We start from the raw sequence: 49,631 nt of genomic DNA, 5'->3' as shown, positions 1-49,631 counted from the left end.
TTGCGAGGATTCACATATCCCGAAATCCGAGTCGATTACATTGGGGTTTCCAGCCTGCACGGCGAGCTGCCCGACCGGCCAGAACCGTATGAGGTCCGCTTGCGCGTCGCGGCACGCAGCCACGATCGCAAGGCAGCCGAGGCTGTGGGGTTTGAAGTAAGGACGTTAAACGTGAACGGACCAGCTGGCGGTGGGGGCGGCACCAATACGGTGCGCCAAGTCATTGGCGTTAAATCCTTGCTGCTGCCGCGCGAGCACGTTCGCCCGGAAATTGTCATGAACGGAGGATCAGCATGACCAAAGTCTATGAACTGGGGCATTCACGTGCCGGCGACAAGGGCAATACATCGAATGTTTCGGTTATTGCTTATGATGCTGCGGCTTGGGAGCGATTGCGTCGCGACTTGACCGTCGAACGAGTTATGCAGGCCTATCAGCATCTGGTTGGCGGACCGGTGACACGATACGAACTGCCGAAGCTCAGAGCGCTTAACTTTGTGATTGAAAACGCACTGGGGGGCGGCGTGACGATTTCACTTGCCATGGACGCTCATGGCAAGACGTTGTCATATGTGATGCAGGATATTGATTTGCCGAAATAGGGAAAAAATCAAGTCGCTTAGCCAAAAAAAAGGAATCAGCCTTGATCCGGCCACGCGGTCATGGCTGTTTCCACCACTTTTTCAAGGACATCGCGTGGCACGCCATCCCGCATCTGTATGGCCAGCCCGTTCATGAGCGTTGCATAAAAACTGGCGAGCGCCGAAGTGTCCACCTTGTCCGAGATCTCTTTTTCCGCCTGCGCTTTTTGTAGCCGATGGCGGATAGCCTCGTAGTTTCCCTGTCGCAGTCCCTTCAGATAGTCGTCCACATTGCGATGTTCTTCGGCGCAATTGGCTGCGCCCAGCACCACCAGGCAGCCGTGGTTTTTGCTCTTGTTGGATACTGCGCCCAATGCCTCGCGCAGCATGACCTGGATGGCGCGGCGTGCAGTGGGCTCTTCGCGCAACGCACGGGCTGTCGCGCTACCATCATGGGCAACGTAATATTCCACGGTTTCCCTGAACAGACCTTCCTTGCTGCCAAATGCATTGTACAAACTGGGCGCAGGGATTCCCATGGCGGCGGTCAGGTCTGCCATAGACGTGCCTTCATAGCCATGAGCCTGAAACAGCTGCATGGCGGCGCGCAAGACGGCGTTTCTATCAAAGGAGCGGGGGCGGCCTCTGGTAATCATAATTAAATTTTATAACGATTGATCAAAAAATCTGTTGACGGCGGATGCTCGTTCAAATTACGATTATATAACGATCACTAAAAAATGGAATGGATATGTCGCTACTCACAGGAAAAATCGCGCTGGTTACCGGCGGCTCGCGGGGAATCGGCGCAGCCATTGTTCGTCAACTGGCGAAAGAAGGCGCGCAAGTGGCCTTCACTTACTCAAGTTCGTCCCAGGCGGCGCAAGACTTGGTGGGCGAGATCGAGGCCTTGCGTCGCAAAGCCCAGGCCGGCGCAGAACACGGCGCGCAGTCGGCAACATTGGCGCTACAGGTTGACAGCATAGATCCGATTGCAGTGCAAAAGGCCGTGTTGACCGCCTTTGAGCATTTCGGGCAACTGGATATTTTGGTCAATAACGCTGGCGTCTTTGAACTGAAGCCGACCGGCGAGTTCACAATGGAAGACTACGAAAGGCAAATGGGTGTCAATGCGCGTGCCGTCTTCGCGGCTATTCAGCAGGCTGCGCGGGTCATGGCCGACGGTGGGCGCATTATCAATATCGGCAGTAACCTGGCTGCACGGGTGCCCAGGCCGAATATGTCGCTATACGCCATGAGCAAGGCTGCGGTGTGGGGACTGACCAAAGGCGCAGCGCGCGACCTGGGCCCGCGTGGGATCACGGTCAATATCATTCAGCCGGGATCGACCGATACCGACATGAATCCGGCCAGCGGGCCCCACGCCCAGGAGCAGCGCAGCTTGCGCGCCATCCCCAGTTACAATACGCCCCAAGAGATCGCCGCCATGGCAGTTTACCTGGCCAGTGACGCCGCACGTTCGATTACGGGCGCCAGTATGGTAATTGATGGCGGCGCCAATGTCTAAGATCGAAGCGCAACACAGCATGCCAGTCATTGTTTATTTTCTGGCCATGGCGATTTTTGCCCTGACCACGTCGGAATTCATGGTGGCGGGCATGATGCCTTCGCTTGCGCAGGCGTTGGACGTATCGGTGCCTGAGGTTGGTTATCTTATCTCCTATTACGCAGCGGGCATGGTGATTGGCGGGCCTGTCTTGATGCTGGCTCTACTTAACGTGCCGCGCAAGCGCGCATTGCTGGTGCTTATCGGGGTATATACGGTGGGCCAATCGGCCGCCGCAGCCGCAATCACATATGAAATCATGGTGGCAGGGCGCATATTGTGTGGCGTTGCTGCATCGGCATGTTTCGGCCTGGCGCTGGCCATTTGTGCCCAGATGGTGCCGCCGGGCAAGATGGCCAGAGCCGCGGCCATCGTGATCGGCGGACTGATGTTTGCCACTGTGTTTGGCGTGCCGGCTGCAACGGCCCTGGAGCAAAACTTAGGCTGGCGCTTTGTGTTCTGGCTGGTGGCGGCAATGACCGCTGCATCCGGTGTGGTGCTGGCGATCACGCTGCCAGCCTCGCGTATTGCACAGCGGATCAGTGCGCGGGCAGAACTGGCCTCGCTCAATAACGGTCGCCTGTGGGCCGCATACGCTACCAGCGCCCTGATTATCGGCGCAACCTTTGCGGCCTTCAGTTACTTTTCCCCGATTCTGCTGAACGTGAGCAGGTATGACGCCTCAACCATCCCGTTGCTGCTTATGCTTTACGGCGCCGCAACGGTAGTGGGCAATTTCGTTGTCGGGCGGCTGGCCGACCGCCATACCATGCAGGTTCTGTTCTGGGGACAGGTTCTCTTGACAGCAGCCTTGATTGCATTCGCACTTTTCGGACAACTGCAGCCTGTCGCCCTGGGCGCTTTGATACTGATCGGGCTGACTGGTGTTGCGCTGAATCCTGCCATGGTGACACGCGTGATCAAGACGGCAAATGCGAGTCCGCTTGTGAACACGCTGCATGCCTCTGTGATTAATATCGGCCTGTTCGCCGGCTCTGCGCTGGGTGGTTTGGGCATCAGCCTGGACTTTGGCATGCGCGCCCCGCTGTGGGTAGGAGCCGGGTTGGCGGTGATCGGGGTGCTGAGTGTGGTGCCGTTGGTATTCAGGGAAAAGGTCAGTACAGAAAGCATAGAAGTAGCGGGGGCGTTGCGGTCGGAGTGCGCATAGCGATGCAAGTGAGTCAGCTCGATTTTGACAGATCGACGATCCGTTTCCATTTGGCTGCTTCGTCGGGCATCTGCCGGGCAAGTTCCTGATAGCCCACGACATCAGGAAAAATAATCTGTTGCTTGCAGAATGTTTTGTACTCTGAAGAATTCGCAATTTGGCTGAATTCATCCGTGAGTAATTGCAGGACAGGTTCAGGTGTTCCTTTTGGAGCCACGAAGTCCAGCCAGGACGATAGTTCGAAATCGGGGACACCTGCCTCTTGCACGGTAGGCACGTCGGGGAACTGTTCCCAGCGTTCTTCTCCCGTCACTGCCAAAAGCCGCAATTTGCTGCTTTGGATCAAGCCTAGCAATGCGGGTGCCGTTTGAGTCGTAAATGTTATTCGGCCAGCTGCTACGTCCGTGGTCGCAGTGGTGGTAGATTTGTAGGGCACGTGTTGCGCTTTGGTATGGCTCATGTGCGTGAACAGCACTGAACAAAGATGTGCTGTACTGCCAATCCCCTGGGAGGAATAGGTCAGTTCGTTTGGCTTTTTCTTCATTGCCTGGATCAGGTCATCTAACGTCTGATAGGGAGACTCTGGCGCCACGACGACGCCCAAAGATACCCTGGCGACTCGCGTAACTGGCGTAAAGTCCGCCCTGGCGTCGAATTGGGCAGTACCCGTCGATAACAGGGGCAACAAGTACATCGGAATTCCTGCAAGCATGAGCGTATAGCCATCAGGCTGGGTTTTGGCTGTGCTGGCATAGGCTATCAGCCCGCCGGTACCTGGCTTGTTTTCGACCACCACGGGGGTCTTGAGCTTTCGTGACAGGGGTTCGGTGAAAAATCTTGCAGCTACGTCGATGGAAGTGGCTGCCGATGCCGGCACTACGATTTTTATAGGCCGGGAAGGATATTGCTCTGCGTACGCTGTGGTGCCCAGTCCAATCATTGGGAGAGCGCCGGCTGTTTTCAAAAATGTCCTTCTATCCATTTTCATTATATTGTCTCCTTTGGTGTGTTACTGGCATGTCGTGTCATAGCATCATTCTAGGGATTGGATTTACGTTGTATATGGCACGAAACTGAAAATGTGTTTTGCATAATCAGGGAAGCTGTCGTATTTCCTGCGTACTCTCATGGCCTTTGCGTATGGAGCAAGATTGTTTACCGGGAACATCACTAGTTCCAGCTCGCCGTCACAACTAGAATTTCCTGACGGCGACAAGCCTGGGTAGAAAAGAATCCAACATGCTATCCGGCTATCCCAGGCTCTGTCGACGCCACTATACAGGAGCACAGATGCAAGATGACATGATCCTTGATCGAACCCGGCTGATCGAGAATACAGATATCGTTCGGGATTGGCTATCGCGTTTCGAGGCCTCGCTATGTGCCGGAGATCGCGAGCAGCTTCTTGATCTTTTTGCTGCGGATAGCCATTGGCGGGACCTGCTGGCTTTCACCTGGAACATTACGCCTCATGTTGGCGCCCAAGAGATTGTCCAGGGCCTGCTTGAGGCCCAAATGAGCGCGCATACCAGCATGTTTGCGTTGGATACAAACCGCACGCCACCGCGCCGCGTCACCCGGACAGGCGTCGATGTTATAGAGGCGATCTTCGGGTTTGAAAGCCGGGTCGGTCGGGGCCACGGCATCGTCAGAATCCTGGCAGATCAACCGGACCGGGCGTGGGTCCTGATGACCTCTCTTGACGAACTGAAAGGGTATGAAGAGCCTATCAATGGGCGTCGTCCCAGCGGGCAGGCATACTCTCGCGCCTTTGGCGGCGAGAACTGGACAGAAAAGCGGCAACGGGAGCGGGCTTTCGAAGACAGAGAGCCTGCGGTGTTGATTGTTGGCGCTGGTCAGGCGGGACTGAGCCTTGCGGCGCGGCTGCGCCTGCAGGGCGTCGATACTCTGGTGGTGGAACGACTGGAGCGTGTCGGGGATGTGTGGCGCAACCGGTACCACTCGCTGGCCCTTCACAACCGTGTTCCCCTTAACCATTTGCCTTATATGCCTTTCCCGCCCAGTTGGCCGCTCTATCTGCCTAAGGATATGCTTGGCAATTGGCTCGAAACGTATGCCTGGGCCATGGAGTGCAACGTCTGGACGGACACCGAGTTCAAGGGCGCCAGTTACGAAGAAGCAGCAGGGCATTGGTCGGCGCGCGTTCAACGGCGCGGCCATCCCGAACGGCTCCTGCATCCCCGCCACATTGTTTTCGCAAATGGCATCGTGGGAAAGCCCAAGCCGGCGCGTGCCCCCGGCCTTGAGGATTTCGCAGGGCAAATCCTGCATACGCACGACTACCGTGACGGTTCTGCCTGGAAAGGCAAGTCGGCGTTGGTGCTGGGCGTTGGTACAAGTGGGCACGATATTGCGCAGGATCTGCACGCTCACGGCGCAAATGTCTCGCTGATACAGCGTGGTTCCATTACGGTGGCAAGTGTCGAGGCTGCCGGAATCAATCATTCTCTTTACTACAACGAAGGCCTGCCGTTGGAGGACTGCGATCTGATTGCCACGGCAAGTACCTATCCTTTGCTAGTGCGTGGCTACCAGTTGGCTGTCGAAAAAATGCTGGAAATGGATAAGGCGCTTATCGCAGGCCTTCGAGCCAGGGGTATGAAATTGGATATTGGGGAAGATAACACCGGGCACCAAATGAAACTGCGTCGCCGCTTTGGGGGCTACTACCTCAATTGCGGTTGCTCGGAACTGATCATCAATGGCCAGGTCGGGCTGATCCAGTACGAAGACATCGAGCGCTTTGTCAACAGCGGGTTGAAAATGAAGGACGGGCGCATTTACAAGGCCGATCTGCTTGTGACGGCCACAGGCTACCAGAACCAGAACGAGGTGGTGCGCGAGTTACTGGGCGAAAACATAGCCGATAAGATCGGGCCGGTTTGGGGGTTGGCCAAGGATGGCGAATTGAGCAATATGTTTCGACCAACACCACAGCAGGGGCTGTGGTTCATGGGTGGCGGGCTTGCACACGCGCGCATTTATTCTCAATACGTCGCGTTGCTGATAAAAGCGAACGAAGTCGGGCTTATTGCGTAACCCCAACAGCGGTTCACTAAGCATGAAAGGAGCAGCGATGCTTGATATGACAGGAAAGGTAGTATTCGTGGCGGGCGCCGGGGCGGCCGGGCCGGGATGGGGAAATGGCAAAGCGACGGCAGTGTTGATGGCCCGCCAGGGGGCGCATGTATTCGGCGTGGACAGGGACGACAGTGCGCTGCAAGGCACGAATGCAGCCATGCTGGATGAAGGACATGAAAACTGGGCTTGCAAAACCTGCGATATGACAGACAGCGGGCAAGTGCAATCGGCCGTTAGTGACTGTCTGGATCGGTTCGGGCGCATTGATGTGCTGGTCAATAATGTGGGCGGGAGTGCACCGGGCGACCCGGTTTCGATGCCAGAGGAGGCGTGGGATGCACAGATGGAACTGAACTTGAAAACGGCGTTTCTTGGATGCAAGCACGTTTTGCCTATCATGGAGCGACAATTCAATTCGGAATCAAGGGGAGGGGCAATTGTGAACCTGTCGAGCATCGGTTGCATGAGTTTTCAGGATCAAGGACGGGTGAGCGTGGCGTATGCTGCGTCCAAGGGCGGCGTGCTTTCCTTTAGTCGCGCGGTCGCGATCGCTTATTCGCGCAAGGGAATCCGGGTCAATACTGTCGTTCCAGGCGTGATGGACACGCCCCTGGTCTCAAACCGGCTGGTCACGCAACTGGGTGTAAAAGATACCCGGTCATTTATTGAAAAACGTCACGCCAGCGTTCCTGTGGGCAGGATGGGAGACGCCTGGGATGTGGCCCATGCTGTGCTGTTTCTTGCCAGTGACGAAGCGCGATATATCACTGCGACGCAACTGGTTGTCGATGGCGGCATGACCGCAGCACGTCCCACTACTTAGAATGATCAGGAGAACTGTATGCAACGCCTTCCCATGCTGGATCCATCTGAAATGTCTGCGGAGCAGGCTGCTGCCTGCGAGGCGGCGCGAACGGGGCCTCGGGGCAAAATTCCCGCTCCGATGATCGCCTGGCTTCGCAATCCGGAGCTGGCGCGGCGCGCCCAGGATCTGGGTGCCTTGTTGCGTTTTGATACGTCATTGACGCCCAGATTGACAGAGCTGGCCATACTGGTTTGTGCCCGCCACTGGACGTCACATCACGAATGGACCGCACACAAGAAACTGGCCTTGCAGGCAGGACTGGAGCCTGCCACTATCGATGCAATTGCAGACCACCGTGCACCGGCGTTTACCGAGGTGAACGAGAAAATCGTCTATGTGATTTCACGGGAGGTGCTCTCTAGCGGCCAGCTATCGCCCACGCATTACACCGAGGGTATTCAGGCGCTGGGAGAACGCGGCCTGGTAGAGCTGGTTGCGATACTGGGCTATTACTGTCTGGTATCGATTACGCTCAATTGCTTTGAAATAGGTCTTCCAGAGAGCCGGGCGTCCGAGCTGGAGCGCCCGGACTCCAGCGAGGCCGGAGTTCAGCCGTGAACGGCCAGAAGCAGTCCCAAGAAGGCACCTGTCGGTCCCCTGTTGCCCGTGAGCTCGCACTCGATCCGGACCAGTTGATTATCGATGCTCACCACCATTTGTACGACAGGCCCGGCATCCGGTATTTGCTAAATGATCTGCTCACCGATATATGCAGTGGGCATGATGTCCGGGCAACGGTCTATGTGCAGGCGCGCTCAATGCTGCGGGAACACGGGCCCGAAGCGTTCAAGGCTGTTGGCGAGACGGCGTTTGCCCATGATGTTGCCCTGGCCTGCGATAAGGCGCCCCCTGAAGTGCCGCGTATCTGTGCTGGTATTGTCGGATACGCCGACCTGACACTGGGCGAGCGGGTCCGGCCCGTACTGGAATCGCACATGAGCGCCGGCGGCAATTATTTCAAGGGTATTCGGCAACCGCTGGCATGGGACAAGGATACTGAACTGCTCAATCGTGCCTACCCATCCCATCCGGGATTGCTCGACGATAAAACCTTTCGCCGGGGGTTCGCACAACTGGGCCGCTTTGGCCTAACATTTGACGCATGGCTCTTTTTTCATCAACTGCCCAGGCTGACCGCGCTAGCACGGGATTTTCCATCGATTTGCATCATACTTAATCACTGTGGCGGCGTGCTGGGAACACGAGGATACGAAGGCCAGGCAGCGCTGGTGCGAACCCAGTGGCTGCAGAATATGCGCGAACTGGCTGGTTGCGAAAATGTGACGGTGAAGCTGGGCGGGCTCGGATTGCCGATGACGGGACTTGGCTGGCCAGGTCATGGTGGTATGCCGGCCAATTCGCAAGCGTTGGCCGATATCTGGCGACCTTGGATCGAGCCATGTATTGAGGCTTTTGGTGCAGCGCGTTGTATGTTTGAAAGTAATTTTCCGGCAGACCGAGGCTCCCACAGTTATTGTGTGGGCTGGAATGCGATGAAGCGAATTACGCAGGCTGCGACACCCGATGAAAAAGACCTATTGTTCTGGCGCAATGCCGCCCGGATTTATCGTCTGGCAGACGTGAGCAAGACGATCACGCAGACGCCTGCGATTCAGGACCAAACAGCTGCACCAAAAAGTCGATAAAAACCCGCACTTTCAACGGCAGACCGTGTCGATGGGGGTAAACAATATACAATGCCGTGTCCGTTTCAGTCGGGTAGGCTTCATAGTCTTCCATGACTATTTGCAACGACCCTTCCTGCACCGATTTGCGAACCATCCACCCCTGCAACATGACCAGCCCCAGTCCCTGTTTGGCGCCTTCCATGAGCACCACGCTGTTGGGCGTGCGTAACTTGCCGGTTACCGGAATGACAAAAGACTGACCATCCTTCTGAAAACGCCAGTCTTTCAGGTAGTTATGCTGCAAGTAGACCAGGCAGCTGTGCTGCAGCAGATCGTCGGGCTTGCACGGAATGCCATGGCGCTGCAGATAGGCCGGACTGCCGCATATCACGCGCCTGCTGCTGCTCAGGTTTCTTGCCACCATGCTGGAGTCTTCGAGTTTGCCCAGCCATACCGCGACATCAATGCCATTGGCAAGAAGATCGACACGCTCATCGGTCAGGGTGATATCAATTTCAATATCTGGGTAGCGGACGAAGAACTCAGACAGGGCCGGTACGATGACTTCTGTCCCCGCTGAGGTACGGGCATGAAAGCGTATGGAGCCACTGATCGTGCGCTGATAGGAGAGCGCTGTCCTTCTGGCCAGCTCCAGCTGCTTCAATGCCGGGTCAATTGATGTCAGATAGGTTTCCCCTGCTTCGGTCAAGACCAGGTTGCGAGTTGAACGTTTGAACAAACGTATTCCCAGGGACTCTTCCAGCGCGTTGATCTGGCGTGAGACCGAGCTCGTTGACATATCGAGCTGGCGCGCCGCCTCGGAAAAGGTGCCCACTCTGGCTACCCGGGCGAACACCCGGATTGCAGCCAGCTCATCCATCTGAGTCACGCATTTGCATCAGCCGATCATAGACCCGGCGCTGCACGAGAATGCCTTGTTCTTCTCTGATGCTTCGCTCTCGTTGTGACCGTTCTGAAGGGATGCGGATCTCGTCCACGCCGTCCTGCCTGGGCAGGTCTTTTATCGATTGCAGGAGTTCCGACAACTGGGCTTTGAACTCGGCCGCCGGCATTAATATTTCAGGGTCAAAGGCAATAAAAAGAAAGCCAAAGTCAGATACCTTACCAGAGCGTCGCCTGGCGCCTGCAAGCAGGCCTAGCGCCTGGATGGCTAGCGATAAGCCATACCCCTTGTGTCCGGCAAACGGAACCACGCCGCCTTGAACAATCGCTTTGGCGTTGCGGGTTGGGCTGCCATTGGCGTCTACACCGACTTCGTCGTCGAAGTCTTTCTCCAGGAAGGCATGCAGCAGTACTTCTCCCCACATGGTCGCGCCCGTACCCATGTCGAAAATAAACGGGTCCTTTTCACCGGGAAATGCAAAGGCGATCGGATTTGTGCCCAAAGCCGGGCGCTTTGCGCCCATCGGTACGACCATCGGGCTTCCGCTCACGGTATGGATTCCGACATATCCGGCACGGGCTATTTTTTCCAGGTAGTAAGCGTTACGACCGCTGAACCAGCTATTTGACACGCCGACAACGGCAATGCCCGACTCTCGCACTTTCTTGATCGCCAATTCGGCGCCGGCGTTGACCGAAATATAGCCGACATGGTTTCCTCCGTCCAGCAATGCCGAAACCGGTGTTTCGTGGATGACTTTGACCGGATAACGGGGGTTCTTCAATTCGGGGCTGTCGGCAATGGCAAGGATACGCGGCAAGCCGGCAAACTCATAGCCACACAGGGAGTTGTCTACAAGATGGTGAGTGATAATGCGGCTTTCTTCTTCGGTGTAGCCGATGCCTCTTAGCGCCGCCTCTCCCAGGTGCACAGCCTGTTGGGGCTGCAGGCGAATTTTCTCAGGTGTATCCGCATCAATTAGACGCATGTTCGATGTCTCCTGGTTCTATTTCTATATTAAATACGATTATATAGTAGCTTGCTGCGGTACCGTCGCAAGCAAGTCATGGCCCGATTGTAGGCAGGACAGGCAGAGCAAACAATGCAGGGTGCCGGATATGACTTTTGCAATATTTGCAAAGACTGCACAGGCAGGTTGAACGACAGGCGCTCAGGTGCTTGTTGCCTGGCCATGTCAATTACGCTACTCTATTCAGAATCGACCCGTCGCAGAGCGTGGCTGAGCTTCTCTGGTTTGCCATTTCGCGCACTAATGTGCGTCTTATTCGATTGTGCCATGTTCACGGTAAGTGCGTTCGTGTGAAGAGCGCCCTACATCTCCCGCTTTGCATCCAGCAGCAAAGAGAATCGGCCGCTGGGATGCAAAGTAATACTGATCTGCACAACGTCGTCATGGCTATCGATATACCGCCGGATCACTTTCAAGGCCGGAGCAGGAGAGGGGGTCTGCAGGACGGTCTCCAGCTCTGCCGGCAAAAGGATGGAATCAATTTCCTGACTCACGGCCTTGAGCGTAACGTTGAACTCTTCCTCTAATATTGCGCTGACCAGAACGTCTGGTTTTTCCTTGATCCTCTCAGCCAGTAAGGATAAATCCAGGCCGGCTAGTACGACATAAATATCGGTCCAGCCAATTGGCAATTTATCACCGGCCTTGCCATATCGCATTGTTGATATTTTCAGGGCATGCAGGCCGGGTTCGAGTCCCAGATCCGCAGCCAGTTGTTTGTCCAGTACAACCTGTTCCATCCCTTGCACCGCTTTTTTGTTCTCGTTGCTGAACTGCACCAGATCGTTGATTGAATCGAGCCGATGCAAGTACATGTTTTGCGGCATCGCAGATTCTACGCGTGTGCCCAGTTTTTTTGTACGACTGACAAACCCCTGGCGCGCCAGTTCCGCAATGGCAGATCTGATGGTCTGCCGGCTTGCGCTGTGCATGGCCGATAACTCAAATTCTGTTGGCAACAGGCTGCCGATTCCGTACTTGCCGGAGACGATGTCCTCTTTCAGGCTGAGCGCGATTTCGTTGTATTTCGTCAGTTTTTTCATGCTCGAAATTATACGGGCAATTGAGCGAGTGAGGGTTATTACCGATATTTAATATGTACGTACATAATATATTATATTAATATGTTCGTACATAATGGAAATAACCTCTTATGTTGTCTGCTTCTGCCTCCACTGTTTTTGACTCCCTGCTGTTTCGCGATACGTTTGGTACGCCAGCCATGCGCAACGTATTTTCTGATGCCAGTCTTATTCGCAAATACATTGCGGTTGAAATAGCCCTGGCAAAGGCGCAATCACGCCTGAATGTGATTCCGGCAACGGCCGCGGCCGAAATCGAAAGTCGAATAAAGTTTGAGCAGCTCGATTTTGAGCGGCTTAAACACGAAACGGAAAACGTAGGCTATCCCATTTTGCCGCTGGTGACGCAGCTTGCCGAGCAATGCGAAGAAGCGGGTAAGTACCTCCATTGGGGGGCAACCACCCAGGACATTATGGACACCGCCAACGCATTGCAAATCAAAGAGGCGCTGGCTCTGGTTGAGTCGGATATTCGTGCACTTCGAACAATCCTTCAGGAGCTGGCTTCTACTTACAAAGACACGCCGATGGCAGGGCGCACGCATCTGCAACAGGCGCTTCCCATTACGTTCGGCTACAAATGCGCCATCTGGCTTGGCATGTTTGATCGGCATGAGCAACGCTTGCGCGAACTGAAGCCGCGTGTGGAGGTTGGCCAGCTTGCCGGGGCAGCAGGCACGCTGGCCTCGCTGGGCGACATGGGGTTGCAAGTACAGGCAGAAATGATGCGCGAACTTGGGCTGGGCATTCCGGTGACCACCTGGCATGTTGCACGAGACAATTTCGCAGAAGCCCTTAATTTTCTCGCGCTGGTGACCGGCTCCCTGGGCAAAATTGCGCTGGATATCATGCTGATGGCATCGACCGAGTATGCCGAAGTGTATGAGCCCTTCGTTAAAGGACGCGGGGCAAGCAGCACCATGCCGCAAAAGCGGAATCCAATTTCAAGTGAAATTATGCTGGCCTGCGCCAAGGGCGTGCGACAGCATGCCGGGCTGATGCTCGATGCGATGATTCAGGATTTCGAGCGGGCGACCGGCCCCTGGCATGCCGAGTGGATCGCCATTCCCGAAAGCTTTCTGCTTACGGCAAGCGGGCTGGCCCAGGCACGTTTTGCGCTGGGCGGTCTGGAAGTGGATGCCGCGCAAATGCAGAAGAACCTGGGTATTTCCAAAGGCCTGATTGTGGCCGAGTCCGTCATGATGGCATTGGCTGCCCATCTAGGAAAACACCAGGCCCATGAGGTTGTCTACGACGCCTGCCTTAGGGTCAACAGCGGTAGCCAGACGCTGGCCGAAGTACTCATGCAAACACCGGCCGTCACACAACACCTATCCGACGAGCAGATCCACGCCTTGACCGATCCGGCCAATTACCTGGGACAGGCACCAGAAATGGTCGCTCATGCCCTGAATGCTTCAGCACGTATCTGAACGCCAATAAGGAACCTGTTATGAAAACGACTCATCTATTTATCACAAGTGTGGCAGCACTAATTTGCAGCAACCCATCTTTTGCCCAGTCTTACCCAGAGCGGGCGGTAACCTGGATCGTTCCCTTTGCCGCAGGCGGACCGACCGATGGTATGGCGCGGATGGTTGCCGCAGAAGTTTCGAAAGAGTTGAAGCAGCCCATTGTTATTGAGAACGTCGGTGGGGCCGGCGGGCAAATTGGTGCAGCGAAGGCCTCGAACGCCAAACCTGACGGCTACACGTTTCTGGTGGGGCATTTTGGTTATATGGCCGCCGCCCCTTCATTGTACAAAACAATGAAGTACGATCCTATTAAGGATTTTGACGCGGTGTTTCGCTTTCCCGATACGCCACTGGTGCTGTTGGTGGGCGCGGATTCGCAATACAAGACCGTGGACGAGATGATCGAGTTTGCCAAGGCAAACCCGGACAAGATCAATTTTGGCAACGCAGGCGTTGGCTCCAGTTCTCACCTGGTGGCGGAGTTGTTTGCCGCCAAGGCAAAAATCAAAATCACGCAGGTTTCCTATAAAGGCGCTGGCCCGGCGCTGAACGATGTAATGGGTGGTCAGGTTGACGCCATGTTCGATCAAACCAATACTGCCTTGCCCCAGACCAAAGGCGACAAGATTCGGGCACTGGCTTTGACGGCATCGCAAACCATGTCGCAGTTTCCCGATGTGCCGACGATTTCAGGCACCATGCCCGGCCTGGAGGCATCCACCTGGTATGGTATTTATGCTCCAAAGGGAACACCACGTGCCATGATTGATACCACCTATAAGGCTTATCAGAAAGTTATGCAAAACAAAGCCTTCACCGACAAGATGGAACAACAGGGAATATTTTTGTTGCCAGAGAAAAACTACGCGCCGGATGCGTTCCAGGAATTCACCCAGTCGGAAATCGGCAAATGGGCCGACGTTATCAAGCAGGCCGGCATCGAGCCTCAGTGAAATATGAACGTCATACGCCTGGAAGACCTGGAGAAAAGCATTGCCAGTGCATTGCAATATGTCAGCCATCATCATCCGCCTGACTACGTTCATGCGCTGAAACACGCCTATATTGAAGAGGACAACCGATATGCCAAAAACGCCATCCTGCAAATTCTGATCAATAGCAAGCTGAGCGCGTCGGCCAGGCGTCCAATCTGCCAGGATACGGGTATTGCGCATGTGTTCCTGCAAATCGGTATGGAGGTGCGTTTTTCATCCGACGTGCAGCCCATGCCATCCTTGCAGGAAGTGGCCGACAATGCTGTTATTGCAGCCTATACGCACGCAGACAATCCATTGCGGGCAACCACGGTCGGAGAACCGCTGGGTGCGCGCAAAAATACAGGAAATAATGCGCCAGCGGTGTTGCATATCACCATGTGCAGAGGCGACGCCTTGCGTGTCACCGTGAGCGCCAAAGGGGGCGGGGGCGACGTCAAGGCCCGGTTTGCCATGTTGAATCCGAACGAATCCGTCGAGGAATGGGTGATGAAACAAATGCCGAAACTGGGCGCGGGCTGGTGCCCGCCCGGCGTCCTAGGCATTGGCCTGGGCGGCAGCCCGGAGCAGGCCATGCAAATGGCAAAGGAGTCGCTGCATCAGCCCATTGATATTCAGCAACTGAAGCACAAGAGCACTCTTGATGATTACGAACGCTTGCGGCTGTCACTGTACCACCGTATCAATAACGAATTGAATATCGGTGCCCAGGGCCTTGGCGGCAAGTCCACCGTGCTGGATATCAAGCTGCGACATGCGCCGTGTCATGCGGCCATGCTGCCCGTTGCCATCGTTCCCAATTGCGCAGCCACCCGCTATATGACGTTTGAATTAGATGGGAGTGGATCGGCCCGCCTGCCAGTTCATGATGACAGTCTGTGGGAGGATATTCCGGATACGATCAATGTGGCCGAATCCATTGCCGTGAATCTGGATACGCTGACCAAAGAAGAGGTAAGAAGCTGGAAAGCAGGGGACATGCTGCTGCTATCGGGCAAAATGCTGACAGCGCGCGATGCGGCACATAAACGTATTGCGAATATGTTGCATCACAATCAACCGCTGCCTGTGTCATTGAGCGGGCGTGCTATTTACTATGTGGGTCCGGTAGATGCCACCGGCGATGAAGTGGTGGGGCCGGCCGGGCCGACGACGTCCAATCGCATGGACGCCTATCTGGAAGATTTCATCGACAAGGCAGGGCTGCTCATTTCCATCGGCAAGGCCGAACGTAGCCGGCATGCCATTGATGTAATCAAAAAGACAGGAACCGCTTATCTGAGCGCGGTAGGCGGCGCCGCGTACCTGATCGCCAAAACAATTACACACGCTCGTGTTGTTGCTTTCGAGGACCTTGGCATGGAAGCCATTTATGAGTTTGAAGTCCGCAACTTTCCGGTGACGGTTGCGATAGATAGTACGGGCGATTATATACATAAGGGAGTGGTGCCGATTATTGCACGCCAGTGGCGATAGGCTGGCGAAGCCCGGCAAGTTTGGCCTGGTTGAGGCGTTCCTGATCTTCTAGCACGCGCAAACTGGCGCGCACGACTTCGCGGGGGTTGTTATAACGGCCCGACTCTACCTGTTGGCGTATGAATACTTCAAAGTGCGTACTCAAAGCAATGCTTGTTGACATAAGTCATTCATAACAATAGATAATAGTGGGTACTATATTGGTGCAATCGACGCCGGGCAATAGCCTGGTTTTGCCATGCGGGCCCATCGTCTGACGATGGGCGCCTTAGCGATACTGCTGATTACGCTGGCGTGGCCCCCAGTTCGCTGGCTTTGGCCTTGGTCTGCTTGCGAATCAGGGCAATCAGTGCCATGCTGGCCCGGGTCTGAACGTGGCTGTCCATAAACAGCAGGCCATGGGTTCGGATTGGTGTAGGCCCTTCTAGTGGAATGACGCGCAGGGGTTTATTATGTTCGGTCACAGCGCTAGGAGCGGCGATAAAGCCCACATGATCGCGCATAACCAGGCCCAGCATGGCCGGGATGGTATTCATTTCGGCAATGATGTTGGGCTTGGCACCAGCAGCGTTGAAGCATTCATCAAGCAGTCGGCGCGTTGAAAAGCTGGATGGCAATAACACCAGCGATTCCCGATGCAGCTCGGCAATGCGCAGACGCTTGCGTTTGGCCAGTGGATGCGTCTTGGCTACGACCAGGGCCAGTTCCTCGTTAAATAATGGCTCAAAGCGTATCTCCTTTTGCTGTTCAGGGCGATAGGCGATTCCTACATCAAGTTCCTCTGCCTTCAGGCCCTGTGTGATGGCGTCTCCCGACAATTCTTCAATAATGATCTTGACCGTTGGATTGTGCTTCAGAAACAGGGCGATGCAGTCTGGCAAAAATCCCAGATTGAACGTATGGGTTGTACCTATGCGCACTGTACCGGTCATGGGGACAACCGTTTGCTTTAACTCGCTCAGGCCCTGGTCAATGGCCGTCAGGGCGCGGGCAGCGTAGATCAGGAATGATTCACCGGCCTCGGTCAGTGCCACGCGCTTGCTACTGCGATCGAACAAATGCTGGCCGATTTCTTCCTCTAACTGGCGGATTTGGTGTGACAGGGTGGACTGGGTGACATGGACCCGTTCAGCCGCGCGCGTAAAGTTCAGCGAGCTGGCCAGGGCAAGGAAATATCGTAAGTGTCTGAGTTCCATGACTATTCCGATTATCGATACTGTCGATCATATCAGACGAAAACAATCATTTCTATCTTTTCATCAGGTCGGCTAGACTTGCCCGTGTAGTAATTCATATACCAACAACCAATACAGTGCAAAAAGCACTACACAGGACGAGACAATGATGAATGCTCTTAAAGATGCACACTTTGGTCGCGCTGCGCGAGGCCTGCTTGCCGCGCTGGTTTGTGCGCCATTGTTGTGCGCGGCGGCCTCGGCTCAGACTGCGGAATATCCCGCCAAAGCGGTGCGCATGATCGTACCGTTCGGCGCGGGCACGACGACCGACACGATTGCCAGGCTGCTTTCGGACAGAATGTCCAAAGTCCTTGGGCAACCGATCATTATCGAGAACAAGGCTGGCGCAGGCGGAACGATCGGGACCGCGCAGGTAAGCCGAAGCGCGCCCGATGGCTATACGATCGTCATGGGTACGGTCGGCACGCATGCGATCAACAAGGAACTGTACTCAAAACGTGGTTATGATCCCGAGACAGATTTCGAGCCCATTGCTTTTGTGGGACAAACGCCGACGTTTCTGGTGGTAAGCGGCAGCTCTGCCTATCACACGGTCAAGGACCTGGGCGAAGCAGCGGCCACGGAGCCAGGCATCACGTTCTCGTCTGCTGGCAGCGGCACGTCGGGGCATCTCGCCGGTGATCTGCTGAAAGACCGGTTGGGCGGCACCATGCTGCATGTGCCTTACAAGGAAGGCAGCATGGCTTTACAGGACGTAATGTCCGGGCAAGTGCAGTTCATGTTTTACCACCCCGCCGCGGTATTGCCCCATGTGAAGGCAGGCAAGCTGCGGGCTATTGGCGTATCCAGCAGCCAGCGCAGTATCGCAGCGCCTGACGTGCCCTCTATTGCAGAGCAGACCGATAGCGAATTCGATCTGGTTGCGTGGTTCATGATGTACGCGCCGGCAGGCACGCCCGAGCCTGTCATGGCCAAGTTGAAAAAGGCGGCTGACGTGGCGCTGGCCGATCCCGATCTGGCTGCCAAGCTCAAGAACCAGGGCGTAGAGCCAGGCGGTGAATCTGTCCGGGATCTGGCCGGTTTCGAAGCGGCCGAAATTGAAAAGTGGGCTGAACTGGTAAAAAAATCGGGTGCAAAGGTCAACTGACGTGATGCATACGTTTCTATACACCGCCCAACAGGCACGAGTGGTATTTGGCAGCGATGCCTGGACCGTGCTGAAAGCTGAAGCCGGCCTGCTTGGCGCGCGCAAAGTGCTGGTGCTTTGCACGGCGCGCCAGCGGACGTTGGCTCAACGGGCGGTTGATGCCCTGGGTGAGTGCGCCGCTGGCATCTTTGATCAGGCAGTCATGCATGTGCCCGTTGCTGCGGTACGCGATGCGCAAGATGCAGCGCGCACAATGCAGGCCGACTGTATTGTGGCAATCGGCGGTGGTTCCACGATAGGATTGGCCAAGGCGCTGGCCATTGAAAATGGTTTACCCATCCTGGCAGTGCCGAGCACCTATTCAGGCTCGGAGATGACCAGCATCTATGGCATCACCGAGAACGGCATCAAAAAAACCGGTAAAGATCCGCGAGCCTTGCCGCGCACCGTCATCTATGACCCATCGCTGACCTTGAAACTGCCTTTTGCTGTCTCTGTCGTCAGCGGCATGAACGCCATTGCCCATGCTGCGGAAGGATTGTATGCCAAGGACGGAAACCCGGTGCTGGCATTAATGGCAGAAGAGGGTATACGCGCCATGGCCAGCGGCTTGCGGCAACTGAGCCCGAACACCAGCTCGCTTGCCGCAAGGAGCCAATGCCTGTATGGCGCCTGGCTTTGTGGCATGGTGCTTGCCGGCGCAGGCATGGCTTTGCATCACAAGCTTTGCCATACCGTGGCCGGCAGCTTTGATCTGCCGCATGCCCAGACTCACTCCATTGTCTTGCCGCACGCGATTGCCTATAACGCGCCTGCCGCGCCAGAGGCCATGCAACGGATTGCCCGCGCTCTGGGCCAGGACGGCGTTTGCGCTGCCGGCGCCTTATACGATCTGGCTCAATCGCTGGGTGCGCCGATGGGTTTGCAAGACATTGGGATGCGTGACAGCGATGTGGACAGGGCGGCCGATATCGCAATTGCCACACCCTATTGGAACCCGCGTCCGATTGAACGCGATGGCATACGCACGTTGTTGCAAGCCGCTTTTGAAGGGCAGCGGCCCGCCTAAGATGCCCTGTGCTTAAAACATCGATGACGATGAAAACTTTTAGCAAAACCTAATATGTTCAATGCGTTTATTCGGCGACAAGCGCGTGCCTGCATGCGTAGCCGACTGAATGCTTCTCATTGGAACTTTATGAAAATCGGTAAAGAAACCATTCCCCATTCAGCCATCTGCACCTCTAACGCCGAGACCATTGTCGTCAGGGGGAAAGACCTTGCCGTCGATCTGATCGGCAATATGTCTTTCACAGACTATTTTCATTTGCTGGTCACGGGACAGCCGCCAACCGCGGCAGCAACCGCAGTGTTAAATGCCACCCTGGTGGCCATTGCGGAACACGGCCTGGTCCCCAGCGTTCAGGCCAGTCGCATGACACTGGCCGCCGCACCCGACGCCTTGCAGGGCGCCGTGGCGGCAGGAATACTAGGTTGTGGCTCGGTCATTCTCGGGGCTTCTGAAACCAGCGGCATTTTTCTTGAAGATATTCGTACTCGTGCCGGCCAGAGCAAAGACTATGTTGAAGCAGCCAGGCAGGTGGTGGGCGAGTACCGTGCCGACAAGCGCGCCATCCCGGGTTACGGCCACCCGCTGCACAAAGCGCGCGACCCGCGTGTGACTGCGCTGTTCGCTGTGGCTGAGCGGGCCGGGGCTGATATGACATATGTGCACATAGCCGATGCGGTGGAAAAAGTGATTCCAGACGTTGTCGGAAAGCGCCTCATGCTCAATGTATCTGCGGCCATTCCAGCCGTCCTGCTGGGCGTGGGTTTTCCGATCACCGCGTTGCGAGGCGTGCCGATTCTGGCTCGTACGGCAGGTCTTATCGGCCATCTGACAGAGGAGTTCCAGAAACCTATCGGTTTTGCCTTGTCGTATCAGGCGACACGCAATTACGTTTACGATGGTCAGTTGCCCGAGGGCTTTACCCCCGATAACGCCTAGCATACCCTGATGGAGTTTTACCATGATCAAAGTACTTAACGGCATTCGTGTCCTGGAGCAAGGCACGTTCATTACGGGTCCTGCAGCGGGCATGCTCTTGGGAGACCTTGGGGCAGATGTCATCAAGATCGAGCAGCCAGGCACGGGAGATCCGTTTCGTGCCTTCAAAGGCGGCCTGTATAGTCCACACTTTCAGACATACAATCGCAACAAGCGCAGTATCACACTCAATACCAAGGAGGCTGACGATCTGGCCGCCTTCGATGAGTTGGTCCGTACGGCAGACGTATATATTCAGAACTTTCGTCCGGGCGCGGCCGAAAGACTTAACGTGGGCGAAGAGCGGCTGCGCAAAATCAATCCGGGACTGATTTACTGCTCAATCAGTGGTTTCGGACCAACCGGTCCGGCTGCAGGGCGGCCGGCCTACGATTCAGTCGCGCAAGCGGCCAGTGGTTTCCTGGGATTGCTCATCAACCCGGAAAACCCGCGCGTGGTGGGCCCGGCGCTGGCCGACTCCATTACTGGCTTTTACGCGGCATACGGCATTCTGGGTGCCCTGCATGAGCGCAATAGTACCGGCGTGGGGCGCAAGGTAGAGGTGTCTATGCTGGAGGCCATGAGCCACTTCAACCTGGATGCCTTTACCCATTATTATTCGGCGGGTGAAATCATGGGGCCGTACAGTCGCCCGAGCGTTTCCCAGTCTTATGTCTTGAAATGCGCAGATCAAAAATGGATTGCCCTGCATATGTCCTCGCCCGAGAAATTCTGGCAAGGCCTGGCAAGAGCGATTGAACAACCCTTGCTATTTGACGATCCGCGCTTTTGTGACCGCAACGGACGGATCCAGAACCAGGACGCATTGATCCAGATTCTGGGCGGGATATTTGCCAAGCACTCACGCAACGAATGGTGTCGCCGCCTGGAATCGGAAGATGTGCCGCATGCGCCCATGTACGACACCAGCGAGGCCCTGGAGGACCCGCAGGCCCGGCATTTACAAATTCTTGTGTCGGCCAGACACGAAACCATGGGCGACTTCCATACGGTGCGACCGCCTGTTTCGTTTGATGGACAAAGAAGCACCAAGGTGATACCGCCACCTGTCCTGGGCGAGCACAATGAAGAGGTGCTGGGCGCTTTGCCTACAACCCCGACAGCGCCTCGTTAATCACCGCCAGCCCGGCAGAACTGTAATCCAGCATCAGTGCCTGCCGGCGGCCTGCATCATCCATCTTGAGCAACGACTTGCGAATGATACCCACGATCTTCTCTTCATTATCCAGCCGGAACGAGTCGAACTGATACTGGAGAAAGACCAGACACAGCGCATTTTCCATGACCTGAACATCGGCATCCTGCTTGATGCCGCGTTTGAGGACAATCATCTGTACGCGCCCAATCGTTTGCTCATCGTATTCCAATTGGCCCAGTATACGCGCGGCCATGTCAGCATGATGCCGGGCCAGCGCCTTGCGCCAGGTCAGGTAACCAATACGTCCTTGCGGGTACTCACGCCGGGGAATTTGCCAGCGGCCGATATGCTGGCAGCGCGCCGCCAATCGCAAGGGTTCAGACGCATTCGGGGCAAGTTTCAGAACCCATTCAGTCAGTTTGATGGCCAGGAATAACTCGCGCGGCCAGTCTTGTTCCTGCCAGTGGAAAGCGTTGGGATCGGTTTTGTTGACGGCATCAAAGGCGCTATAAGCCTGCTTCAGCCTGGAAGAAGAAGTCATTGTTTTATCTTAGCGTGTTGCGTGTCGATGAGTATGAATTTGACCACATTGATGAAAATAACGCTATGACATCTTGCGGCCCGTGCTCGTTGGGCAAGCGCTTGCACTTTGGTAACGCCAAATGCGTCCCATAGCCGATACAGAGACACCAATTTAACGGTTACTTCGTTTCCAGCGCTCGCGTCTTGTGCCGCCAGCCCGCAATACCCTGCAGGGCGGTTCACCCGTTGTCTGTGTATTTCACTTGAATAAAAAAATCAGACTCAAAGGTAATTGACCGGACTGCCAGGTAAAGCTTTTGCTATGCCCCATTCCTATACTGTCGGTCACGCGTTCATTTTCATCTCTGGCCATGCTGGCCCGATAGAAAAGTCAATAGAAAAAAAGACGAACAATGAACAGGAGCCAACACCCCGGGATAATCTGAGCGATCCGTCAGTTTGCCTGCACTGGCTCCAATCACGGTATTTTCGGAGGCAGTGCATGGGCACCGTTGAAAGCGCGCCAGTCAGTGGCGCCAGCAAGTTTGTCGGCCAAAGGGTCGAGCGGTTTGAAAGCATTCCGCTACTTACCGGAAGGGGTCGCTTCGGCGACGACCTGGCGGTCAAGCCAGGCACTCTGCATGCGGCGGTGTATCGCTCCAGCTACCCTCACGCACGCATCAAATCCATTGACGTTTCGCAGGCGGAAAAAATGCCCGGCGTCAGGGCGGTGCTCACGCCTGACGACGTGCGGGCATGGTCGCGACCGTTCATCAATGGGGTAAAAATGCCCATGGAAATGTGGGCGCTGGCCATGGACAAGGTTCGTTACGTTGGCGAGCCGATTGCAGTTGTCATTGCTGAAGACCGTTATCTGGCAGAGGACGCCCTGGACGGTATTAAGATCGAATTTGAGGCCTTGCCGGCCGTCAGCAGCATAGACGGGGCCATGTCAGACGACGCTGCAATACTGCATGAAGCCGTGGGCACGAATGTGCTTCATGAGCGCCAGTTCACTTACGGGGACCCGGAATCGCGTTTTCGCGAGGCGGAGCATACCCTGTCGCTCAATATTGAATATCCGCGCAACTCCTGTACGCCGATCGAATGCGGCGTCGTGATCGCCGAGCACCTGGCGGGCGAGGCGGGATATGACGTCTGTTCGAACTTTATGGGACCGTTTTCCATGCACGCGGTCATGTCGCTGGCGCTACAGGTGCCCGGCAATCGTCTGCGGCATCGTTCTGCACCTGACTCAGGCGGCAGTTTTGGCGTCAAGCAAGCTGTGTTTACCGCGGTGGTTCTGATGTGCCTGGCTTCCCGCAAGGCCGGTGGCGCACCAGTCAAGTGGGTTGAGGACCGGCTCGAACATCTGAGCGCGGCAACGGCGGCAAACGGCCGAAAAGCCACCATCAAGGCTGCTTTTGACAGTGATGGCAGGATTCGGGCGCTTGACCTGGACCAGATGGACGACGTGGGTGCCTACCTGAGGGCGCCCGAGCCAGCCACCTTTTACCGCATGCACGGCATATTGACCGGGGCTTACCGTATCGCCGACTTGCAGGTGCGCAACCTTGTGGTTGTCACGAACAAGATGCCTTCGGGCCTGGTGCGCGGATTCGGCGGCCCGCAGGTTTACTTTGCCCTTGAGCGCATGGTGCAGCGGATTGCGCAGCATCTGAAGATGGATCCGCTGGACGTCTACCGACGCAATTTTATCCAGGCGGATCAATTTCCGTATCGGGCAGCGGCAGGCGCACTGCTTGATTCTGGCGATTATCAGCAAGCCATGGATGCGGCCATTGCACAGGGTGGACTTGAAGAACTATTGCAACGAAGGGATCAGGCGCGCGCTCAGGGAAAACTGTATGGCATTGGCTATGCGGCCATTGTCGAGCCGTCGATTTCCAATATGGGCTACATCACGGTTGCGCTGACGCCGCAGCAGCGGGCCAAGGCAGGCCCCAAGAATGGCGGCATCGCAACGGCGACAGTCAATATCGATTTACTGGGCAGCGTGACAGTGATTATTGCATCCTCTCCGGCAGGACAAGGCCATGTCACGGTATGCGCCCAGGTAGTGGCAGATGTGTTCGGTCTGCAGCCCAAGGATATCCACGTCAATGTGGATTTCGATACGGACAAGGATGCCTGGTCGGTTGCCGCCGGCAACTACTCCAGCCGGTTTGCCGGCGCGGTTGCTGGAACGGTTCACCTGGCGGCAACGCGGCTGAAGGCAAAAATGGCCGACATGGCTGCCCACCAGCTTGGTGGCGAGGCTTCGGACATGGCATTTGAAGACGGGTTAGTGTTTCGCAAGGGCCAGGCGGACAAGGCAATACCGTTTGCAAGGCTGGCCAGCAGCGCTCACTGGGCGCCTGCCGAGCTGCCTGAAGGGATGGCCCCTGGCATGAGGGTGACCGAGTTCTGGACGCCCGAGTCGTTGGGCGCGCCTACTGAAGACGACCGTGTCAATACGTCGGCTGCCTATGGTTTTGCCTTCGATATTTGTGCGGTCGAAATTGACCGCAAGACCGGGCGCGTCACGATTGACCGATATGTGACCGCCCACGACGCAGGCAGAATCCTGAATCCCGCCATGGCAGACGGACAAATCCGGGGCGCGTTTGCCCAGGGATTGGGCGCCGCCTTGCTTGAGGAATTTCGCTATGGCGACGATGGTGGGTTTCAGTCCGGTACCTTTGCTGATTACCTCGTGCCTACAAGCTACGAAGTGCCCGATCCTGTCATTGTGCATCTGGAAACGCCCAGTCCGTTCACCCCGCTGGGCGCAAAGGGCCTGGGCGAAGGCAACAATATGAGCACGCCCGTGTGTATTGCGAACGCCGTGGCTGATGCATTAAGCCCGTTGGGCAGACAGCCGGATATCCGCCTGCCGCTGACCCCGAACCGGGTGCTCGATCTTATCGGCTTTGACGATCCGCCACCGTCTGGCGACGTGCAAGTGCATAAGCCGGCCAAAAAAACCGGACGCGGACACGCGTTGTCCGCATCGGGAAGTACGCAGATCCCTGCTTCGCCCGACAAAGTATTCGATGTACTGATGGATCCGCAAGCGCTGGCCAAGGTGATTCCAGGCTGCCGGGAACTGCAGCGCATCGGCGAAAACCAATACCGCGCCGACGTGACGATCAGCATCGGGATGATCAAGGCGCGCTATGAAGCCACGATCTCCCTGACCAATATCGACCGGCCGCATTCACTCCATTTGCAGGGTAAAGGCGTCTCATCGCTTGGTGGCGCAGAAGGCGGCGGCGACATTGTGCTGCAGGCCAATGAGCAAGGCACGCTGATGAAATACCAGTATGAAGCCGAAGTTCAGGGCAAGGTTGCTGCTGTGGGGGGGCGCATGCTCGAAGGCGCGGCCCGCATGGTGCTGGGCCAACTATTCGAGCAGCTTGGCCGTCAGGCATCGGGACAGGACACCGCTAGCGGCTCGGAAGGCGTCTGGCACCGCGTGTTGCGGTTTCTGAGGATTAAAAAATGAAGCCACTGGCATTTGAATACAAGCGCGTTGACAAGGTTTCCGAGGCAGTGCAATGGCTGCATGAGGCAGGAGAAAACGCACGCATACTGGCTGGCGGACAATCGCTTGTCATCCTGCTGAACATGCGGCTGGCCCAGCCTGCTTATCTGTTGGATATATCGCGGTGTGAGGAACTCAAGTTCGTCCGTCAGGAAAAAGGCATGCTGTGTATTGGCGCCAGCACCACACAGGCCCAACTGCAATATTGGCCCGATCTGGCCCGGGCCGTCCCCATGCTGGCAGAGGCGATCCCGTTTATCTCTCACTATCAAATCCGCAATCGGGGAACCATTGCCGGTTCTATTGCGCACGCGGACCCCAGTGCAGAGCTGCCCTTGTGTCTTGCAACCCTTGGCGGCCAGGTTGTGCTGCGCTCACGGCAAGGCGCGCGCAAGCTGGATGCGGCGCAGTTCCAGCAAGGCATGCTCACCACTGCCAGAAAGGCTGATGAACTGGTGACCGAAGTGCGCTTTCCGGTGGCCAAGGCCGGACATGGCTACGCGTTTGATGAATTTGCGTTGCGCCGTGGCGATTTCGCGATTGTGGCATGCGCCGTGGATGCGGGGCCGGAAAGGATACGGCTGGGCATTGGCGGGGTTGCCGACAAGCCGGTCGTTGTGCAATGGGCACGCAATGACCAGGCGTCGTTCACGGAAACATTGAATGACCTGGCCTGGCAACTGGATGCTCAGGACGATCAGCATGCTTCGGCAGCATACCGGCGTCACCTGGTGCGCGAGCTGGGGCAGCACACAATCGAAACGGCGCTTTCCCGCTGTGAAAAAAACAAGGACTAGTTATGTCGGAACAACGTACCAGGCATCCCATTAACGTTACGGTCAACGGTGTCGCCCGTACTGGTCACGCAGAAAGCCGCATGCTGCTGTCTGATTTCATCCGGCACGAATTGGGGGCCACTGGCACCCATGTAGGCTGTGAGCACGGTGTCTGCGGCGCATGCACGGTACAGATTGATGGCGTTGCCACGCGGTCCTGCCTGTGCCTGGCCCGCCAGGTGGACGGTTGCGATCTGCGCACGGTCGAGGGCCTGGGCAACCACGACGGCACGCTTGGTGCTCTGCAGCAGGCTTTCAAGAAACACCACGCTTTGCAATGCGGCTTTTGCACAGCCGGCATTCTTATGTCTTGTGTCGATTTCCTTGAGCGGCTTGCCGACCCGACCGAAGAGCAGGTTCGCGACATGCTGTCCGGGCACCTGTGCCGGTGCACCGGATATACACCGATAGTAGAGGCCATCCTTGATGTGGCTAACCAATTGAAAACTGAAAAATCGGAGACTTCACATGCTTGATCTGGGAAGCACTTTTATCCAAAGTGTTGAACGCAACCCGAACGCGCTGGCCCTGGTGGCCGAGGGAAAGCGGCTGACTTATGCGCAATGGTTTGAAACGATCAAGGCTGTTGCGGGCGGTCTGGAGAAACAGGGGCTTGGACACGGTGATCATCTGCTGGTGGTGATGCAGAATCGCTGGGAGATGGCGACCGTGCACTGGGCCTGCCAGTTGCTTGGCGCGATCGTAACGCCGCTGAACTGGCGGTCCAAGGCTGACGAGATCGATTACTGTATTGTCGACTCAACCGCCAAATTGATCATCTACGACGATTCCTGCATCGAGGCGGTGCGAGGCGCCAAGGCCATGTCGACGATCGGTGCGATCGCCGTTGGTCAGGGTGCGCCTGGCAGCCTGCGGTTCGAACAGTTGCTGGCGGCCACGCCGATCGAAGGCACATCGCGCGCCAGTGCGCAAGACGTCTCGCTCATGCTTTATACCTCGGGCACCACGGGCAAGCCCAAGGGGGTGCCGCGCAGGCATCGGCACGAGCGCGCCGCGGCCGTGGCTCACGTTGCACAGAACCTGTACGCCTATGGGGAATGTACCCTGGGCGTCATGCCGCTTTATCACACCATGGGCGTGCGCTCTTTGCTCTCCATGGCGCTCATTGACGGGTGTTTCGTGTGCATGCCCAAATTCGATGTGGCCCAGGCGCTGTCGCTGATTGAAGCTGAAGGCGTGACCAACCTGTACCTGGTGCCCACGCTCTATCACGATATGCTGTCGCATCCCCAATTTTCTGCTACTGACGTCAGTCGCGTACGCAAGCTAGGATTTGCCGGTGCGCCAATGTCCGAAGCGCTATTGCGTCGCATCGACAAGGCGTTTGCTCCCGATCTGTTTGTGAATCACTATGGCAGTTCTGAAGTCTACACCATGGCAATTACCCAGAATGCGCGGCTCAAGGCTGGCTCCTGCGGTCGCGCGGCCATCAATTGCCGTTTGCGTGTCATCAGGCTTGGCAGCAGCAATCCGGAGGAACGGGTTCAAGCCATGGAAGAGGGGCAGATCATTGCCCATCTGGATGGCGACGAGGCGTTCGAAGGATACTGGAATCGGCCGGACGCCAACGAAAAATCACTGATCGGCCACTGGTATTTCACTGGTGATATTGGCTATTACGATCCCGATGGCGAACTGTTCGTTAGCGGACGTGTGGACGACATGATTATCAGTGGTGGAGAAAACATCTCGCCGGTGGATATCGAATCTGTGATTTCCCTGCACCCTGCGGTCGATGAAGTTGCCGTGGCCGGCGTCAAGGATGAACGATGGGGCCACCGGGTGGTTGCATTCGTCAAACGTCAGGCAAAAGTGGACGCGCAGGAGCTTGACCGGTACTGCCGGTCCACTGACCTGGCCAACTTTAAGCGGCCGCGCGAATACGTTTTTGTGGCCGCCTTACCCAAATCCCCCGTTGGAAAAATTCTGCGTCGCAAGTTAGTGTCCGGTGAGTATGAAGCCGATACCGATTGCACGCCTGCCATCGATCTGACTAATTGAAATTTAAATAAGGATTACCGAATGACTCAAATTAAACACCCTGCGCACGACCTGCTGGAGCAACTGGATGGCTTCCGGGTCGATATCGATCCGGCCGGACAGCGTGCAGACATTGTGCTGCAGCGACCACCATTTAATATCATTTCCATGCCGCAGCGCGAGCAATTGCGTCTGGTTTTCGAAGCTCTGGACGCCAATGATGATGTGCGTGTCATTGTTTTGCGCTCGGAGGGCGAGCATTTTTCCAGCGGCGGCGATATTCGCGGTTTTCTGGATGCCTCGCCCGAGCATGTCTCCAAGCTGGCCTGGAATATTGCCTCGCCTGAGCGTTGCTCCAAACCGGTGATCGCGGCCAACCGCGGCTATTGTTTCGGGGTGGGGTTTGAAATTTCGCTGGCCTGCGATTTTCGTATCGTGACTACGACAACGCAATATGCGCTGCCAGAGCAAAAACTGGGGCAAATCCCAGGCTCCGGCGGCTCGGCCCGGTTGCAAAAAATGGTGGGTATCGGTCGCACCAAGGACATCGTCATGCGTTCACGCCGCATCCCTGGTCCGCAGGCGTATGACTGGGGGCTGGCGCTGGAGTGTGTACAGGATGATCAGCTTGAAGCGGCGACTGACAAATTGGTGGCAGAACTGTTGAAGTTTTCCCCGCTCGCACAACGCACCGCCAAAAAATTACTGAATGACAGCGAGGACGCTTCGCTGACGACCGCCATCGAACTGGAAGGTCATTGCTATAGCCGCTTGCGCAGTTCAGAGGACTTCCGTGAAGGGGTGGAAGCGTTCCACGGCAAGCGTAAGGCCAATTTCACGGGCAAATAAAACATCCGGCACGCCGGCCGGCAAGGCACGGGCATGCCGGTTACAACAAAAGGCTCGATCAATATCGAGCCTTTCAGGAGACAAGTATGGATACAAGACAATCTGCGGTTGAGCACAAGGAAGCTCACAAAGATCCGGTCGCACCGGGGTGGATTGCAGGATTAAGAGGCTTGCCTGCCGCGTTGAATCTCAATTCGATAAGTGCAGGCCTGGTCGCCGCCATTTTTGGTTGCTCCGGCCCCGCGTTGATCGTGATCGGAGCAGCCCAGGCTGGACAGTTGAGCAACGGTCAGACCGTTGCATGGTTGCTGGCCATCTATTTGCTGGGCGGCATCATCAGTATTTTTATGGGCATGCGCTACCGTATGCCGATTACCGGGGCATACTCTATCCCGGGCGCCGCGATCATGGCTGCCGCCTTCGCCTCCTTTTCATATCAGGAAGCGGTGGGTGCCTTTATCATGGCCGGCGTGCTGGTGCTCATTCTTGGTGTCACGGGTGTGATCGGACGTATCATGCGCTGGGTGCCCATGCCAATTGTGATGGCGATGATTGCCGGCGCAATGATACGTTTTGGAATTGGTGCAGTGGAAGCAGTGAGCGCGGCACCATTGATTGCAGGGCTGGCTGCGCTTGCTTTCTTTTTGACTGGGCGACTGACGCGTCGTGTTCCGCCGGTGCTGGCCGCACTGGTTGTCGGACTGATTATTACCGTGGCCACAGGGGGACTGCAGACCGGCACAACGGATCTGGCCTTTGTCATGCCCCAGTTCACTGCTCCCGTATTTAGCGTAGGGGCATTCTTTGGCATTGCCGTGCCACTGGCCGCCTTGGTGATCGGCGCCGAAAATGCGCAGTCCATCGGCGTACTCATGGCCGAAGGTTACAAACCGCCTATCAATACCATGACAGTTATCAGCGGTATTGGCGGCATTGTTGCCGGCATGATGGGTGGACATAACGCCAATATTGCCGGGCCCATGACGGCGATTTGTGCTTCTGAACAGGCCGGAGAGGACAAGGACAAACGCTACGGAGCCACGATTGTCAATGGTGTTCTGTTCGGCGCGTTTGGCCTGGTAGCAGGTCTTGCGGTTCCTTTTGTCATGGCGTTGCCCAAACCCCTGATCGGCGTCGTTGCCGGCCTGGCAATGATTGGCGTGCTGCTCAGCTCGTTGCAGGGAGCATTCGGGCCAAAGCTGGGTAATCAGGTTGGCGCTTTTGTGGCTTTTGTTGTTGGCATGAGTTCGCTCAACCTGCTTGGTATCAGTGCACCATTCTGGGCGCTGGTATTCGGTGTGCTCGCCTCTGTGCTGGCAGACAGGCTCACATTGGAAAAAAGCAATGAGCCCGGATCTGGCTCCAAAAAACTGCCCAAGGTGTCCGGCGAGCGAGGCGCAGCCTAGCCGTTTAATCGCCAAATTGTTGATATAATTAACAAATATTGTGCGACAGGCTTACTGAGCCTGTCGCCTCCCGCGCGGGCGGGTGTTCTCATTTGGGTACCATGTCAACGGCGATTAAAATATTTCAAGGCGCCTTTGGCCGCGTATCGTTGCTCGATATGAGCAAACCGCTGGTCATTCATGCCCACCATCATTGCCACGCCCTGATCAAGATAAGCGGGGTCGACAGTTCGTTTCTGGTCAAGGGACGAAGCCAGCCGCTTACAAAAGACAGTGTTGTGCTCATCAATGCCTGGGAGCCCCATGCTTATGAGCATACGCCCAGCGGCGAGGGGCGATGCATCCTGATGGCGCTGTATCTTGAAACCGCCTGGCTGAGCAAGGTGCTGCGCTCGCTCACCGTGAGTGGGCACCCACAGTTTTTTCCCAAGCCCTGTGCCGCACTACCTGCTGGCGCGCGGCTGCTGGTCAATTCGCTGGCCGCCGAGATGCTGGTATCCCAGGAAATTGCATCTGACATCCTTGAGGGCAGGATTTTCGACCTGTTCATGGCAACCGCCGAGCGTCACTCATCCCTTCGCGATTCTTCGCAGTTATTTTCCAGCCTGCGATCCAATACAATGGATCCACGCATTCGACGCGCCGTGGCCAGAATGCGCGAGAACCTGGATTATGGCGAGAACTTTACGGAGTTGGCGGCCGAAAGCGGGTTGTCTCGCGCCCATTTCTTCGAACTGTTCCGCCGCTGCACCAATTTGACGCCAGCCGTGTACGCCAATGCGCTAAAGGTGGAATCTGCGATCGCAGAGCTTTGCAAGCCGGACATGCGAATCGGCGATATTTCCTATAATGTCGGGTTTTCGGCACCGGGGCATTTCACTCGTTTTTTTCGTCAGCATCTGGGGATTACACCCGGAGAATACCGGCGCGTGGTCGATTTGATGGATGACGGTATCGATTCGCTGCTGTAGGCGTAACAGAACCGGCAGCATCCGGGACATCTTTGAACTTGGAAAGGTGGGTAATCCTGAGGGTTGTATTGGCCAGTTGATAGCGCGGTCTCCGGGCATTGAGATGACCGAAACGGCATGCGTGGTTGCAGGCCTGGTTGAGCCTGGGCAACCGATTACATCGTATTTTCGGGATGATATGGCAAATGTAATCGCTGGGCCATGCGCTTCAGCCAGCGGTACAGCAACGGGCTTGTCGGCATAGGTTTGCAGCCGCTTTTCAAGCGCCGCCTTTACCTGGACTTCCGATAGTTCGGTAGAAAAAACGACATTACCGCTGACGATATACGTTTGGACCGCTTCGAATCCCTCGGCGATACACATGGCTTTCAATTCGGCCATCGGCAGTTTGCCGGTTCCGCCAACGCTCACGGCGCGCAATAATGCAACATAGTTTGGCATCCTGTCTCCTTTTTCCGGGTCTGTCTGTGCATTTTGTCAGTGTATTCGGTCGGTGTTTTCTTTCCTTTCTATGTATGCTGTCTGTGCATGCCGGCAGTACATTACAAAAATGCATTAACGCTTGTTTATGAGCGATTTTTTTGTGCGTTCCTCGTAATCGTAGACCAATAAATAGCGTTGCCGCACTTCAATCTCCGATCACTATCAGGAACGTTTGGCGTTGCGGACAGGCCAGCTCAATAGCGCCTGTTCGGCAACCGATTGCAGCATGTCGCGGCTAAATCCTGCTTTGGCTTGCACCGCCATACCATGGAGCACAGCCATCAGAAATGCCGCAAGGGCTTCGGGTTTGGCGGTTTTGGGCAAATCACCTTCTGCCTTTGCCCGCTCGAAACGCTCACGAAGTTTGGCTTCGCCGGCTGCGCGGGCTTCTATCAATGCTTGTCGCAGCGGCTCGGCTTGGTCAGATCCGGCCATGACGCCATTGACGAGAAAGCACCCCATATGCTCAGGACTGCTCGTAGTCAGCTCGACCGAGCCAAACAGCAGGTGCGCCGCAACTTCCCTTGCGGTGGGCTTTGCGAGCGCTTCTGGAATAAAGCGCTGATGCTGCTCGTAATAGCGCTGCAGCGCCCGGCGAAAGAGGGCTTCTTTATTGCCGAACGCAGAGTACAGCGCAGGGCGCTCCACACCGGCGGCTTCGGTAAGGTCTGTATACGATGCGCCTTCATACCCCTTACGCCAAAAGACACAGAGTACGGCATCAAGTGCTTTGTCTACATCAAACTGACGACGGCGTCCCATTGAAGTTGATCCTTTTTTCTTAAACATAACAAGCATTACGAAAGTGCTTGACAGTATATCATACCGTCCGTTATCGTAATGATCATTACGATATGAATTATGGATGGGTGGTTCAAGCCGAAACGCCGCCTTGCATCATCCCTTATTGGTCCACATAACGTAAATCAGGGCTTATCAGCCTACTGAACGTAAACCCAGGACTTATCAGTCCATTAACGTACCCCCCGGACCCACCGGTCCATTTTTCAAAAAAGGAATTACCATGCACAAAGACCTCAACGGCAAAACCGTTCTTATTACCGGCGGCTCACGCGGACTTGGCGTCGCACTGGCACATGCGTTTGCCGATCGTGGCGCAGACGTGGCGATCAGCTACGCGACTTCGGCCGACAAGGCGGCAGCCGTCGTGGAAGCATTAAAGGCCAAGGGCGTGCGCGCCATTGCCATCCAGAGCGACCAGTCCGAACTGAAATCCGCTCAGCCGCTGATTGACGGCGTGATAGCGGCATTAGGCAGGCTGGACATTCTTGTGAACAATGCCGGCATCGCCATCCAGGGCCAGTTGGTGGACGATCCTGCGCTGGATGCAGAAAACTACAATCAGCAATGGCAGGTCAATGTCATGGGCACGATCGCCAATACGCGCGCCGCCGCGTCAAAACTGTCCGATGGAGGTCGGATTATCTTCATCGGTTCACGGCTTGGCACCAGCATACCCTTTGCTTCAGTGGCAGACTATGCCGGAACCAAAGCGGCGTTAGTCGGTTATGCGAAGGGTATTGCGCGTGATCTGGGATCGCGCAACATTACCGTGAATGTTGTCCAGCCAGGCATTATGCCAACTGATATGGCTGCCGAAGTCGCTAGTGAACTGCCAACGCGCGAGGCCATTCTGGACTTGCATCCGATCCGGCGCATTGCGACCCTGGAAGAGGTGGCCGAAACAGTCTGCTTTCTTGCCGGGCCTTCTGCAGGCTATATTACCGGCGAGACGCTGAGCATCTCTGGGGGTCTGGGGATCTGATATTTGATATTAAATATTGGATAAAGCACGCCTGCTGGCATAACGGTGGCAGGCGACAAAAACGCCGGCCGCGGGGAGGTCCCACCGGCGTTTTGTTTCGAAACTTGGGCGCCCTTACGATTAATACCATAAAACCCAGGTATCACTGCGAGCGGACGCGGGTGTTATCGCGTGAGGTTCGATTTAGCCGGTGTTGACTCCTGGACGGCTGGCAATTGTTCTCACGCGCAGTGGAAAAGGGCGGCAAATCGTCGCGTAGCATGGCTGCCTTTCGCATCAATAGCGCAGTATACATCTCATATTTTGATTCCGCCGCACGGAACGTCGCAAGGATTCCGTAGCAGTAAACGCCGAGGTGGCCATATGATGGGACAAAATCTGTTCATATGAGAGGGACGTTATGTCAAAGCGCTGTTTGAATATTGCCACGCTTATATTGGCCACATGTGCCACTGTTTGCATGTCGGCTGCGAGCTATGCCGCCTATCCGGAAAAACCGGTGAAAATTGTTGTGCCGTGGGAGGCAGGCGGTTCTGCCGATATGCTGGGGCGGCTGGTAGCCGAACGTCTCGGGAAATATACGGGCCAGTCCTTCGTTGTCGAAAACAAACCGGGGGCATCCGGCAATATTGGAACGCAACAGGTGGCGCGTTCGGCGCCGGATGGCTACACGCTGGTACTAGGCTCGATGAGCACTCATATCTTGCAGCCCGCCATCGGCCTGAAAGGGCCTTTCCAGCCTATCGATGATTTTACGCCAATTGCACGCTTGGGTTTTATCACGAACGTGCTAGCCGTCAGATCAGAATTGCCGGTTTCCTCAGCAGGCGAGCTGATCGATGCTGCAAAAAAACAGCCGGAAGGTCTGACCTACGCCTCCGCCGGAAACGGATCATTCAATCACCTGAGCGGTGCGCTGTTTGAACAATTGGCGGGAATCAGGTTGCTGCATGTGCCTTACAAAGGAGGATCCAAGGCGGCGCTGTCGACTGCGTCCGCTGAAACGGATGTTGTGTTTTCTTCATTGGGTTTGGTCAAACCGTATGTTGATAGCGGAAAATTGAAAATTCTTGCCGTAGCCGAAGGGCAGGCCAGCCCATTGCTGCCAGGCGTGCCTACCGTTGCTGATGTCGCACCCGGCTATCGTGTTTCCGTTTGGTATGCCTTGCTGGGCCCAAAAGGATTACCGCAGGACGTGACGGCCGCGCTGGACAAAGCGATGCACGATTTGAATAACGACAGTGAAATAAGAAGCCAGTTGGCTCGCAACGGCTTTGATCTTAATGTTGAGACCGGCGAGACGTTCAAGGAGGAAATGCGTAGCGATACCGAGCAATGGACCGAGTTTTCCCGCAAACACGGTATCGCGCCTTAAGCGCAGAACACACAACTTACGGATAATGTCCGTAAGTTGAAAAGGCCCCAACCGATGGGGCCCATTGTTTTTTAAGGGTCAGCGAATCAGCGTTGTTCGACCGGATTGATCAGTCTTCCGATCCCGGAAATTTTCACTTCTATCGGTCCACCCAGCTGGGTAAGATCAATATTCTGCACAGCTTTACCTTCCGACCCGGCGGCTTTGAGTGCAGTACCCATGGAAATAATGTCTCCTGGCTCCAGCGTCATGAAGGAAGAAATAAAAGCAATGGCGTCGGCCACTTTGTACGTCAGATTGGCTGTGTTGTCTTCTGTGATTAACTCACCCTTGTGCAGGCAGCTTACAGTAAGGTTATGTGGGTCGGGAATGGAATCGGCAGTGGCAATCCATGGTCCCATCGGACCGAACGTGTCCGTACCTTTGTAGCGGCCTGGGTATGAGACCCAACTATCCTTGTATTCAATGCCGGTGCTGCCATCTGCCTTCGGATGTATGGCGCGGTAGTGGAACGTGTCCTCACCCCGCATCAATGGTGCGGTCAGGTCATTGATAATGCTGTAGCCAAAGACATGATCCAAAGCGTTTTCTTTTTGGATGTCTGCGCCGCCGGTGCCGATGATAACAGTCAATTCCGGCTCGGGATGAACTCGGCCAAAGCTTTCCCGTAAGCGAATCGGCTGACCGTGGCCCACCAATGATGAAGAGGGTTTGATAAAGGTCGCCGGATGGCTGGGGCCCTTCATGATCCGGTCTTTGTTCGCGCTGTTATTGAGCGCCAGGCAAACGATTTTCCCGGGACGGGGTACGGGAGGAAGCCATTTGAGGGCGTCGACGTCTTGACCGTGCCGCCCTTCAATTGCTGTGGCGATGGCCTTGAGTATAGGCTGGCCGTGGCTTATTACTTGAAGGATATCGGTGGGGGCATCCGACATAACGTCGGCTAAAACGGTTGCCTGGTCATCTGTCATACTTGCCACAAGCAACGGGATGCCTTCGCGTTCGATTGTTCCAATTTTCATGGGATTCCTAAATGTAGTTGAAGTCTCGTTAGTCCGTAGTCCAGTATAAGCAGCATCTGGCTTTTATCCGTTACAGATATTCATTTATTCCGTGGGGAGGAATTGGCGCGGTCTGTAACCCATGGGGCCATGCCATAATCTACTTTCATCTTAACAATGCTCATGCAGAAAAATGGCGACACAACAATCCATGTTACTCGTGGTTCGAACGCTTGAACTATTGCGCGCAATGAACAGACAGCCTGCCAGCACGCTGGTCAGCCTGCAGCAAGAAACAGGGATGCCCAAGACGACCATACACCGCTTGTTGGCGACGTTGAAAAATGAAGGGTATGTACGCTCTGACGTGGTAAGAGGCATTTACTCGCTCACAGAAAAGGTACGGTTGCTGAGCGAGGGTTTTAGCGAGCATGAAACCATCGTGGAGCAGGCGATTCCCATTTTGCTGCGTACCACCAGAGAAACGGGTCTTCCCTTTGCAATCGGCATTGCAGAGCATAGTCACATGGTCGTGCGATACAGCAGCATGCCATATAGTCCTATCGGGCCAATGCACACGACAGTTGGCAATACGCATAGCATGCTTGATTCGGCTCTGGGGCAGGTGTATTTGGCTTTCTGTAATGACGAGGAACGCGAGCGTTTGATCGCATGGCATGAAACCGGGGAATTAAGCGAGAACGAGTGGCGCTCAGTAGAGCGCGGTCTGCGCGCGCAGCTGGCGCTCGTAAAATCGCAGAAGTATGCTTTGCGCTTGCCCAACAAGCAACACCAAAATGCGACGCTTGCAGTGCCCGTTTTGCATGAGCGCAGGATACTGGCAGTGCTGTCGGTTACGACTTTCCCCAGTGTATTGATTGGAGCGAAAACAGGGGAATTGGCCAACTCGATGGCCCGCGTTGCAGATGAGGTAGCGTGCTTGTCTATAACTGCACAGCAGTTTCTGGATTGATGTTCTTGCGCCAAAGGGTGGCGTGCTTAATAGAGATTAATTTGTTTTTATCGCAGGCACTTACAATATGGCCCCACTCGTTGCACAGCCGTTGTCAAAACGGTCCAGGGTGCAAAATCGGGTCGGCATGGCTAGTATTTATATTTCTGAAGTCGGGAGCCTGAACAAATTTATCCAGATCACAGCTCACGACAATTATGCCGCAATAGAAGCGCTTAAGCAGAGATTGGCAGCAAATGCTGAGTGGCGCGTTTCGCAATCATGCGGACGATCTTGTTGTTTCCCAAACCACGAAAATAGTCCGACAAATACAAATGTCATAAAGGGCATTCGCGAAGCGATAGGGCAGTGATTGACGACCCCGGCACCGTGTTCTACTTCACAAACCAGTCCGTCTCAACATCAATAATCGGGCTTAGCATCTGCGAACTGCAGTACCCGCAAGATCGCCGGTCGCCGCTCCATCGGCCAAACTGGGACGTCCATTCACAAATACCCATTCGATGCCACTGGCGAACTGTCGCGGATTTTCATAAGTGGCGTTCGCTTGTACATTGGCGGGATCAAAGACAGTGATGTTAGCCCGATAACCTTGCTTGAGCAGCCCCATATCGCCGAGCTTAAATGTGCGCGCCGTGTAGCCGGTCATTTTGAATATACTTTCTTCAAGCGTCATCCACCCTTTGTCGCGTACGAGTTCCCCCAGGACTTTCGGGAATGTTCCGTATTGACGCGGATGCGGGTGATCGCCGACGTCCAGGCCGTCACTGCCGATCATGCTGTGTGCGTGCGTGAGCACATTCCGAAGGTCCTCGTCACACGAGTTTTGCATAATTTGGCCAACTTCGCCTTGTTCTGCCAGCATCAGGTCAAAGACAAATTCGCAGACCTCCTGGCCTGCCTGTTGCGCGGCTTCGAGTACCGTCAGGCCGACGTAGGCCTGGCGTTCGGCGTGCTTGAGATAGGAGATGGAAATGTTGTGCCAGCCCAGGGCCGCGATACGGTTTTCCCAACCTGGGAGGCCATGCGTCCAGTCGTGCCTGATGCGCGTGCGGCATTCGTGCGATGCCAATCTTTCCATCATCGCGTCCCGCCCGCCATCCAGTACCCAGGGTGGAAACAACATGGACAGGGTCGTGCTGCCGGCCAGGTAGGGGTACATATCAGAATACGTCCTGATACCGTGTTGGCGGGCCTTGTCCAGCTTGGCAAGCGACAGACGTGTCTTGCCGAAGTTTCTCGTACCGCTAGTCTTGTGATGAGAGATCAGCAACGGAATATGCGCACGCAGGGCAACATCCACAGACTCGTCAACGGATTGGAGCAGCCCATCTACCTGGTCCCGCATATGGGTCGCATACAACCCGCCATAGTCATTGGAAATGCCTGCCAGAGCAACGAGTTCGTCCGAATCGGCGTAGACGCCAGGTACATAACAAAGGCCTGATGACAAACCTAGCGAGCCCTGTTGCATTGTCCGATGAAGCAGGGCCTTCATGGATTCGAGTTCGGCCGGGGTTGGTGCTCGCGCCTCAAGCCCCATAACCGCAGCACGCAGCGCACCGTGTCCTGTCAGTGTGGCGACGTTGACGGCGGCGCCTTGCCTGAATACGCGCTCGAAGTAACCGTCGAGGTCCTCCCATTCCCACTCAATGGTGGGGTGGCCGAAGATGGGGGCAGCCTGTTCACGGAACGCAGCCGCGTTCGCACCAGCCAATGGAAAAGTGGACCATCCGCAGTTTCCTAGCACCTCGGTGGTTACGCCCTGACGAACCTTGCTTTCAGCGCCGGGGTTGGCAATCAGGGAGAGTTCCGAGTGGCAGTGGCAGTCGATGAATCCGGGCGCGATGATCCGCCCGCTACAGTCGATTCGCCTTGCGGCCGATTCGTCTGTCAAATCGCCGATTGCGGATATACGGCCGTCTTTTAAGGCAACATCGCCGGTTGCGCGTGGTTTGCCGCTGCCATCAATGATTGAACCGTGAGAGAGAATGAAGTCGTGCATAAGTGATAGGGATACCTTGGGGTTGGGTGAGCGCGATCAAGTACGCGGCCCGTATTATTGTTTTTCGATTTTGGCGCTTTCGATAAGCTGCGCCCATTTATGCTGCTCCTGGGCGATCAACTCGCTGTACTCTTGCTGAGATCCCGGGGTGGGAGTGGCAAAGGAGTGCTTTAGCGTTGCCTGTACCGTGGGTGAACGCATCGCTGTGTTGAGCGTTTCACTTATTTTCATGACAATGTCCTTGGGCGTACCGGCTGGGGCGATCAGTCCACCCCAGGCGCTATTCTCATAATCTTTGAGGCCGCTTTCCGCGAGGGTCGGTATTGAGGAATCCATCTCCGCGCGCTCGCTGGTTGTAATTGCCAGTGCACGCAGCTTGCCGCTTTCAACCATCGGGTATGCGACCGTGGCATTAGTGAACGTATAGTCAAGCCGGCCTCCCACCAGGTCTGTCAGTGATTGAGGATCGCCGGTATACGGAATAAATTGGCTATCAATGCCGCTGAGATCTTTGAAGAGCTCACCCCCCATATGGCCGCTGCTTCCGATGTTGGAGGCTGCCCATGTCATCTGGCCCGGGGATTTTTTGGCGGCGGCAATCAGTTCGGCGATCGTTTTGTAGGGGGAATCCTTTCGCACCACGACTAGATTGGGTACTGTATACATCGGGCCGGCCGGGACAAAATCTCGGTTCACGTCGTATGTAAGTTTCTTGAACAACGCGGGATTAATAGCCAGGTTATTGATATTTCCATAACTCAGCGTGTAGCCATCAGGCGCTGAACGTTTCAAATGCGATAGCGCGATCGCGCCTGCGGCACCCGGCCGATTCTCGATGATGAAAGATTGGCCGGTGATTTTGGCCAACTCGGCGGCGACGGCTCGCGTCAATACATCAGATGCCGCGCCAGGTGTCGACGGCAGCACAATGGTAACCGGCTTTGTCGGCCAGGCAGTCTCGGTGGCGTGGCTGCATTGCAAGCTTGATATTACACCCAAGGAGACAATAAATGCGCAAATTATTTGGTTCATGATTCTTCCTTTTAGAATGGAAAACAAGCTAGAGCAAAGAGGTGTAAGCAGACAGTACGGCTGCGCCGCCGGTGTGCAGGAAAACAATGTTCTGGTCCGCAGAAAACCTACCCGAATGAATATCAGCGATCAAGCCTGCCATGGCCTTGCCTGTGTACACAGGATCCAACAGGATGCCTTCTTGTCGTCCCAGGAGCTTGATGGCATCCAGGGCTTCGGGGGTTGCGATACCATATCCGTCGCCGATATGAGTGTCATCGACCTCTATCCGGTCGGCGCGTACGGAGGGTGCATCCATCAGGCTCGCAGTCTGGTTGGCGATGGCATGAACGATTGCCGACATGCGATTCGAATCGAATCGCACGCTATAGCCTCGCACCCGGGTATGTTTGTGACGGCACAGTGCGGCAACCAGGCCCGCTTGCGTTCCGCCACTTCCGGCCGCATGCACAATGTAGTCGACCTTAATTCCCAGATCGGACGCCTGGGTAGTGATTTCATGTGCGCAGCCAACATACCCCATCGCGCCCAATGGGCTTGAACCTCCAGCGGCGACGACGTAGGGTTTGCGCCCTTGCTGGATCAATTGCGTTTCCAGCTCGGCAACAGCTGTCGCAATGTTCGCGCCTGCAGGCAACTCCTCGCAGAGCGTCGCGCCGAGCACTCGGTTCAGGAGCGCATTGCCTGCCCGGTAATATTCGGCGGGTTGCCCTTGCAAGCGTCGTTCCAGCAGCAATATGCAGTCCAGGCCCAACTGGGCGGCAGCCGCCGCGGTTTGCCGGGCATGATTCGACTGGGTCGCGCCCGTCGCAATCAGGGTATCGGCACCCTGGGCGAGCGCGTCAGCTGCCAGATACTCCAGTTTGCGAGCCTTGTTGCCGCCGCCGGCCAGACCTGTGAGGTCGTCGCGCTTGATAAATATCTTCGGCCCGCCCAGATGGTCAGACAGTCGCGAGAGCGGCTGCAGGGGCGTTGCATGTTCAGTGAAGCCGATTCTGGGAAATGCATTCCATTTCATGTGGCAGCGCTCGTTATTGGTATGAGGCAGCGTCGGTGCTGTCGGTAGGAGTGGCAATGGCGCGTCGCAGTGCTGGACTCATGGGGACCCGTAAGTTGATGGATTTGGGTGGAATCGCCGACTCGAACCATTTGGCATAAATGCCGTCGATGGTATTACTTGCAAATGTGGATTTGAGCACATCGTCCACCAGTCTCTTGAAGGAGGCATCCCCCTTTCTCATCATTAGGGCGTACGGCTCGACCGACAGGGGGGTCTTGGAAATCACGTATGCATCCGGCGTTTTTGCGTTGGCCACCAGACCGGCAAGTGTAATGTCGTCCAGGAAGAATGCGGCTGCCCTGTCGGTTTCCATCATCAGGAAGCCTTCGGCAAAATCGCGTGCCGGCGCGATACGCATGCCGTATTTGTGCGCGACGTTCAGGGCCGTGATCTGCCGAATGTTTGACGAACCCGCCGTGGCGACAACCGCCTTGCCGGCCAGAGAACTCAGATCAGCCAGGTTGGCGCTTTTCTTGGAGACAAATCGTGTGCTGGACACAAAGATGGTTGATGAGAAGGCGACCTGTTTCTGGCGCTCGACTGTATTCGAGGTGGTGCCGCACTCCAGGTCGATTGTGCCATTGGCCATGAGCGGGATACGGTTGGAAGAGGCTATGGGTACCATCCTGATCTTGAGATCGGGCTGATTGAGGTGGGTCTTTATTCCTTCTACGACTTTAAGGCAGAGGTCGACCGAATAGCCAACAAACTGGTGTGATGCATCGAGATAGGAAAAGGGTTGTGCGGTTTCCCGAACGCCCAGCGCGATCTCGTTCTTTTGCTTGATTTTGCTGAGTGTGTCAACTGGCTGGGCGGTTGCGCACGTGCTGGCGATCAGCGTAAGGGCTGCGACAAACATTGAAGTTTTCATGGGTGTCTTCTCCGGTGCCGCAGCGTGAATCGCTCACGGACTTCTTATTGTATCGTTACAAAACGATGAAATTCAATTATCAATCGATACATAAAGAAAGTCAATGGTATATACTGCTGGCGGACTAGGGGAAAATCCCAATGAAGGGGGGGTGTGGTTCTTCATTCAGCATGTCTGCAATAAGTAATCCAAAGTTGCGCAGCTCGGCTCTGTCCTGTGCTGCGCTGACGCTGATGCGCACGGCGTTGTCTACGGCGGGAAGACTCGTGGCAAAGGCTTCTGAGTGGGCAACTCGATAGCCCATCGTTTCTACCCGTCGGCAAAACTGGCTCGCAGTCCATGGATCGGGAAGTCGCAACCACGCATGGGAGCTAAACGCACTTGTCTGCAAATCGAATCCGGCAAGCGCCTGAGCAAGCGCCTTGTTTCGTTCGCCCAGCTCAAGCCTGTTCTCTTGCAGTACCCGTTCGGCACTTCCTGAAGTGACAAGTTGGGCTGCCACCTCAGCTGAGATTGGCGAGGCCATCCAGGTTGTGGCGCGTACCGCCTCGATTGCTGCTGCTGTTAGCTGGCGTGGTGTTTCCATGTAGCCTACACGCAACCCAGGGCCCAGGGATTTGGAAAAGCTGGTAATTCTGATGGTCAGTTCCGGAGCCAGGGATGCCAGGGTAGGCAGGGAGGTCTGCGCAAGACACCCGTACACATCGTCCTCCAGCAGGAAAATGCCGGCCCGCTTTGCAATGTCGGCGATCTCCATTCGTCGGTCTGCCGGGATCGTTGCTGTTGTCGGGTTGTGGATATTGGGCACACAGACAAGGCCTTTGATCGGGTGTGTCGCGATTGCTTCGCGCAGGGAATCTGGTACCAGGCCGTGCTCGTCGATGTCGATAGGCACTAAGTTGAGCCCTAGCCGGGGCGCCAGGGTTCTCAGGCCCGTATAGGTCAGTTGCTCCGTGGCGATAGAGTCGCCGGCCTTGCTGCATGCCAGCAAACCGCATAAAAGCGCGTGTTGTGCGCCATCTGTCACGACTACCCGGGCAGGGTCTACGGGAGTATCGGCGTTGCGGCTGAGCCACTGGGCGCCAGCCTGGCGGTGGGTGGCGCGTCCGGCCGGGTCATCGTAGCGCAGGAGCTCACCAAAGGTGGGCGATTGGTGCAACACTGACAGCGCCTGCCCGATGTCGTTTCCCCAGCTTTTCAATGCAGCCTGGTGACCACGCAGATCTGCCATTCGATTTCTGGCAGTGGTTGCGCCAGCTGCTGCCTCAACGACATCTGCTGTGGCCGGATCCTTCACGCGCGTGCCGCGGCGCGCGCCGGTTTCGAGCAACTTTGCTCTTACGACCTCGCCGAATGCGCGGGACACAGTGCCAACGGTCACGCCAAGCTGGGATGACAGTTGGCGGTTTGGCGGTAGCTGGTCGCCGGGCTTGAGCTTGCCGCTACGGATGTCCTGAATGAGGGCCTGGGCGATTCTTTTGTACATCGGTCCGCTGGTTGCAGACAGATCTGGCGCCCAGTCGTTTGAGCTTTGCATATATTGCCTTTTTCGATTCGTAGCCTTAGCGCAAGGCTTGACAGGAATAAATGTACCCGTCTATTATCGGAACAATCTATTTTGTATCGATACAAAATGGAATAATGTGTGATACAAAACAATTAACCTATTTTACATGGAAAATAACATGCTGAAGATGATCCATACGCCGCGCGATAAGGCTTGCGGCGGCCACTATTCGCACGCGGTTCGCGCCGGAGACTTTATCTTTGTGTCGGGACAGACGCCGCGCGACGGCTTGCGTGCGGTAGTTGGAGAGACTATTGAAGAACAAACGGCGGTCACCCTCGAAAACGTGCGTCTGACGCTCGAGGCTGCAGGCGGTGTGCTGGAGGATGTGGTCAAGGTTGGTGTTTTTCTGAGTGACCTTGCAGATGCCGCTTGCTTCGATAAGGTCTACGCCAGACATTTTCCGACCTTCCGGCCGGCACGAACCACGGTAGGCTGCAAGCTCAACGGTGTGCAGGTCGAGATCGATGTGGTGGCTTACGTTCCCTTGTCGGCCCGTAAGCAGGAGGTGGTGCTATGAACCCGATTCTTCATGGCGTGATTCCCGCCGTGCCGACGCCATTGCGTGCTGATGGCCAGCCTGATACAGCAAAGCTTGTGGCGTTCATCGGCGATCTGTTCGATGCCGGTTGCCAGGGGGTTAATTTGCTAGGAACGACCGGAGAGGCGACGTCTTTTGACCGAACCACGCGTTTGCAGGTCATGGAAGCGGTGGCAACGGCCGGCCTGGCGCAGCGGATGATGGTCGGCACCGGTGGCGCTGCATTGGCTGACGCAGTTGCCTTGACCCAAGCGGCCGACACGATGGGCTTTGCCGGCGCGCTTCTGTTGCCTCCTTTTTATTACAAGGGTGTTGGCGACAGCGCGCTAGTGCAGTATGTTGAGACCCTGGCGGAGCGCGCGAGCCTGCAGCGCAGCAGATTGTATCTTTACAACATCCCGCAATTTACCGGCCTGAAGTACTCGCTGGATGTGATCGAACGTCTGACACGCAGTCTTGGCGCATTACTGGCGGGCATAAAGGATAGCTCTGGCGATTTGCCGTATGCCGAGGTGGTAGCGACAAATTTCAGCCAGCTTGCCGTGTTTCCGAGTGATGAAGCGACGCTCAGGGACGGTGCCAGGAAAAAATTTGCCGGCTGCATATCTGCTTCGGTGAATGTATTCCCGCATCTGGCATGCGCGGCCTATCAGGCCGGTGTGGATACGTCCGATGAAATCTATAGCCCGATGGTCAATGCGCGCAAGGCCTTGACCAGTGTTCCCCTGGTGCCGGCGGTGAAGGCCGCTCTGGCCTGGCAGCGCCAGGACGAAAGTTGGGCAACGATGAAACTGCCCCTGGTTCCCCTGAGTTCAATGCAGCGTGCCCAGTTGCAAAACGGACTGGCTGCAGCCCAGCCTAACCGGCACAACAGCGACCAAGACCGTCTGGCCATTTAGAGAGGCAACAATGAACTACCACTGGAACTGGATGATTTTTGCAGAGCCCGCGCCGGATGGAACAGGCACCTACATGGACAGCCTGTTGTCGGGACTGAGCTGGACGCTCACCACCGCACTGCTGGCCTGGGCCATTGCAATGGTGTTGGGCGTGGTCGTTGGCGTTTTGAAAACCACAGAGTCAGCGACAGCTCGCCGACTGGCGTTTGCCTACATTGAGCTGTTTCGCAATATTCCGCTATTGGTCCAGATGTTTGTCTGGTATTTTGTGATCCCCGAGCTCTTGCCAGGTGCGATGGGTTACTGGATCAAAACCTTGTCTAACGGTCCCTTTGTCGCCGCTGTTGTGTGTCTTGGGTTCTTTGCGTCGGCCCGGGTTGCGGTCCAGGTATCGGCGGGTATCGACGCCTTGCCACGTGGTCAGCGTGCGGCAGCCAAAGCGCTTGGACTGCGGACATGGCAAATTTACCGCTATGTGCTTTTGCCTGTGGCCGGACGGCGGATGCTGTTGCCGTTGACGAACGAATTTCTGAACAATATCAAGAACACCTCGGTGGGGCTGACCATCGGTCTGATTGAACTGACCGCCACCGCCCGAGCAATGCAGGAGTTCTCGTTTCAGGTCTTTGAGGCTTTCACCGCTGCAACGCTGATCTACCTGGTGGTGAACTTGTCTGCTGTGGGGGTTATGCGACTGATCGAGACAGCTGTGATACCTGGGCGCTCGTTCAGAAGCCTGCTGCAACGTAACCGACGGGTGAATCGTCATGCTTGACTCATTCGACTTTAGCGTGATCGTCCAGGCCTTGCCGTTTCTATTTGGCGTAGGCATGGTCTTCACTGTCAAATTGACGCTCCTGGCTATGGTGGGTGGGTTGATATTGGGAACGCTGCTGGCGCTCATGAGGCTGTCGCACTCAGCTACCCTGCGCACCGTCGCCGGCGTTTATGTCAACGTTATTCGCTCTATCCCGCTGGTGTTGGTAATTTTCTGGTTCTTCTTTCTGGTGCCGTATATCGGAGGCTGGATAATGGGTTCGGACACGCCTATCGAAGTGGGCGCGTTCAGTTCGGCACTGGTCACATTCGTTATGTTCGAGGCTGCATATTACTGCGAAATCATACGGGCTGGCATCCTGGGTGTTTCACGCGGACAAGTACAGGCGGCACAGGCGTTGGGCATGAACCACCGCATGGCGATGACATACGTGATTCTTCCACAGGCAATAAAAAGCATGCTGCCCCTGCTGCTAACGCAATCGATTATTCTTTTGCAAGAGGTTTCGCTTGTGTACGTGGTTTCAATCACCGACTTTGTCGGCGCTGCCGCCGCGATTGCGCAGCGCGATGGGCGATTGCTGGAAATGTATCTGTTCGTGGCCGTGGTCTATTTCTGCATCTGCTTTACGCTTTCATCCCTTGTCAGACGCATGCGTCAATTTCAAAATGGCTAAAAAATGATCGAAATAAATAATATTTCCAAGTGGTACGGCAATTTCCAGGTACTAAACCAATGTAGCGCGTCCGTCAGCAAGGGCGAAGTGGTGATTGTATGCGGGCCTTCCGGCTCGGGCAAGTCGACCTTGATCAAGACGGTAAACGGTTTGGAACCTATTGATCGGGGCAGCATCGTGATCGATGGCGTTTCGGTTGCTGCGAAGGATACGAATCTTCCGCAACTGCGCGCTCGCATTGGCATGGTGTTCCAGGGCTTCGAGTTATTTCCCCACCTGAGTGTTCTTGACAATATGCTTCTGGGGCAGATGAAAGTGTTGCAACGTGACCGTGCGTCGGCGGCCGGGAAGGCGGTTGAGTATCTGGATCGCGTTGGCCTGGCAGGCCACGCGTCGAAGTTGCCTGCTCAGCTCTCGGGCGGACAGCAACAACGCGTCGCAATTGCGCGGGCGCTGGCAATGGACCCCATCGCGATGCTGTTCGATGAACCTACGTCTGCACTGGATCCGGAGATGATCAACGAAGTGCTGGACGTCATGGTCGGATTGGCGCGTGACGGCATGACTATGATGGTGGTGACGCACGAAATGGGTTTCGCCAAAAAAGTGGCCGACCGGGTTATTTTCATGGACGGCGGCGTTATTGTCGAGGACTGCGATAAGACCGCATTCTTTGAAGAGCCGCGATCCCAGCGAGCACAGGACTTTCTTGGCAAAATTATCCATTAGGCAGGATGGCCTGATCCACACTCACATCCCTCCACATCCAATGACACGACGCTGCCGCCTTCGGTCTGCAAGCGGGATAGATAACTCGCATGATCGATAACCTGGAAAGGAAAATACAATCCTGGCCGCGTTGGCGCTTTGCCGTCCAGCCCGGCCAGTCGCTCCAGAATCATGCTAACTCCCAACGCAGTCAACGGGGCGGCGCCGCCTGGATGGAACACGCCATGACGGGTGCGCAGCGGGTGGCCGTCACGGTCTTTGCCAGCCATTTCGATAATGATTTCCGTGGACTTGGGTTCGCTACGACGTCGTGATGAACTGACGCCGATGGCCAGATTAAATTGCACGTCCGACGCCCCGGTGGCGGCCGCCAGGCCGGCAACATCGATAGACGAAAAGCCAGTGCTTTCCATTTCGGTGCCATCGATCGCACGGAAGCGGGCTTTTGCATCGTCGTTACTGCGCCAGACATAGCTGCCGCCGCGGCGGGTGAAGGCAGCGGGCATCATCCGGCCCAGGCGTTCAAAATCTTCGGCAACCGCCGGACCGCCTTCATCCTGCTCATCAACAAGCGCATTCATCGTGATCTGATCCAACTGGGCAAATGGTTTGGCACAATTGAGCACGCTGATGGTTGTGGCGCCGACCAGCCATTCATAGCCCAGGACAATGGCCGCAGTACCGGGGGAATGCATATAGGTTGCCACTTCAGGAGCGATTTCGTAAATGCCCGAAGAAATGCTCAGGTGAGGCACGCCGCGAGCGTGCGCAAATCGCAGGCTCGCCAGGCGATGGTCGGCGTAAAAGACCGCAACCGCGCTGACCCGACGCTCGCCCAGGCCGAGATCGACTGCCTGCGGATTGATCACCACGCCTTCGGCGTTGCCGATCTCGTTGGCCACCTGTCGGCTTTTAACCAGATCGCGGCTGCCGATCAGTAAAGGAACATCGGGATAGGCGCTGCGCAGTGCACTTGCGGTCTGGCGTCCAATTGCGCCGGTGCCGCCCATCAACAAAATTGCGTCTGAAATCATTGTCATATTTCCTTGCAGAGGGTTAGAATCTACTAACAGTGGGGAAACCTACTTAAAGTAGCTTAACCTACTAATGGTAGGTTAAGCAAGGAGAAATTCGACTGTGATTAACGCTTCCGACCAGAATGCCCTGAATCCGCCCGCAAAGACAACTTCAAAGGGGTCTTCAACCACCGCTTCAAAGGCCACTTCAACAACGGCTTCAAAGGCGTCGACAACGGCTGCTTCAAAGATGCATCCAGGTATGGCTTCAAAAGCACGTGCAAAGAAGCCTTCAAAGCCGACTTCAAAGGCACCGACAAAGATTACTTCAAAGATATCTTCAAAGACGCTGCAAAAGACGGTTTCCAGGATGCCTTCAAAGCCGACTTCAAACGCGCCGGCACGCAGGATGCCGAAGGAAGAACGGCGCCAGCAACTGCTTGAAACAGCGTTGCTTATCATCCGTGATGAAGGCGCAGATCGTCTTACCCTGGGCAACCTGGCTGTCTGCGCCGGAGTTTCCAAGCCCGTGGTGTACGAACATTTCGGTACGCGCTCGGTGCTGCTTATCGAGCTATACCGGTGGATCGATACCGAGAGGGTAAGTGCATTTCAAGCGGCAATGGCTGCTGAAACGCGAGACCAGGGCGAGACCATTCGTTTGCTGGCAACAAGCTATATCCATTGCGCAACGGACATCACTGATGACTTTCACACCGTAGGCGCGGCCTTGGCCGGTAGCCAAGAGAAGGCAGCCGTTTTCCAGGAACTGCTCGACAACGTGATCATGATGTTCGTCGCGGTGCTAAAGCCTTTCGACACTTTGCCTGAGGGAGAGCTGGAAAAGCGGTGCATCGGCTTTGTGGGGGCAGGAGAAGCGTTGTCATCTGCTTTGGTGCGCGGGACGCTGGACGCGCGGGACGCCGAGGCTGTCTTTGCGTCGTTGATAAGTGGCGGGATGGTGGCGCGTTGAAGATGTCTATCGGCACAATCTCCTGAATTGGAGGTTGAGGATAGCTTTCGCTTTGCCATACTGCTCCAAGGACAGCGGTTAAATCAAACGTCAGTTTCTGTTTGAACCATAATGAAGGTGATTGCTGTTCTTGCCGATGGATATCACGGGGCTCATTTCAATGTTTGCCCGGGGAGAATAATATGTCTTTAGACTCGGTTGACCGTCGATTGCGTTTTTTTGTTTCTATTGCCGATTTGGGTTCTCTGTCAAAGGCGGCAACAGTCCTGGATCAAACGCAATCCGGACTTAGTAAACAATTGGCGCTGC

Annotated in this window: 48 protein-coding genes and 2 pseudogenes; 32 read left to right on the top strand and 18 right to left on the bottom strand. The window is 55.7% G+C overall.

Annotation, left to right across the window (positions count from 1 at the left end):
* A pseudogene (locus tag INT32_RS19885) lies at positions 1-297 on the top strand (ABC transporter substrate-binding protein); the annotation flags it as partial.
* Positions 294-602 carry a hypothetical protein gene (locus INT32_RS19880; RefSeq protein ID WP_100699282.1) on the top strand — a complete coding sequence of 103 codons (309 nt, stop codon included), beginning with the start codon at positions 294-296 and terminating at the stop codon, positions 600-602. The pseudogene INT32_RS19885 and the gene INT32_RS19880, both read left to right, overlap by 4 nt.
* A gap of 35 nt (positions 603-637) precedes the next feature.
* Here the strand turns inward: INT32_RS19880 and INT32_RS19875 are convergent, their stop codons facing one another.
* The gene (locus INT32_RS19875; RefSeq protein ID WP_100699281.1) at positions 638-1,237 is read right to left on the bottom strand and encodes a TetR/AcrR family transcriptional regulator; all 600 of its coding nucleotides are present in this window, start codon (positions 1,235-1,237) and stop codon (positions 638-640) included.
* Between the two features lie 95 nt (positions 1,238-1,332).
* On the opposite strand from INT32_RS19875, the gene INT32_RS19870 reads away from it, so the two are divergent.
* Positions 1,333-2,109: an SDR family NAD(P)-dependent oxidoreductase gene (locus INT32_RS19870; protein ID WP_193090430.1), complete on the top strand. Its 777-nt coding sequence runs from the start codon at positions 1,333-1,335 to the stop codon at positions 2,107-2,109.
* A complete protein-coding gene (locus tag INT32_RS19865; RefSeq protein ID WP_226817306.1) occupies positions 2,102-3,316 on the top strand; it encodes an MFS transporter in 1,215 nt (404 codons plus the stop codon). Before INT32_RS19870 ends, INT32_RS19865 begins: the two co-directional genes overlap by 8 nt.
* 13 nt (positions 3,317-3,329) lie before the next feature.
* Here the strand turns inward: INT32_RS19865 and INT32_RS19860 are convergent, their stop codons facing one another.
* Positions 3,330-4,304 (bottom strand): tripartite tricarboxylate transporter substrate binding protein, encoded by a 975-nt coding sequence (locus INT32_RS19860; RefSeq protein ID WP_100699279.1) that lies wholly within the window; start codon positions 4,302-4,304, stop codon positions 3,330-3,332.
* A gap of 302 nt (positions 4,305-4,606) precedes the next feature.
* On the opposite strand from INT32_RS19860, the gene INT32_RS19855 reads away from it, so the two are divergent.
* The 4 genes from INT32_RS19855 to INT32_RS19840 are packed head-to-tail and all read left to right on the top strand — an operon-like array spanning position 4,607 to position 8,929.
* Positions 4,607-6,376 carry an NAD(P)/FAD-dependent oxidoreductase gene (locus tag INT32_RS19855; RefSeq protein WP_193090429.1) on the top strand — a complete coding sequence of 590 codons (1,770 nt, stop codon included), beginning with the start codon at positions 4,607-4,609 and terminating at the stop codon, positions 6,374-6,376.
* Between the two features lie 37 nt (positions 6,377-6,413).
* Positions 6,414-7,241: an SDR family NAD(P)-dependent oxidoreductase gene (locus tag INT32_RS19850; RefSeq protein ID WP_100699277.1), complete on the top strand. Its 828-nt coding sequence runs from the start codon at positions 6,414-6,416 to the stop codon at positions 7,239-7,241.
* Between the two features lie 18 nt (positions 7,242-7,259).
* On the top strand, positions 7,260-7,841 hold the full coding sequence (locus INT32_RS19845) for a carboxymuconolactone decarboxylase family protein (protein WP_100699276.1): 582 nt from the start codon (positions 7,260-7,262) through the stop codon (positions 7,839-7,841).
* A complete protein-coding gene (locus INT32_RS19840; protein ID WP_100699275.1) occupies positions 7,838-8,929 on the top strand; it encodes an amidohydrolase in 1,092 nt (363 codons plus the stop codon). The genes INT32_RS19845 and INT32_RS19840 overlap by 4 nt, the downstream gene beginning before the upstream one ends.
* On the opposite strand, the gene INT32_RS19835 is transcribed toward INT32_RS19840, so the two are convergent.
* The 3 genes from INT32_RS19835 to INT32_RS19825 form a co-directional block, all read right to left on the bottom strand.
* On the bottom strand, positions 8,877-9,791 hold the full coding sequence (locus INT32_RS19835) for a LysR family transcriptional regulator (protein ID WP_100699274.1): 915 nt from the start codon (positions 9,789-9,791) through the stop codon (positions 8,877-8,879). The two genes, INT32_RS19840 and INT32_RS19835, sit on opposite strands and share 53 nt — an antisense overlap.
* Positions 9,784-10,803, bottom strand: coding sequence for an Ldh family oxidoreductase (locus INT32_RS19830; RefSeq protein ID WP_193090428.1), 1,020 nt, complete (start codon positions 10,801-10,803; stop codon positions 9,784-9,786). The genes INT32_RS19835 and INT32_RS19830 overlap by 8 nt, the downstream gene beginning before the upstream one ends.
* 344 nt (positions 10,804-11,147) lie before the next feature.
* Complete coding sequence (locus tag INT32_RS19825) at positions 11,148-11,888, bottom strand: GntR family transcriptional regulator (RefSeq protein ID WP_100699272.1); 741 nt, start codon at positions 11,886-11,888, stop codon at positions 11,148-11,150.
* A gap of 110 nt (positions 11,889-11,998) precedes the next feature.
* Here INT32_RS19825 and INT32_RS19820 point away from each other — a divergent pair, with 110 nt between their 5' ends.
* From INT32_RS19820 to INT32_RS19810, 3 genes are read left to right on the top strand one after another with little or no spacing between them, the layout of a single operon-like run.
* A complete protein-coding gene (locus INT32_RS19820) occupies positions 11,999-13,360 on the top strand; it encodes an adenylosuccinate lyase family protein (protein WP_193090427.1) in 1,362 nt (453 codons plus the stop codon).
* Positions 13,361-13,380: 20 nt separating this feature from the next.
* Positions 13,381-14,355 (top strand): tripartite tricarboxylate transporter substrate binding protein, encoded by a 975-nt coding sequence (locus tag INT32_RS19815; RefSeq protein ID WP_100699270.1) that lies wholly within the window; start codon positions 13,381-13,383, stop codon positions 14,353-14,355.
* A gap of 3 nt (positions 14,356-14,358) precedes the next feature.
* Positions 14,359-15,873 carry a fumarate hydratase gene (locus INT32_RS19810; RefSeq protein ID WP_100699269.1) on the top strand — a complete coding sequence of 505 codons (1,515 nt, stop codon included), beginning with the start codon at positions 14,359-14,361 and terminating at the stop codon, positions 15,871-15,873.
* Here the strand turns inward: INT32_RS19810 and INT32_RS19805 are convergent.
* Positions 15,851-16,036 carry a type II toxin-antitoxin system ParD family antitoxin gene (locus tag INT32_RS19805; RefSeq protein WP_193090426.1) on the bottom strand — a complete coding sequence of 62 codons (186 nt, stop codon included), beginning with the start codon at positions 16,034-16,036 and terminating at the stop codon, positions 15,851-15,853. The two genes, INT32_RS19810 and INT32_RS19805, sit on opposite strands and share 23 nt — an antisense overlap.
* Before the next feature lie 121 nt (positions 16,037-16,157).
* A complete protein-coding gene (locus INT32_RS19800) occupies positions 16,158-17,069 on the bottom strand; it encodes a LysR substrate-binding domain-containing protein (protein ID WP_193090425.1) in 912 nt (303 codons plus the stop codon).
* Positions 17,070-17,214: 145 nt separating this feature from the next.
* Here INT32_RS19800 and INT32_RS19795 point away from each other — a divergent pair, with 145 nt between their 5' ends.
* From INT32_RS19795 to INT32_RS19780, 4 genes are all read left to right on the top strand, one after another.
* On the top strand, positions 17,215-18,219 hold the full coding sequence (locus INT32_RS19795; RefSeq protein WP_100699266.1) for a tripartite tricarboxylate transporter substrate binding protein: 1,005 nt from the start codon (positions 17,215-17,217) through the stop codon (positions 18,217-18,219).
* A gap of 4 nt (positions 18,220-18,223) precedes the next feature.
* Positions 18,224-19,288: a maleylacetate reductase gene (locus INT32_RS19790; RefSeq protein ID WP_193090424.1), complete on the top strand. Its 1,065-nt coding sequence runs from the start codon at positions 18,224-18,226 to the stop codon at positions 19,286-19,288.
* A gap of 129 nt (positions 19,289-19,417) precedes the next feature.
* Positions 19,418-20,227: a citryl-CoA lyase gene (locus INT32_RS19785; RefSeq protein WP_193090423.1), complete on the top strand. Its 810-nt coding sequence runs from the start codon at positions 19,418-19,420 to the stop codon at positions 20,225-20,227.
* Positions 20,228-20,249: 22 nt separating this feature from the next.
* The gene (locus INT32_RS19780) at positions 20,250-21,401 is read left to right on the top strand and encodes a CaiB/BaiF CoA-transferase family protein (RefSeq protein WP_193090422.1); all 1,152 of its coding nucleotides are present in this window, start codon (positions 20,250-20,252) and stop codon (positions 21,399-21,401) included.
* On the opposite strand, the gene INT32_RS19775 is transcribed toward INT32_RS19780, so the two are convergent.
* Complete coding sequence (locus INT32_RS19775; protein ID WP_193090421.1) at positions 21,376-21,966, bottom strand: DUF4202 domain-containing protein; 591 nt, start codon at positions 21,964-21,966, stop codon at positions 21,376-21,378. The two genes, INT32_RS19780 and INT32_RS19775, sit on opposite strands and share 26 nt — an antisense overlap.
* 483 nt (positions 21,967-22,449) lie before the next feature.
* On the opposite strand from INT32_RS19775, the gene INT32_RS19770 reads away from it, so the two are divergent.
* The 7 genes from INT32_RS19770 (at position 22,450) to INT32_RS19740 (ending at position 31,557) form a co-directional block, all read left to right on the top strand.
* Entirely contained in the window at positions 22,450-25,455 is a 3,006-nt protein-coding gene (locus INT32_RS19770; protein ID WP_193090420.1) for a molybdopterin cofactor-binding domain-containing protein, read from the top strand.
* Positions 25,452-26,291 (top strand): xanthine dehydrogenase family protein subunit M, encoded by an 840-nt coding sequence (locus tag INT32_RS19765; RefSeq protein ID WP_193090419.1) that lies wholly within the window; start codon positions 25,452-25,454, stop codon positions 26,289-26,291. The genes INT32_RS19770 and INT32_RS19765 overlap by 4 nt, the downstream gene beginning before the upstream one ends.
* A gap of 2 nt (positions 26,292-26,293) precedes the next feature.
* Positions 26,294-26,806, top strand: coding sequence for a (2Fe-2S)-binding protein (locus INT32_RS19760; RefSeq protein WP_100699258.1), 513 nt, complete (start codon positions 26,294-26,296; stop codon positions 26,804-26,806).
* Positions 26,799-28,352: an AMP-binding protein gene (locus INT32_RS19755; protein ID WP_193090418.1), complete on the top strand. Its 1,554-nt coding sequence runs from the start codon at positions 26,799-26,801 to the stop codon at positions 28,350-28,352. The genes INT32_RS19760 and INT32_RS19755 overlap by 8 nt, the downstream gene beginning before the upstream one ends.
* A 21-nt stretch (positions 28,353-28,373) precedes the next feature.
* The gene (locus tag INT32_RS19750) at positions 28,374-29,180 is read left to right on the top strand and encodes an enoyl-CoA hydratase/isomerase family protein (RefSeq protein WP_100699256.1); all 807 of its coding nucleotides are present in this window, start codon (positions 28,374-28,376) and stop codon (positions 29,178-29,180) included.
* Positions 29,181-29,266: 86 nt separating this feature from the next.
* Positions 29,267-30,586 carry a benzoate/H(+) symporter BenE family transporter gene (locus tag INT32_RS19745; RefSeq protein ID WP_193090417.1) on the top strand — a complete coding sequence of 440 codons (1,320 nt, stop codon included), beginning with the start codon at positions 29,267-29,269 and terminating at the stop codon, positions 30,584-30,586.
* Positions 30,587-30,687: 101 nt separating this feature from the next.
* The gene (locus INT32_RS19740) at positions 30,688-31,557 is read left to right on the top strand and encodes an AraC family transcriptional regulator (protein WP_100699254.1); all 870 of its coding nucleotides are present in this window, start codon (positions 30,688-30,690) and stop codon (positions 31,555-31,557) included.
* Positions 31,558-31,776: 219 nt separating this feature from the next.
* Here the strand turns inward: INT32_RS19740 and INT32_RS19735 are convergent.
* Positions 31,777-31,998 (bottom strand): annotated as a pseudogene (locus INT32_RS19735) (DUF1697 domain-containing protein); the annotation flags it as partial.
* Positions 31,999-32,202: 204 nt separating this feature from the next.
* Positions 32,203-32,802, bottom strand: coding sequence for a TetR/AcrR family transcriptional regulator (locus INT32_RS19730; RefSeq protein ID WP_193090416.1), 600 nt, complete (start codon positions 32,800-32,802; stop codon positions 32,203-32,205).
* Positions 32,803-33,064: 262 nt separating this feature from the next.
* Here INT32_RS19730 and INT32_RS19725 point away from each other — a divergent pair, with 262 nt between their 5' ends.
* Together INT32_RS19725 and INT32_RS19720 are read left to right on the top strand one after the other, a co-directional pair.
* Positions 33,065-33,826 (top strand): SDR family NAD(P)-dependent oxidoreductase, encoded by a 762-nt coding sequence (locus INT32_RS19725; protein WP_193090415.1) that lies wholly within the window; start codon positions 33,065-33,067, stop codon positions 33,824-33,826.
* Between the two features lie 400 nt (positions 33,827-34,226).
* Positions 34,227-35,201 (top strand): tripartite tricarboxylate transporter substrate binding protein, encoded by a 975-nt coding sequence (locus tag INT32_RS19720; protein ID WP_100699251.1) that lies wholly within the window; start codon positions 34,227-34,229, stop codon positions 35,199-35,201.
* An 86-nt stretch (positions 35,202-35,287) separates the two neighbouring features.
* Here INT32_RS19720 and INT32_RS19715 read toward each other — a convergent pair whose 3' ends face one another.
* Positions 35,288-36,223, bottom strand: coding sequence for a fumarylacetoacetate hydrolase family protein (locus INT32_RS19715; protein WP_100699250.1), 936 nt, complete (start codon positions 36,221-36,223; stop codon positions 35,288-35,290).
* 172 nt (positions 36,224-36,395) lie between these two features.
* On the opposite strand from INT32_RS19715, the gene INT32_RS19710 reads away from it, so the two are divergent.
* Positions 36,396-37,175, top strand: a complete 780-nt coding sequence (locus INT32_RS19710; RefSeq protein ID WP_193090414.1) for a helix-turn-helix domain-containing protein — start codon at positions 36,396-36,398, stop codon at positions 37,173-37,175.
* Positions 37,176-37,590: 415 nt separating this feature from the next.
* On the opposite strand, the gene INT32_RS19700 is transcribed toward INT32_RS19710, so the two are convergent.
* From INT32_RS19700 to INT32_RS19680, 5 genes are all read right to left on the bottom strand, one after another.
* The gene (locus tag INT32_RS19700) at positions 37,591-39,180 is read right to left on the bottom strand and encodes an amidohydrolase family protein (protein ID WP_100699247.1); all 1,590 of its coding nucleotides are present in this window, start codon (positions 39,178-39,180) and stop codon (positions 37,591-37,593) included.
* Positions 39,181-39,234: 54 nt separating this feature from the next.
* Positions 39,235-40,212: a tripartite tricarboxylate transporter substrate binding protein gene (locus INT32_RS19695; RefSeq protein ID WP_226817305.1), complete on the bottom strand. Its 978-nt coding sequence runs from the start codon at positions 40,210-40,212 to the stop codon at positions 39,235-39,237.
* Between the two features lie 28 nt (positions 40,213-40,240).
* On the bottom strand, positions 40,241-41,230 hold the full coding sequence (locus INT32_RS19690; RefSeq protein ID WP_193090412.1) for a D-cysteine desulfhydrase: 990 nt from the start codon (positions 41,228-41,230) through the stop codon (positions 40,241-40,243).
* A gap of 13 nt (positions 41,231-41,243) precedes the next feature.
* Entirely contained in the window at positions 41,244-42,143 is a 900-nt protein-coding gene (locus tag INT32_RS19685; RefSeq protein ID WP_100699245.1) for an amino acid ABC transporter substrate-binding protein, read from the bottom strand.
* A 124-nt stretch (positions 42,144-42,267) separates the two neighbouring features.
* Positions 42,268-43,680: a PLP-dependent aminotransferase family protein gene (locus INT32_RS19680; RefSeq protein WP_193090411.1), complete on the bottom strand. Its 1,413-nt coding sequence runs from the start codon at positions 43,678-43,680 to the stop codon at positions 42,268-42,270.
* A gap of 148 nt (positions 43,681-43,828) precedes the next feature.
* On the opposite strand from INT32_RS19680, the gene INT32_RS19675 reads away from it, so the two are divergent.
* Genes INT32_RS19675 through INT32_RS19655 form a run of 5 tightly spaced genes read left to right on the top strand, consistent with a single transcriptional unit; the run spans position 43,829 to position 47,333 of the window.
* Positions 43,829-44,230 carry a RidA family protein gene (locus INT32_RS19675; RefSeq protein ID WP_226817304.1) on the top strand — a complete coding sequence of 134 codons (402 nt, stop codon included), beginning with the start codon at positions 43,829-43,831 and terminating at the stop codon, positions 44,228-44,230.
* Positions 44,227-45,150 carry a dihydrodipicolinate synthase family protein gene (locus INT32_RS19670; protein WP_193090410.1) on the top strand — a complete coding sequence of 308 codons (924 nt, stop codon included), beginning with the start codon at positions 44,227-44,229 and terminating at the stop codon, positions 45,148-45,150. Before INT32_RS19675 ends, INT32_RS19670 begins: the two co-directional genes overlap by 4 nt.
* Before the next feature lie 10 nt (positions 45,151-45,160).
* The gene (locus INT32_RS19665) at positions 45,161-45,925 is read left to right on the top strand and encodes an amino acid ABC transporter permease (protein WP_193090409.1); all 765 of its coding nucleotides are present in this window, start codon (positions 45,161-45,163) and stop codon (positions 45,923-45,925) included.
* Positions 45,918-46,604 (top strand): amino acid ABC transporter permease, encoded by a 687-nt coding sequence (locus INT32_RS19660; RefSeq protein WP_100699241.1) that lies wholly within the window; start codon positions 45,918-45,920, stop codon positions 46,602-46,604. Before INT32_RS19665 ends, INT32_RS19660 begins: the two co-directional genes overlap by 8 nt.
* Before the next feature lie 3 nt (positions 46,605-46,607).
* Positions 46,608-47,333: an amino acid ABC transporter ATP-binding protein gene (locus tag INT32_RS19655; protein ID WP_193090408.1), complete on the top strand. Its 726-nt coding sequence runs from the start codon at positions 46,608-46,610 to the stop codon at positions 47,331-47,333.
* On the opposite strand, the gene INT32_RS19650 is transcribed toward INT32_RS19655, so the two are convergent.
* Together INT32_RS19650 and INT32_RS19645 are read right to left on the bottom strand one after the other, a co-directional pair.
* Positions 47,330-48,367 (bottom strand): saccharopine dehydrogenase, encoded by a 1,038-nt coding sequence (locus tag INT32_RS19650; RefSeq protein ID WP_100699239.1) that lies wholly within the window; start codon positions 48,365-48,367, stop codon positions 47,330-47,332. The two genes, INT32_RS19655 and INT32_RS19650, sit on opposite strands and share 4 nt — an antisense overlap.
* Positions 48,368-48,448: 81 nt before the next feature.
* Positions 48,449-48,811, bottom strand: a complete 363-nt coding sequence (locus tag INT32_RS19645; protein WP_153045725.1) for a hypothetical protein — start codon at positions 48,809-48,811, stop codon at positions 48,449-48,451.
* Between INT32_RS19645 and INT32_RS19640 the strand changes: the two genes are divergently transcribed.
* Positions 48,801-49,322: a TetR/AcrR family transcriptional regulator gene (locus tag INT32_RS19640; RefSeq protein ID WP_242444555.1), complete on the top strand. Its 522-nt coding sequence runs from the start codon at positions 48,801-48,803 to the stop codon at positions 49,320-49,322. The genes INT32_RS19645 and INT32_RS19640 overlap by 11 nt on opposite strands.
* A 182-nt stretch (positions 49,323-49,504) precedes the next feature.
* Positions 49,505-49,631 (top strand): LysR family transcriptional regulator (locus INT32_RS19635; protein ID WP_193090407.1); only part of this gene is annotated, 127 nt, incomplete at its 3' end.

This window comes from Advenella sp. FME57 (assembly GCF_014897675.1).
Taxonomy (GTDB): Bacteria; Pseudomonadota; Gammaproteobacteria; order Burkholderiales; family Burkholderiaceae_B; genus Advenella.
Note: the sequence above shows the minus strand (reverse complement) of the source record. Positions and strands in the feature narration are given on the sequence as shown.

Coding starts and splice junctions, on each gene's coding strand:
- INT32_RS19880 (WP_100699282.1), top strand. CDS start 294: ATGACCAAAGTCTATGAACTGGGGCATTCACGTGCCGGCGACAAGGGC.
- INT32_RS19875 (WP_100699281.1), bottom strand. CDS start 1,237: ATGATTACCAGAGGCCGCCCCCGCTCCTTTGATAGAAACGCCGTCTTG.
- INT32_RS19870 (WP_193090430.1), top strand. CDS start 1,333: ATGTCGCTACTCACAGGAAAAATCGCGCTGGTTACCGGCGGCTCGCGG.
- INT32_RS19865 (WP_226817306.1), top strand. CDS start 2,102: ATGTCTAAGATCGAAGCGCAACACAGCATGCCAGTCATTGTTTATTTT.
- INT32_RS19860 (WP_100699279.1), bottom strand. CDS start 4,304: ATGAAAATGGATAGAAGGACATTTTTGAAAACAGCCGGCGCTCTCCCA.
- INT32_RS19855 (WP_193090429.1), top strand. CDS start 4,607: ATGCAAGATGACATGATCCTTGATCGAACCCGGCTGATCGAGAATACA.
- INT32_RS19850 (WP_100699277.1), top strand. CDS start 6,414: ATGCTTGATATGACAGGAAAGGTAGTATTCGTGGCGGGCGCCGGGGCG.
- INT32_RS19845 (WP_100699276.1), top strand. CDS start 7,260: ATGCAACGCCTTCCCATGCTGGATCCATCTGAAATGTCTGCGGAGCAG.
- INT32_RS19835 (WP_100699274.1), bottom strand. CDS start 9,791: ATGGATGAGCTGGCTGCAATCCGGGTGTTCGCCCGGGTAGCCAGAGTG.
- INT32_RS19830 (WP_193090428.1), bottom strand. CDS start 10,803: ATGCGTCTAATTGATGCGGATACACCTGAGAAAATTCGCCTGCAGCCC.
- INT32_RS19825 (WP_100699272.1), bottom strand. CDS start 11,888: ATGAAAAAACTGACGAAATACAACGAAATCGCGCTCAGCCTGAAAGAG.
- INT32_RS19820 (WP_193090427.1), top strand. CDS start 11,999: ATGTTGTCTGCTTCTGCCTCCACTGTTTTTGACTCCCTGCTGTTTCGC.
- INT32_RS19815 (WP_100699270.1), top strand. CDS start 13,381: ATGAAAACGACTCATCTATTTATCACAAGTGTGGCAGCACTAATTTGC.
- INT32_RS19810 (WP_100699269.1), top strand. CDS start 14,359: ATGAACGTCATACGCCTGGAAGACCTGGAGAAAAGCATTGCCAGTGCA.
- INT32_RS19805 (WP_193090426.1), bottom strand. CDS start 16,036: ATGTCAACAAGCATTGCTTTGAGTACGCACTTTGAAGTATTCATACGC.
- INT32_RS19800 (WP_193090425.1), bottom strand. CDS start 17,069: ATGGAACTCAGACACTTACGATATTTCCTTGCCCTGGCCAGCTCGCTG.
- INT32_RS19795 (WP_100699266.1), top strand. CDS start 17,215: ATGATGAATGCTCTTAAAGATGCACACTTTGGTCGCGCTGCGCGAGGC.
- INT32_RS19790 (WP_193090424.1), top strand. CDS start 18,224: ATGCATACGTTTCTATACACCGCCCAACAGGCACGAGTGGTATTTGGC.
- INT32_RS19785 (WP_193090423.1), top strand. CDS start 19,418: ATGAAAATCGGTAAAGAAACCATTCCCCATTCAGCCATCTGCACCTCT.
- INT32_RS19780 (WP_193090422.1), top strand. CDS start 20,250: ATGATCAAAGTACTTAACGGCATTCGTGTCCTGGAGCAAGGCACGTTC.
- INT32_RS19775 (WP_193090421.1), bottom strand. CDS start 21,966: ATGACTTCTTCTTCCAGGCTGAAGCAGGCTTATAGCGCCTTTGATGCC.
- INT32_RS19770 (WP_193090420.1), top strand. CDS start 22,450: ATGGGCACCGTTGAAAGCGCGCCAGTCAGTGGCGCCAGCAAGTTTGTC.
- INT32_RS19765 (WP_193090419.1), top strand. CDS start 25,452: ATGAAGCCACTGGCATTTGAATACAAGCGCGTTGACAAGGTTTCCGAG.
- INT32_RS19760 (WP_100699258.1), top strand. CDS start 26,294: ATGTCGGAACAACGTACCAGGCATCCCATTAACGTTACGGTCAACGGT.
- INT32_RS19755 (WP_193090418.1), top strand. CDS start 26,799: ATGCTTGATCTGGGAAGCACTTTTATCCAAAGTGTTGAACGCAACCCG.
- INT32_RS19750 (WP_100699256.1), top strand. CDS start 28,374: ATGACTCAAATTAAACACCCTGCGCACGACCTGCTGGAGCAACTGGAT.
- INT32_RS19745 (WP_193090417.1), top strand. CDS start 29,267: ATGGATACAAGACAATCTGCGGTTGAGCACAAGGAAGCTCACAAAGAT.
- INT32_RS19740 (WP_100699254.1), top strand. CDS start 30,688: ATGTCAACGGCGATTAAAATATTTCAAGGCGCCTTTGGCCGCGTATCG.
- INT32_RS19730 (WP_193090416.1), bottom strand. CDS start 32,802: ATGGGACGCCGTCGTCAGTTTGATGTAGACAAAGCACTTGATGCCGTA.
- INT32_RS19725 (WP_193090415.1), top strand. CDS start 33,065: ATGCACAAAGACCTCAACGGCAAAACCGTTCTTATTACCGGCGGCTCA.
- INT32_RS19720 (WP_100699251.1), top strand. CDS start 34,227: ATGTCAAAGCGCTGTTTGAATATTGCCACGCTTATATTGGCCACATGT.
- INT32_RS19715 (WP_100699250.1), bottom strand. CDS start 36,223: ATGAAAATTGGAACAATCGAACGCGAAGGCATCCCGTTGCTTGTGGCA.
- INT32_RS19710 (WP_193090414.1), top strand. CDS start 36,396: ATGGCGACACAACAATCCATGTTACTCGTGGTTCGAACGCTTGAACTA.
- INT32_RS19700 (WP_100699247.1), bottom strand. CDS start 39,180: ATGCACGACTTCATTCTCTCTCACGGTTCAATCATTGATGGCAGCGGC.
- INT32_RS19695 (WP_226817305.1), bottom strand. CDS start 40,212: ATGAACCAAATAATTTGCGCATTTATTGTCTCCTTGGGTGTAATATCA.
- INT32_RS19690 (WP_193090412.1), bottom strand. CDS start 41,230: ATGAAATGGAATGCATTTCCCAGAATCGGCTTCACTGAACATGCAACG.
- INT32_RS19685 (WP_100699245.1), bottom strand. CDS start 42,143: ATGAAAACTTCAATGTTTGTCGCAGCCCTTACGCTGATCGCCAGCACG.
- INT32_RS19680 (WP_193090411.1), bottom strand. CDS start 43,680: ATGCAAAGCTCAAACGACTGGGCGCCAGATCTGTCTGCAACCAGCGGA.
- INT32_RS19675 (WP_226817304.1), top strand. CDS start 43,829: ATGCTGAAGATGATCCATACGCCGCGCGATAAGGCTTGCGGCGGCCAC.
- INT32_RS19670 (WP_193090410.1), top strand. CDS start 44,227: ATGAACCCGATTCTTCATGGCGTGATTCCCGCCGTGCCGACGCCATTG.
- INT32_RS19665 (WP_193090409.1), top strand. CDS start 45,161: ATGAACTACCACTGGAACTGGATGATTTTTGCAGAGCCCGCGCCGGAT.
- INT32_RS19660 (WP_100699241.1), top strand. CDS start 45,918: ATGCTTGACTCATTCGACTTTAGCGTGATCGTCCAGGCCTTGCCGTTT.
- INT32_RS19655 (WP_193090408.1), top strand. CDS start 46,608: ATGATCGAAATAAATAATATTTCCAAGTGGTACGGCAATTTCCAGGTA.
- INT32_RS19650 (WP_100699239.1), bottom strand. CDS start 48,367: ATGATTTCAGACGCAATTTTGTTGATGGGCGGCACCGGCGCAATTGGA.
- INT32_RS19645 (WP_153045725.1), bottom strand. CDS start 48,811: ATGATAAGCAACGCTGTTTCAAGCAGTTGCTGGCGCCGTTCTTCCTTC.